Genomic DNA, 55903 nt, shown 5'->3' on the forward strand with positions numbered 1-55903 from the left:
AACGAAATCGAACGCCAGCATGGCCCAGCGAAACAGGAACGGCCATTTGCCCGTACCCTCATACAGCCAGAATAAAGCCCGGTTCAGCCCCTTGCGTTCGTGCTTCAACCGGCAGGCTCCAGCGTTTCGTTGAAGCGGACCGGCTGTCCGCCGCCCTTCTTGACGATCTCGCCGTCGCGCATGACGAAGCCGCCGCGGATGATGGTTGCGACCGGCCAGCCGGTTGCCTCGAAACCGTCATAGGGCGTCCAGCCGCATTTCGACTTCGACCAGTCTTCCGTGATGGTCTCCTTGCGTTTGAGGTCCACCACCGTGAAGTCGGCATGATAGCCTTCGGCAATGCGGCCCTTGTCGGCGAGGCCGAAGACCCGTTGCGGCCCGGCGCTGGTCAGTTCGACAAAGCGCTGAAGGCTGAGCTTACCATTGTTCACATGGGTCAGCATGACCGGCACCATCGTCTGCACGCCCGGCATGCCAGACGGCGACGCGGGATAGGGCCGCTCCTTTTCCTCGCGCGTATGCGGGGCGTGGTCCGTGGCCAGCACGTCAACAATACCCGCATTCAGCGCGCGCCACAGCGCATCCTGATGGCGCTGTTCGCGCACAGGCGGGTTCTGCTGGGCAAAGCCCTTGAGGCGTTCATAACAATCCGGTGCAGCGAGGGTGAGGTGATTGGGCAGCACTTCGACACTGGCCAGATCCTTTGCGTCGCGCAGCAGCTCCATCTCCTCGGCGGTCGAGATATGCAGCACATGGATGCGTTTCCCTGTCTTGCGCGCGAGGCGCAACAGGCGGCGCGTGGAACTGACGGCAGCCTCGACGTCACGCACCACGATATGGCTCTGCCAATCACCTGCGACGGCAAGGCCGCGCCGTTCTTCGAGGCGGTATTCGTCTTCGGAGTGGAAGGCCGCGCGGCGCTTGATCGCGCGCAGGACAGCTTCGACACCCTCATCATCCTTGATCAAGAGGTCACCTGTAGAGGCGCCCATGAAGACTTTCACGCCGCAGCAGCCGAGCATCTTCTCCATCTCGGGCAGCAAGTCGATATTCTCGTGCGTCGCGCCCGCATAGAAAGCGTGGTCGGTGTCCATCCGCCCTTTGGCGCGGGCCAGCTTGTCGGTCAGGGCCTCGGGCGTGGTTGTTGAAGGATTGGTGTTCGGCATCTCGAACACGGCAACGACGCCACCAAGCGCCGCTGAGCGCGCTTCGGTTTCAAGGTCAGCTTTGTACTCGAGGCCCGGCTCACGGAAGTGGACCTGGCTGTCGATCACGCCCGGCAGGATGTGCAAGCCGGTCGCATCATAAACCTCCCCGGCATCCACGCCGGTCAGATCGCCAATATGCGCGATACGCTCGCCGATCACGCCAACATCGGTTTGGGTCATACCGCCGGGTGAAACGACGGTGCCGCCTTTAAGGATCAGATCATAGGTCATGACAGATGGGGTGTGACTCCGGAGGGGCTAAGTCAAGGGTGGTTTTTCGGTATAGGCAAATGGCGACGCTCCCTTGAGATGGGTCAAAACCATACTTACAAGAAGTAGATGAAACGCATTCTTCCAAACCGCGCCATTATCCGCCTGACCGGACCTGACATGCTGCACCTGCTTGGGCGCACCGTAACCCATTCCGTCGATAACTGGCAGACCGGCGAAATGCGCTATGGCGCGCTGCTGACGCCGCAAGGGAAGGTGATCGCTGATTATCTCGCCATGCTGGCGCTGGAAAACATCTATATCGACGTCCATGCCGACGCCGCCGATGACCTGGAGAAGCGCCTGAAAATGTTCAGGATGCGCAATGACGTCGCAATTGACCGGCTCACCGAGGATGTCGTGACAGAAGGTAGCTGGATTGACATCCGCTCCCCCCAATTGCCGCATCGCGCGATTACACCTGTTGGCGTCTCCGGCATCGAAATTCCGGCCCAGGAATGGCATGCCGCACGGATCGCGGCGGGCGTGCCGGAATGGGGCGCGGACTATCGAGGATCAGAGGTTTTCCCGACCGATATCAACATGGATATGATGAACGGCATCGACTACAAGAAAGGCTGTTTCGTCGGTCAGGAAGTGGCGAGCCGCATGAAGCGCAAGGGCAAGATTCGCAAGCGCACGGTGAAAGTCACTGGCGACGCGCTGGAAACCGGCATGGATATTCTCGCGGACGCCCCAATCGGCACCGTGACCAGCGTGGCTGGATCTGCCGGCCTTGCCCTCATCCGCACCGACCGACTGGCCAAAGCCGAACAGGATGGCAAATCATTCACTTGCAACGGCGCGGCTGTCACCTTTGACTTGACCGAATGGCAACGCGCCGAAGTCGACGCGCATCTGGCGGAACCAGCCCATGACTGAAACCTTTCCCTGCGCATGGGCCCCGCTTACCGACGAGCTATATCGAAACTACCACGATACCGAATGGGGTGTGCCTGAAAGGGATGGCCGCGCGCTCTGGGAAAAACTGCAACTGGACGGCATGCAGGCCGGACTCGCCTGGATCACCATCCTCCGCAAGCGGGACAGCATTCGCGAAGAGTTCGATAACTTCGATCCGGAAAAGATTGCCCGCTGGACACCTGCCCGCGCCGCCAAGGCGCTGACAAACCCCGGCATCATCCGCAGCCCAAAAAAGGTCGAAGCCGTGATCGGCAATGCCCAATCCTATCTCGCCATGGAAGAGGCAGGGGAGGATTTTTCCGACTATTGCTGGCGTGTCGTGGGCGGAACGCCGACCATCAATAAATGGAAGCATTTCCGAGATGCACCAACCGAAACCAGTTGGTCAGCTGCAATGTCAAAAGACCTCAAGAAACGCGGGTTCAAATTTGTTGGTCCCACAATCGTCTACGCATGGGCGCAGGCGGTTGGCATGGTCAATGACCATGATGTAGCCTGTCCCCGACACACCGCCGTCCAGGAGACCTGATTCATGAAAGCCAGTTTGATTGCCGCTGCCCTCATCGCGCTGCCGACGCTGGTCGCATGCACTACTTCCTCAGTCGATCAGGCCAATCGTGCGGAAGCCTGGAGCCGGTGCCGCACAGCCCCCAACCCGGAAACCCGCGATCGATGCATCCAGACCGAGATCGCGCTGCTCGAAGCCCGGCAAGAGCGTGAAGCAGCCTCCTATGCGGAGAAGAAGCGTGCCGCTGAAGAACGCCAGGCCGTAAACGAAGCACAGGGCATTTCCCGAGAGGATGCGCGTCAAACCACGGATTCCGGACTGCGCCTGCCGGACGAGTGAACAGCTACCGGTACTTGCCAAACCTCGCATCTCGTCCAACACTGTCGGACAAGCTAAACCTTTGTAGACTCAAACAGAATTGGTCCGCACTTCGGCGGTTCTGGAATAGAGGGCAGGAATGAATACACCCGTGATTTCGGCGACAGGTCTCTGGACGCCGCCCAACTCGATTTCCAATGAAGAATTGGTTCACAGCTACAATGTATGGGCTGACAACTGGAACCGGGAACGCGCGGCGGATATCAGCGCGGGATTGATCGAGCCGAAAACCCATTCATCGGTAGAGTTCATCCAGAAGGCGTCAGGCATCAAATCGCGCTTCGTGATCGACAAGGCCGGCATCCTGGATCCTGACATCATGGCACCGCGCATTGCCGAACGTCCGAATGATCGCATTTCCGTATTGGCCGAGATTGCCGTAAACGCCGCGCGCGACGCGCTGGAGCGCTCCGGTCGCAAGGCCGAAGACGTTGACGCCGTTATCTGCGCCGCGTCCAACATGCAGCGCGCCTATCCCGCTATGGCGGTCGAAGTGCAGGACGCATTGGGGTGCGGCGGCTTTGCCTTTGACATGAATGTGGCATGTTCGTCGGCAACATTCGGCATTCAGACCGCAGCTGACTTCATCCGGTCCGGTAGCGCGAAATCCGTGCTGGTGGTAAATCCCGAAATCTGTTCCGGCCACCTGAATTTCACGGATCGCGATAGCCATTTCATCTTTGGCGACGTGGCCACAGCTATCCTTGTCGAAGAGGAGAGCATTGCGCCGGTCGGCCATTGGAAAATTCTTGGCACCAAACTGAAGACCCAGTTCTCGAACAATATCCGGAACAATTTCGGGTTCCTGAACCGCGCCGCGCCGGAAGGCATCGACGCGCCGGACAAGCTGTTCGTTCAGGAAGGCCGAAAAGTGTTCAAGGAAGTCGTGCCAATGGTCGCCAACATGATCGCGTCGCAGATGGAAGAATTGGACATCAAGCCGGAAAGCCTGCGCCGCATGTGGCTACATCAGGCAAATGCCAATATGAATCGCCTGATCTCGTCCAAGGTGCTGGGGCGCGAAGCGACGGAGGACGAAAGTCCCACCGTGCTAGACACCTATGCAAATACGTCATCCGCAGGCTCGATCATCGCATTCCACAAGAATTCAGGCGACTTCAAGCACGGCCAGCGCGGCCTGATCTGTTCGTTCGGCGCCGGATATTCTGCCGGAACGGTATTTGTAGAGAAAGCCGCTTGAGCGACCAGGGCCCGAACTAGTCGTCCAGGTCGTCCATGAACATGTCGCCCCAAAGGATTTCCTTGCTGGCACGGACCGCTTCTACAACAACAATGCTGCACGCAATCAGCAATACGCCGAACGCAATAGCCTGGGTAGATACAACAGTCGTCAAAGAATCCAGCATAGTCACCTCTTGTTTGGGTCGGCCGCGAATTCATGAACGCAGCCCTTGTTCACACCCCCCTTTTGCCCGAAACGCCTTAACAGCGCATTTGCCAATCAGGGCGAAAAAGGGACGAGTTCGTAACCGGAATGCCCTCGTTTCTTTACCCCTATTACAAATGGCTTAAAGAAGGGGGTGATGACGTCTCGAGTGAAGCATTCTGTTAAGGCCCCAAGAGTCTGGCAACGCATGTTGTCCGGCCGCCGACTCGATTTGGCGAATCCCTCGCCCATGGATGTGGAAATCGAGGACATTGCTCATGGTCTTGCCCGTGTTGCCCGCTGGAACGGCCAAACCCGTGGTGAGCATGCATTTTCAGTGGCCGAACATTCTGTTATTGTGGAAAAGATCTGCCGCACCTTGCAGCCTGACCTGACACCACAGCAAAGCCTGACGGCCCTGCTGCATGACAGCCCTGAATATGTCATTGGCGATATGATCTCTCCTTTCAAAGCCTTGCTGGGAGAAAGCTACAAAAGCATCGAGGCCCGTCTGCAGGAAGCAATTCATATTCGGTTTGGCCTTGCTCCTGTAACACCGCAACGCCTGAAACGCCTGATCAAGAAAGCGGACCTGATCTGCGCATGGAGTGAAGCGATCCAGTTGGCCGGGTTCTCCGAGGACGAAGCAAACAAGTTGTTTGGAAAACCGCCCGAAGACACGAAATTGCGGCTGAAACCAAAAGCTGTACCGGACGCACAATCCACATTCCTGAAGCGCTATGCCCAGATCAACAAGCAAATAGAGACTGCCACATGACACAGTCATCCCCGTTGCTGATTGGTCTGTCTGCCGTGATGGTCGCCGTGGAAGCAGACGCGCCCCGTGTGTTGATCACCCAACGCGAGACAGGCGAAGATGCGCTCCCATTCGGTGTCTTCGACCCAGACAGGCACCGCACTTTTGACCTCTCGCTGAGAGGGTGGGTTCGGGAACAGACGGGTTTCGAACTCGGTTATGTTGAACAACTCTACACATTTGGGGACAAAGACCGGGAGACACCCGAAGCAACGCTGGCTGGCACAGCGCCAAATGCGCGTGTCATTTCTGTCGGCTATCTTGCGCTAACACCCGAAGCGCGCCCGGCGGGGGACTCTTTTGAGGCGCGCTGGCAATCCTGGTACAGATTTTTTCCGTGGGAAGACCATCGGAATGGCAGACCCGCCATCATCGATGCTCATATTGCGCCGCGTCTGATGACGTGGGCGGCTGGAAATGAACGCAGACTGGAGCGTGCACGCGCCGCTTTCGCGCTGGATGGTATCCGTTGGATCGAAGAGCGGGTGCTCGACCGCTATGAATTGCTCTATGAGGCTGGTCTGGTTAACGAATGCGCCCGTGACGCTGGCTTGCCTGAACCCGATGTACGCCTCGGCGAGCCTATGGCATCGGACCACCGCCGCATCCTCGCCACCGCTATCTCCCGGCTACGCGGCAAGATCAAATATCGACCGGTTGTGTTCGAGCTTATGCCGGACCGGTTTACATTGTCGTCACTACAACGCGCGGTTGAGGGCATCTTGGGTTTATCCCTGCACACACAGAATTTCCGACGCGCCTTGGACAAGACCGGCTTTGTCATTGGAACGGGTGCGTTGGAAACAAGCACCGGCGGCCGCCCGGCAGAGCTATATAGCTATAACCGGGACAGCGCCTTTGATGCATCGACTACCGGCCTGTCAGCGCCGCGAAAGACAGCGGATTAGGCAAGCTGCCTAGTTGAGCCCTTCAGGTTGGCCCACTACAATGAAGCTGAAACGGTCCGGCTGGAGGAATTCCGCCGCAACGCGGTTTGCATCCTCGAGCGTGACAGCTTCGATCAAGGCATTGCGCCGGTCGAAATAATCCACTCCCAATTCGTCCTGACGGACACTCATCATCTGGCCCGCGATCTTGGCGTTCGAGTCGAAAGCCAATGGATAGGAGCCCGTGAGGTAAGCCTTCGCGTCTGCAAGCTCTTCCGCAGTAATGCCTTCTTCCGCAATCAACGCGGTTTCGACCAATAGTGCCTCGACGAATTCACCTACACTCTCATTCTTGGTTTGGCCGCTGCCACCCCAATTCTGATAAGTGTCGTCAAACGACAGCCAAGAGTAGACGCCATAGGTCAGCCCTTTCTGAACGCGCAGCGATTCCATCAGCCTACTGCCGAATCCACCGCCACCATATGTGTAGTTTACGACATAGGCCGTAAAGAAATCCGGATCTTCGCGTTTGAGGCCTGGTGCCAGAAAGCGCACAAGGCTTTGCGGCTGAGGCAGGTCGATAAGCACAGGCTCAAATGCACCATCTACCGTGAAGGTAATTTCCGGCGTTTCCGGAAGATCACTGCTCTCTGGCAGGCTCGCCGCAATCGCATCAAGCATGGGAGCGAGCTCTTCCGGCGTAATCGCACCGACGGCGGTAACAATCAGGCTGTCCTTCACCATCAGTTTGCGCATGTGCGCCTTGGCGAGTTCTGGCGTTAGGGCAGCAATGCTCTCGGCGGACGTCTCGCGCGCATAAGGGTGGTCAGGATAGATAGCCTGAGCCTCAGCCCGACCTGCGAGATAGCGCGCATTCGTTTCGCGCGTGTTCAATGAAACTTCCCTTTCCCGCTGGAAGCGGGCGAACGGGCCCGCATCGAAACGGGGTGCCTCGAAAGCTTGTGCCACAAGGCTCATTGCCTCATCCGCATTGTCGGTGAGCATGGATGCAGAGCAGGAGGTCCAGTCGCTCGAGGCGCTACAGCCGAAGCTCATGTTCAGCTCTTCCATCCGGGTCTGGAAGGCGAGCGAGTCGAGATCGCCGGCGCCTTCATTCATGTGATAGACGACCGCGTCGGCCAGACCTTCCAAGCCCTCCGGGTCGACCGCTTCGCCACCTTCCCATGCCATCGCGACGGACAGGATCGGGATTGAAGGCTCGGAAACCAGCCAGACCGACACGCCGCCGGGCGTCGTAAATTGTTGGATCTCGGCAAAATCCCCTTCGTGGACGACGATATCCAGACCGCTTTTTTCAACAAGCGCCACAGGTGCCGTGTCGGCAACACTGGCCAATTCATCCTGCGTCTCCACAGAAGCACAGGCCGCAAGTCCGACACCAAGGGCCGCACCAATGATGAGGTCAAAAGGTTTCATCTCAGGAATCTCCCTCGGCAGGCAGCAAGTGTGCCTCAATATAGTGGCGGTCAGTGCCAAAGATTTCGCGCACAGCGGCAATTGCCTGTTCAGTGGTTATGGCACGCATCGCGTCCGGATAATCCAGCACGTCCTCAATCGAGCCACCGAGGGCTAGCGTGGAGCCGAATGTGTTGGCCATGTTGGATTGGCTGTCCCGGGCGTAAATCGCTTGCGCGGCAAGACTGTTACGTGCCCGCTCGACTTCGGCATCAGTGAAGCCCTCTTCCAGCACCTTCTCCAACTCGGCCATGATGGCCGTTTCCAACGCGTCCAGCGTGACGCCGGGTGCCGGGCTTGCCGTGATGATGGCGGGGCCTTCATCGTGAAGTGTCGTCCAGGCATACGTGCTGGCATTGATGGCAATCTTCTGATCCTCAACGAGCGACTGGTAGAGACGGCTGGTCATACCGCCGCCGAGGACTTCGAGACCGACATCAAGCGCATAGGAAAGTTCACGGTCGCGGGTCTCGGAAGTACCGGAATAATACCGGCTCCAGCTAGGCTGGCGAACCTTCGGGTCTGAATAGACGAGTTCCTTGGTGTCGGTCAGAGGTGCAACGGGTGCCCATTTACGCACGCCATGCGCCGTACCGGTTGGCGCAATTGCACCATAATGCTCTTCGGCCAAAACGCGCACCTCTTCGGGCGTCACATCACCGGCAACGACCAGAATCGCATTCTCAGGGCTGTAATATTCCTTGTAGAAGGCCAATCCGTCCGCTGGCGTCAGAGCCGCCACTTCGTCCATATTGCCGATGATCGTGATCTCGTAAGGATGGCCCTTCCAGAGTTCTGACAGGACCATTTCCTGCAGGATCACGCCGGGATTGTTGTCGATGCGCTGGCGACGCTCTTCCTTCACGACATCGCGCTCGGAAATGAACGGACCGTCTGGATCGTCATTGATGACGAGGTCGGTCATGCGCTCGGCCTCGAGCGCCATCATCGTCCCGAGTTGGTCCTTGGCCACCCGCTCGAAATAGGCAGTATAGTCCCAACTCGTGAAGGCATTGCTGACGCCGCCATTGCGCGAGACGATGCTGTCGAACTCACCTGGGGCGAGGTCATCAGTCTCCTTGAACATGACATGTTCAAACAGGTGCGCGATGCCGGATTTTCCCTCGGCTTCGTCGACCGCGCCGACTTTGTACCACACCATATGGGTCACGACGGGCGCGCGATGGTCAGGAACGACAACGACTTCCATGCCATTGTCGAGATTGAACACGGTCGGAGTCCATGCGCTTTCGTCTGCGACGGCACTGGATGCGAAAGCCGAGAGCGCGAACAGCCCCCCGGCAAATATCCGTTTCATGGGCGTTGTTCCTCTCAGGTGTTCGACTGACTCATTTTACGTAGATTGTATCAGGTTCCCGGCAACTTGATGCGCGGCGCATCGCTGGATTGCTCGATCACGACCGGTTCACCACCGGTGGCATTATCGGTGGCAACGCCTTCAGCGGTTTCCTCATCATCAGCCCGCCAGAACAGGATGCGGTCGGCAATGCTGGTCGATTTGCGGATCGTCTTGGTCTCTTCATAGTCGACCTGCGTGCGGATGACCGGATCAACCGCATTGGCGCCGGCAGCAGCCACGAGGGCTTTCTCGGACGCGCTGGCATTGCGGCCAATGGTCGAGCCGAAGGCGGCGGTGACTTCAGTGCGCGAGCCATCCAGTTCCGGTGGCAAGGCGCCGCCGGCTTCCGGCGGTCGCAGCTTGTAGTTCGGCGGAACGGTCAGAGGAGCCATGGTCACAACGCGGAACTCGTCCGGCGTACGCGAACCGCCACCGGATGACGTACAGGCCGTGGATGCCGCCATTGCGACACCAGTAGCCAGAAGGATAATCTGTTTTTTCATATCAGGGCGTCCTCGCCATCACGATTAAAATACTCAGGACTGTTTCTTAGCCTGTTTCCGACCCGACAGTAAGAACTGGTCGGCAAACAGCAATACCGCGCCCACACTAATTGCAGCATCGGCTACGTTGAAGACCCATGGGAACATCAACTCATTGGCATTGACGAAGTCCACAACGGCTCCGAACCGAACCCGGTCGATCAGATTGCCGAACGCGCCGCCAACAACCATGGCCAGCGACAACTTCAACAGCCAATGATCGGCATAGCGCACGAGCCAGTACAGGAAGCCCAGCGCGATCACCAACATGACGAGCGCCAACAGCCAGCGCCCGATGCCATCGGACTGGAACAGGCCATAGCTCATACCCCGGTTCCAAACCATGGTCAGGTCAATCGGACCGGGCAGCGGGATATGTCCGCAGCCCTGACGGGTCTCCAGACAGGTGAGCGCGTTGAACCGGGGTTCTTCCAGCACAAGCCATTTGGACCATTGGTCAACCAGCACGAAGACCGGAATGAGCGCCAGAGCCCAGAGTTTGGAGACTTTCAATTTCATCCCGCGCAGATTGCAGCTTCAAGCAGGCTGATCAAGCGATTCTGAGCACTCATCCGGCAGCTTTGTCCCACGCCTTCACGGTCAATGCATCGCGCGGCGTGATATCTGGGAAAGCCGGATCAGCGGTCTCCGGGTCGAAATACTTCCAGCTACGTCGGCACTTGATACCATCTGCCTTTACCGGATAGACGACCACGCCATCTGTGTCGTCCAGCGTGAATCCGCCGCCATTGCCGTTGGATGTGTGGATCAGCTCGGCGCCGGATGTGATGAAGATATCGGCGGGGCTTTCGCCCTTGAACGCATCGATCAGGTTCTGATCTGCAATGTGCACCTTGGGTGCCGCTTCCAGCGATGCCCCGATCCGCTTCTCGCGGCGCTCGACTTCCAATGCTCCGGTGACGACACGGCGAACCGTAAAGATCTTGGCCCAACGCGCGGCCAGCGCCTCGTCTTTCCAGCTGTCTGGCGTATCGGCGAACTGCAGCAGGTGCACGGATTCCGCACGATCCTTGATGTGGCTCTCGAGAAACGCCTCCTCCATCGTGAACGGCATGATAGGCGCTAGCCATGCGAGCAGGCGTTCGAGCACGGCGGCCATGACGGTGCGCGCGGCGCGGCGGCGGTTGCCATAAGTCGCCGTCTTGTCGTCCCAGGCTGATTGGGTCTCAAATCGTGGGTCGCAATACAAGCTGTCCTTGCGGATGTCGAAATAAACCGCCGAAAGGTCGACGCCGCAGAAATTGATCAGCAGCGACATGATGCGCTTGAAGTCATAGACGTCATACGCGGCGCGGATCTGGCCATCGAGTTCAGCAAGACGGTGCAACAACCAGCGTTCCAGGCTTGGCATGTCTTCGCGCGGCAGGGCTTCCGCCTCCGTCCAGCCGTCGAGCGCGCCGAGCATGTAGCGCACCGTGTTGCGCAGCTTGCGATAGGATTCCACCGAGCCCTTGATGATCTCGTCGGAGATGCGGAGGTCTTCCGTATAGTCACCGGACGCGGTCCAGATTCGCAGGATTTCGATCCCGTATTGCTTCTGGATCTGCTCGGGTTCGATCGTGTTGCCGATTGATTTCGACATCTTCTTGCCATCTGCATCGACGATGAAACCGTGGGTCAGCACCTGCTTGTAGGGTGCGATGCCGCGCGTCGCACAGCATTCCAGAAGTGATGACTGGAACCAACCGCGATGTTGGTCAGAGCCTTCCATATAGAGGTCGGCCTGTCCGGTTTCTGCGTCGATGATGCCGCGCTCGCGCAGGGCGAAAGCATGCGTCGTGCCGCTATCGAACCAGACGTCGAGAACGTCCGTGACCTTTTCCCACTCACTCGCAGGCAGGCCCAGCGGCGACAGGAAGTCTTCCGCAGGCGTATCGAACCATGCTTCGACCCCGCCTTTGGCGATGGCCGCCTTGATGGCGTCATTGAGTTGTTCTGCCTGATCCGCTTCCAGCGCGGCCGTGTGCGGCTGGCCATCCTTGTTGACAAAGATCGTGATCGGCACGCCCCAATTGCGCTGGCGGCTGATCAGCCAGTCCGGACGCCCTTCAACCATGCTTTGCAGGCGGTTGCGGCCAACCGCCGGGAAGAACTCCGTGTCTTCAATCGCCTTCAGCGCATTCTCACGCAGGCTCTTGCCGTTCGGACCGGGTTTGTCCATCGAGATGAACCATTGCGGCGTCGCGCGGCGGATCACCGGCGCCTTGGAGCGCCAGGAATGGGCATCACGGATCGTCGTGATGCCGCGCGCCAGAAGGTTTCCGCTCTCGGCCAGCAGCTTGATGACTTCCGGGTTCGCCTTGCCCTGCTCGCCCCGCTTCTTGCCGGACGTGCGGATGATGTCGAGCCCTTGCAGCGCTTGGGGAAGGTCACGGTGCTGATAAGCGCCATCAGGGCTGACGATGTCGCGGATATCAGAGGCCTTGCGACCCGACGAGACCCAGGCATTGAAGTCATCCTCACCATGCGCCGGGGCCGTGTGGACGAATCCTGTACCGGCATCGTCGGTTACATGGTCACCTGCGAGCAGCGGCACGTCGTGCTGGAAGAAGGGGTCTAGCTTGGCCAGCGGGTGAACCAGCGAACCGAGTGAAGCCGGGTCCACATCTTCGACACGTTTGAAGGCGGAAACCTTGGCAGCATCGAGTACGTCCTGTGCCAACTTGTCCGCAAGGATCAGCTTGTCACCTGCAGCCGCGTACGGAGGAAAGCCCAGTTCTTCCTCGCTCATCACGGTTTCGACCTCGAAGAGACCGTAGGAGATGTCCGTGCTGAAGGATACAGCTTGGTTGGCTGGGATGGTCCAGGGAGTTGTGGTCCAGATGACCAGCTTTGCACCGTCCTCGCGGGACGGGACTCCAAACTTCACCCAGATCACCGGAACTTTGCGGTCGTGATACTCTACTTCCGCTTCGGCCAGCGCGGTGCGCTCCACCGGGCTCCACATGATCGGCTTGGCGCCGCGCACCAGCGTACCGCCCATCGCCATGCGCAGGAATTCGCCGACGATGGAGGCTTCGCTCTCGAACTTCATGGTGAGGTAGGGATTGTCCCACTCACCCTCGATGCCGAGCGCGCGGAATTCGGCTTTCTGAACGTCGACCCATTTGCCGGCATAGGCACGACAGGCGGCGCGGAAATCGCCCGGCGCCACATCATCCTTGGTCTTGCCCTTGGAGCGGAACTCTTCTTCCACCTTCCACTCGATGGGCAGGCCGTGACAGTCCCAACCCGGCAGGTAAGCCGCGTCATGGCCGGTCATCTGGTGCGAGCGCACGATGATGTCCTTGACGATCTTGTTCATCGCCGTGCCGAGGTGGATGTGCCCGTTCGCGTATGGCGGGCCATCATGCAGGATCCACGGCTTGGCGCCGCGTGCTTTCGCATCCGCGCGCAGCTTTTCATAAAGTTTCAATTCGTCCCAGCGCTTGATCCAGTCCGGCTCGCGCTTGGGCAGGCCACCGCGCATCGGGAATTCGGTGGCGGGCAGGAACAGCGTGTCGCGATAATCGCGGTCGGTCAGGGAATCAGTCATGTCGGGCCTATGGCAGTTTTGGCGTGTTGTACGGAAATGCCGGGCAATGGCCACGGCTTTTTTCATGCGTTCAGAGCATGGGCTCCCGGCTTCGCGGCCCCGATAATCGGGTCAGCGCGCAGCCGGGCGGCTAATTCGAATGAAGCATATCCGTGCCATGGCGTTTCCGTAGCAGGCGCGGCTTAACGAGTCACTATTTCCACTCAGCCTTCGTTTCGGCCCCCGGGAGGCTCGCCAAACGCTCAGAAACCTTGCCGCAAAGCATCCGGAACACAGCCCCATTCTCCACGAGATTGCTCCAGCTGATGCCGTGATCCAGGATCACATAGCGGGAAACCCGAACTTTCTGGCTGTCGGACTTGTAAAGAGAGATCGCCGGATAGTCGCGATCGATGCCCGAAATCACATCACTGCTCGCACTCGAACCATACACGGCCATCAGCTCGAGCCCCCGGCAATCCGTGCCGTCCGGCCCGGCGCAAACGGCATAAGCACCGAAGGTCAGGCCGTCGTCGAACTCACCGAATACAAAGGGCGCACCGTCCCCCGTGCGACCGGCCGCGATGAACTGCGCGCCCATATCGTCCAGCAGGAACCGAAGATCATCCATCGTGACCGCCCGGATAATCTGAATTGGCTCAATTTCCACCGGCTCAGATGGCTCAACAGGCGCATCTTGCGCGATCGCAAGCGGTACCATTGCCAGAGCAAGTCCGGCGGTCACTAACCGTGTCAACATGGTCGTCCCTCTAACCAGTGCATCAGTTGTCTACGAATGGATTATGGCAGTGAATTGACAATAACCTGAGTTAATCAGGACGCTTTCAGCCGCCGCTTTGCTTCGATTTCGTCCTTCCCCATCTGAACCACCATCAGATCCAGACTGTCAAAGTTCAATTCCGGCCTCAGATAGGACAGCATCTGGACTTCAATCCAGCGACCATAGATATCCCCTACAAAATCAAAGATATGTGCCTCGAGCAGCGGGTCGCGCAGCCCCGTGGTGGGCGTACGCCCGAAATTCGCGACGCCCGGCATCCAGTCACCCGTTCGGTCGATGCGCACCTTTACGGCATAGACGCCATATTTTGGGTGGATCAAATCGCCGAGATTTGTATTGGCCGTCGGATAGCCGAATTTGCGTCCGTTCTGTTCGCCCTTCATCACAGGGCCATCCGCGATCCACGGCGAGCCAAGAATCTCGGCAGCTCGCTCCGGTTCACCTGCTCTCAGCGCCTGTCTTATCGCGGTAGATGAGGCTTTTTCGTCGTCATTCTGGACTTCTTCGACAATGGTCACCCCAAAGCCGAGCGCACGCCCAAGGCTCGACAAGCGCTGCGCATGGCCCATTCGGCCTCTGCCGAAGCGGAAATCAAACCCGACGGAGACGTGGCTTACGCCCAGGCCATCGACCAGAACTTGCCGGACAAACTCTTCATCCGTCTTCGACGCCATTTCCCCGTTGAAAGGCAATTCAAATACCGAATCCGCGCCTTCATTCAATATGGTCTCGTTGCGCCGTTCAGGGCGGAAGATCCGGAAAGGAGGGTCCAACGGGCGGAAATAGGCATGAGGTGGCGGTTCAAAGGTCGCCACTGAAAAAGATCCTTCGCCAGCCTCGCGGGCGGCTGCAATCACGGCCTTGTGGCCCGCATGCAAGCCATCAAAATTGCCCAGAGCGATCGACGCGCCCCGTGCAGATTCAGTTAAACCGCGATAGTCAGCAAAGATGCTCATTAGCTCTCCCGGCGCGGTGCCACGACTTCAGCTTCACCCGTAATAACGCGCTTGCCGTCCACCGTACAATCGACCTTCAGCGTCACACGGTTGCCACGCTCCTTCTTCTCGGACACTTCTGCGCGCACGATCACTTCGTCTCCGATGTGAACGGGGCGTTTGAAACGCATCGACAGGCCGATGAAAATCGCCCCCGGGCCAGGAAGATTGTTGCCCAGAATGCCGGAAATGTAGCTGGCCGTCAGCGCGCCATGCGCGATCCGTTTGCCGAAAATCGTCTTGGCGGCGAAGTCGTCCGACATGTGCAGCGGATTGAAGTCACCAGAGACTTCCGCAAAACGCTGAATATCATCCTCGGTGATTACATGCACGGTCTCGTGAGACATGCCGATATCGAGGTCTTCGTATTTGTAACCGGTGAATTCGCTCATCCCACTCGGGCTCCTGATTGCTTTTCGGCAGTTTCGTTACACGCTGCAGCGCAGCACGTCACCATCTGAGGCCAGTCATTGCGTAGGTTGCTTCCTCGCCATAGTCTGCCAGAAGGTCTGAAACTTCCGTCTGGAAGTCCGCGCCATGCTCTGTCAGGCCAGTCCCGACATAGAGTCCATCAAAGCCCTGAATGCGCGCGCCGCGCATGTCCGTCGTGGGGCTGTCGCCGATGCACAGGACCCGTGACTTGTTTGCGGCGGCGTCACCCACACGGGAAACCGCAAGATCGTAAATCGCCCCATGGGGCTTTCCAGGATAGATCACGGATCCGCCAAGATCTTCATAAATTTCCGCCAATGCGCCGGCACACCAATGCAACTGGCCGCCGATCCGCACCTGCTTGTCAGGATTGGCACAGATCATCGGAATGTTCCGGTCGACCCCCTGTTTCAGCGTATCGGTGTAATCGGAGGGATGGTCCTTGAGGGAATCGCTCAACCCGATGCAGAGCAGGACATCAGACTCTTCCGGCTCGCCAAAGCTCAAGTCGAGCCCTTGATACAGATAAGGATCTCGCTCCCACCGCGCATTCGCGCCCATCGCCCAGAAAACCTTGTCCCGGCGCTTGGCCAGTTCTTCGCGGGTCGCATCTCCGGACGAGACGCAATCATCATAGGCATCTGTTGGCACACCAAGCGGCAAGAAATAGTCGATCACCTGCTGCTTTGGCACCGGCGCATTCGTGATGAGACAGACTTTTCCGCCTTGCTTGCGAAAGTTCACCAGCGCCACGCAAGCCTCTTCAAAGGCATCGCGGCCATTATGGATCACGCCCCAGACATCGCATAGAATGGCGTCATACTGGCCAGCAATCTCGGACAGGCCGCCCGGAAATTTCAATTGTGTCATGCATTTGGACCTAGGCTGCACCGCCAAGCCGGTCAATCGCCAAAACCGCAAGCCTCTGCCGGCAAGGGATTGAGGCGCCAGTGCACAGCCGTGGGAATGGAGATGGCATGCGCAAAAAAGCATCCCTTCAGACGGGTCATATGGCCAAACCCGTCATCAGAGATCAGATTCGGATCATAATTGCACGACAAGAGGTTTCCACCGTGCTGCACAGGGTCACCCATGCGCACTTCCAGGAGCATGTGGTTTGAACCAGTTGCCACCATGACCGTGCCTGCCTCAACCGGTCCGAATTCGCATTCGTCCAGACTGCCATAACTGCCATCCTTCAGGATGATGGCGGGTTCGAGCTCCGGCGCGATGCGCAGGTCAAGCAAGACGACGCCTTCCGTCATGGCCTGCAGCGCCTCAGGCGCCTCAAATTCGATGGGGCCTGGCAAGTCCGCGTCGACGCGCTGAACGGCGCCTGACTCTGCCATAGCCGATGTCGCGAGAATTGTTGCCGCAGTACCGATCTGTACGAAACGTTTCATTCTGCCACCTCCTTTACCGGAGATGACAGCTTGGAAATGGGGCATATTGAAGGTCGGTTGGCGGCCCTAGCCGAAATTCGACAGGCGCTGGACGAGCTCCTGTGGCGGCGCTGTGGCTTCCATCAGGGATGACTTGATCGGGCGCGGCGCGCCGAATACGTGGCCCTGACCGTACGGGATGTCATATTCTAGAATCTCGACAACGCTGGCCTCATCCTCGATCTTCTCGGCAATCATTGTGATGCCATAGCGCGAGAACACGGCGCTGACTTCTTCTCCATCAACGCGGCGGTTGATCGACGAGACCGGGCGCGGACCGGTTGGGTCGCGCAGCTGGTCCATCAGGTTCGTGCCATTCATCTTCACGAAACGAATTCCCGCCGACTGAAGGCGCGGCAGGTCGAGGCCCAAATTGTCGGCATGATCAATGGAGAAGCGGAAACCAAGCGCTGTCAGCTTGTCCATATTGTCCCGCATCGCGCGCGAACGTGTCTCGAACCGGTCTGCCGTAATCTCGAAGATCACCGCGCCGGACAGGTCACGATTCTCGGTGATGAATTCCAGGAACATCGGGAAGAAGGTTGTGTCTTCCAGCGACGCCGCAGAAATATTGCAGAATACGCCGACGCGACGGTCACGCTCAGCCAGGCGACGCACGATCTGGACACACCGGAACAGCGTGAAATTGTCGATGATGCCCATCAGTTTGGCGCGGCGCGCAGCATCAAGAAATTCCGCTGGCAGAACCAGGGAACCATCCGGACGGCGCAGGCGGGTGAACCCCTCGTAGAAGGACACACGACGCTGGGGTAGAGACACGATCGGCTGCAGGTGCAGGTCAACACGACCATCCTTCAGCGCGTCGCGCACATCACGCAGGACAGCATCTTCTTCCGGTGCCACGACCGCGGTGCTGGTCGTTTCCGCCAACTTGTTTTCAAAGCTCTTGGACAGCCGGTCGATCAGGCTCTCCAGCTGCTTCATCTCGGTCACGAGCGCGTCGCGGCGCTCGGTCAATTCGTGCTTGACGGTCGCCTCGACGGCATCCGTGCGCGCTTCAATGACATCAACACGTTCCGCGGAATCGCGAACGGTCCGCTCCACCCGGTCGATGCGGTTATCGATGTCCTTGGTGGCGCGTCCTGAACTGGCGAGTAGGTGAATCTGCCCAAGCAAAGCCGTGGTGATGCCACCCGCCGCAATCGACATAGGCAGGCCGACATCCGTCAGCGTGAAGACGCCGTAGCCGACGCCGCCGCCGATGGCCGCGTATAGAAGGAACAGAACAAAAGTCATTACGTCAGCACCCGATACAACCCAATAATGTTAACAGCTAGGCCCAATTGGTTAACGAATTGCGAGGAATTGGAGGAATTTGTCGACCGCGGCAATCCTGTCACAGCGCCGTTGCAAACAAGCCACAATCCCCATCAAGTCGAGCATGGCAGGCGTCGCGCATGCGGACAAGGCGATTAGTGCTGGCACTAAGGGCAGCTTTCGCCGGTGCTAGGACGCATTTGCGGTCAGATCGACTGGCACAGCCACATCTGAAACCAGATCGGAGAACTGTGGAAAAGCAGGTCTCGATCCGATTTTCAGTTAACCACCCCGTCACGAAACACGAAAACCGGATCTGCTGTTGGCCAATTCGATTCGCAATCAAGCACCAGATCAATTCCATCGGTTACCGAGTCGGGCAGTTGAATGCCACAGCCCGCGATCAGCGCCGTATGGTCAGCATAGTCCACAACATAGAAGGCTCGGTCCGTCCCGGTTTCGAACTTGCTGATACGCAAATCGCCGGTATCGAAAACGGTTGCCACCTGCTCACCGTCTCCAGGCAACAAAGCGAGCAGCGCCGCATCGAACCCACCGGCTGGACGGTCCTCGACATAGATCAGCGCATCGGACACCTCATAGGCGCGATTTAGCAGTCCGAGAAACTCGCCCGTGCCGGACGGTCCCGCTACTGGAAGAGAAGATTCCCTTCCGGCACGCCACGCAGCGTTTCGCATCTCGTCTAGGCCTTCAATATCCTCACCGCGCAAGGATAGAAGCATAACAGCGTCGGTGTTCCGCAAGCTCGCTCGCGTCATGTCGAGTGTCATGCCGGCCGGCGCGCCGAATATGACCCGTTTTCCGCCTGCCAGAACATGGACGCAAGCCCCGGGCAAACTCCGCTCTGTACAAGGCAGCACAGCGAAATCTGTCGAATGCACAATCAAATCCGCTCGTGCCGTCTCGGCATCTTTGGAAGTCACCGGATTGCATGCGGCGAGCGCAGTAGCGCATACGACAATCCCAAGAGCTCGAAATTTCATGATCGTACCCACCCTACCCGATCCGCGTGTCTCCGGGTTCGGTTACGATTTCGTTTTCGATGACACCGACCTGATCAATTTCCAGACGCACCCGGTCGCCCACCTTCAGCCACTTCGGTGGGGTGAACCCACCCCCAACACCCGCAGGCGTACCTGTGAAGATGAGGTCACCCGGCTCCAGCGTGAAGGCGGCAGTAAGATGCGCAATCTGCGCAGGAATGTCATGGATCATGTCGCGTACATGACCGGTCTGGCGCAACTCATCATTCACAAAGCTGCGCAGTTCCACTGAAGCCAGATCCTCGATTTCGTCCGGTGTTACAAGAGCCGGACCAAACGGGGCGTGGGTGTCGAAACCCTTGCCCATGATCATGGTCTGGCTCGCGCGCTGCCAGTCACGCACCGAGTAGTCACAGCCGACGCAAAAGCCGGCGACGATTTCCATCGCCCGCTCACGTGGCACGTGCCGGCCATGCTTGCCGATGACAACAACCAGTTCGACTTCATAGTCCAGCTGATCAGAAACCTTGGGTAGATGCACGCGGCCGAAGGGCTTGTTGGCCGATGTCGCCTGCTTGTTGAACCATTTCTGCACCTGCGGAGATTTTGTATCCACAAAACTCACACTCTCGGCGGCATGGGCGGCATAGTTCACCCCAATCCCCAAAATCTTGCGGGGGCGCTCCACCGGCGCCAGCAGATCGAGCGTTTTCAACGGGACCGGCAAAGCGTCTGATCCTGTAATTGCCAGCGCATCTTGCAGAGTTGTCGCACCTGTCGGCCGGACGCTGTCCCCGTCCAGAACTCCATAGCGAGCGGTACCATTTTCTGCGAACCGAACCAGCTTCATTGCGTTACTCTCCTGTCACACTTTTTCCGCAAACGCGTTGCAAGCCGTTCATGTGCCGTTGTGATGACACTTGGCAAGGGCTAGGCACAAAGCTTGTATAGAGGATGCCAGTATGGATCTCGGCGTACGTGCCCAGGAGAGCTCGCTCAAGAGTATTTTCGGCCCCAGCGAACGGCTCTGCATGCCGCCCTACCAGAGAAGTTACTCCTGGACGGAGCGCGAGGCTGGCGAACTCCTGACTGACCTTCTTGACGCCGCCGAAACCGGCACACCCCACTTTGTCGGGGCTGTGGTTCTGAACCGCGGCACGGAAGAAGGCTTGCTGGAGATTGTCGACGGCCAGCAGCGCCTCACGACGCTGACCATCCTGCTCTCTGTCCTGCGAGACATTGAATCCGACCCGTCGAAAAGTGCGGAAATTCACGCTCTGATTGCTGACGAGGCACGCCCCATGCTGGGAGAGACCGCGAGTTGGCGCTTGCAACTTAACCATATGGACGGGCCGTTTTTCCGCCACATGATTCAGACCCCCGGTGCCACGCTGCGGCTGGATGGCGAGTCCGGGGACAGTGACAGCCAACGTCGCATGGTTCAAAATGCCCGCACGCTACTGAAGCGCGTGAAGGCCCTGTCAGACACAGATCGGAATGCCCTGGCAGATGTCACGATGAATCGCTGCGCGCTGGTTCGCGTGGTGGTGAACGACAAGGACCAGGGCTTCAAGGTCTTCCGTGTACTCAACACGCGCGGCAAAGAGCCGGGCGCACACGACATCATCAAGACCGAACTGTTCCAAAGGTCGAAGTTCACGACTGAAGAAGCAAGCTTTTACTCAGAGCGCTGGGCCGAGCATGAGGCTGCTCTGGGCGGCAGCGCGTTCGACGACCTGCTTCGCCAGATCCGCTCAATCTATGACAAATCATCGAAGGGTGAGTTGATCACCGGCTTCCTGAAAAACGTCATCCCGAAGATCACCGCACGCGGTTTCCTTGATGACGTCCTACCCCGCTATGTCGCAGCGTACAAGGTCATCACAACCGCCAATTTGGACAAAGGCCCACACGCCAAACTGATCAGTGACAAGCTGAACCAGATGCGCGCGCTGGATCAGACAAGCTGGCGCGCTCCGGCGCTCAAATTCCTTGTCGAGCATGGCGTTGAACATGAGAGTGCGCCGGAATTCTTCACCAAGCTGGAGCGGCTTTCGTATATCATCATGCTGGTCCTCACTGATCGCGACCAACGCACAAAACGCTTCAACAAGGTGAACGAGAATATCGGCAACAGCCGCACGCTGTATGGCCGCGGGAGCCCGTTCAACATCACCAAGGATGAGTCCCGCCGCGCCTTTGACAGAATGCTTGGCCGGTTCGCAACGTTCGGTCAGAGGCGCTCAATGGCGCTGCGCCTGAATGCGGCGCTGGACGGCGGCTTCACCATTGCTCCTCAGTCTGACGCGACGGTCGAACATGTCCTGCCCCGCAATATCAGCGAAGATAGCCACTGGATGATCACCTGGCCGGATCCGGCCAAGCGGCGCGAGCAGTGCGACACGCTCGGCAATTTCGTCCTGCTGACCAACAAGGTGAACCAGAAAGCCGACCGGCTCGACTATCGCGCCAAGAAAGAAGTCTATTTCAATGGCGGTGGCGGACAGGATTTCGCGCTGACACGAGATCTGGTTGATCAGGAAGCCTGGACGTCAGAAGTGGTTAGAAAACGTACGGAACGGCTCGCCGAAATCCTCATGATAGAATGGCAACTCGCCTGATCGGCTTTTCCTAGCGTGACCCCTGTTCGAAGCGGACTCCTGTGCTAACGAGTCTGCAACGATAAATGTTAGGGAGCCTCACCATGAGCCTGTTCGACCTTACGGGAAAAACTGCTGTCATCACCGGATCTTCGCGTGGCATAGGCAAGTCCATCGCCGAGCAGATGGCCGAACAAGGCGCGCGCGTGGTGATCTCGTCCCGCAAGCCGGGCCCGTGCCAGGAGGTAGCTGACGCGTTGAACGCCAAGCATGGCGATGGGACGGCGATTGCAATCCCGGCCAATATTTCTTCGAAGGATGACCTGAAGAATCTGGCCGAGAAAACACGGGCCGAATTCGGCCAGATCGACATTCTCGTCTGCAATGCGGCGTCGAACCCGTATTATGGCCCGCTGGAGGAGATCGATGACGAATCCTTTGAGAAGATCTTGTCCAACAACATCATCTCAAACCACTGGCTGATCCAGTTGGTCGCGCCTGAAATGAAAGAGCGCAAGGATGGCGCCATCGTTATCATCTCGTCAATCGGCGGCCTGAAAGGCTCAAGTACAATTGGCGCATACAATATCTCCAAAGCTGCCGACTTCCAGCTGGCCCGCAATTACGCACTCGAGCTCGGCCCTCACAATATTCGGGTGAACTGTGTCGCACCAGGCCTGATTAAGACAGATTTCGCCCGGGCCCTGTGGGAGAACCCCGAAATGGCGGCACGCGTCGAAAAAGGCACGCCCATGCGTCGCATCGGCGATCCGGAAGATATTGCTGGCGCCGCTGTCTTCCTCGCCTCCAAGGCGGGCGCCTACATGGCCGGCCAGATGGTGGTCGTGGACGGCGGGTCCGTGATCGTTTGATCCGTGCATCTTACAGACTCTCCTGAATCCGGCCCCGCCGACGAAACCAGTTTCGATACGTTTCGCCAGATCGACATTCGCGTCGGCACCATTATTGAGGCTGCGCCGCTGGAAGGCGCGCGCAAGCCTTCCATCCGCCTCCTGATCGATTTCGGACCGGGCGTCGGCACAAAGAAATCGTCGGCGCAGATAACCGAACATTATTCCCCCGAACAACTGGTTGGACGACAAGTCGCGGCCGTGGTCAATTTTCCACCGCGCCAGATCGGCAAATTCATGTCTGAAGTCCTGACGCTGGGTTTTCCGGACACGGATAACCGCATCGTCCTGTTCTCTCCAGATCATCCAGTTCCCAATGGCGCGAGACTCGCATGACAGAACACACGCTTTCCACCCAAGCCAAAACCTTCCTCAGCAATTTGCAAGATGGCACATGGCAGCCTCCACTCGGCCTCAAGAACCTCGGCATCCGCCCGGATCTCTGGCTGAAGGAATTCGACTATGGCTATACGCGGTATGAGTGGCCGAATACGGGCGACCGCGATATCAGTGAGAACCGCGCCTTCGGCGGTTGGGTAGCTGGCTTTTCAGACCATATCGTATCCATCACCATGGCAAGCGCGCTGGCCGAAGGCGAATGGTTCACGACAATGGAATTGCAGACCCGCATTCTACGCCCTGTCGGCCACGGCCTGATCACGATCGAAGGTCGACTTGTCAGTCGCGGTCGCACGACTGGGCTGGTCGAAGCCGAGTGGAAGGATGCCAATGGACGCCTGCTGGCAAAGATCACCGCCGCCAAGGCCATCCGGACCCGCGACGAGTTGGGCCAGCCTGCCATCTCGAAATAAGGCAATATCAGGACATCAGGAACCTGAGCATCAGCGCCCCGTTTATAGCATAAGCTATTTAAGGAGCTGACCATGATGAAGTCATTGAAATATGTTGCCGCAGCTGGCGCTCTGAGCGCTGCGACCGCACTCGCCACATCCCCAGCATACGCTCAACTCGGCATCGGCGTTGGGGTGGACACCGATGTGGAAGTCGGGGTCGGGGTAAGAACTGCGGATCCACATCCGCGGCATCGCCACGAAACATATGTTTATGATGGTTATGAGTCCGGTCATTGGCACACACGCCACGAGATACGTCGCGAGCACCGCTGGAACGCGCGCTATAAGGGCTACGACTGTTATGAGTCCTTCCAGTATACTTGGGAAGACGGCGAGCGCGTTCGCTATGACACAACGTTCTGCTATAATGATAATGGCCGCAAGTATGAACCTGATGGTGTTCGCGCAACCGTGAAAGTTCGCTAGCAACACGATGAAATGACTGTCAAATCCCCGTGCTTCAGGCGCGGGGATTTTTCGTTGGGAGTAACAGGCAAGCATCGCCATACGAGTAGAAACGGTACTCACTGGCAATAGCGTGTGCATAAGCCGCCTGCATGATCTCCGTCCCCATCAGTGCGCACACCAGCATGAAAAGGCTGGAGCCCGAAAGGTGGAAATTCGTCACCAGGGCGTCTGTCGCGCGAACGGCATCGCCCGGCTTCAGGAAGATGTCCGTTGGGCCAGTCGCCGCGTGCAGGATACCATCCGTATCAACACAACTCTCCAGTGTTCGCATAGCCGTTGTGCCGACTGGCACCACACGGTGTCCACCGGCCCGCGCCGTGTTCAGCCTGACCGCCACCTCCGGCGTCAGACGTCTCCATTCTTCATGCAGACGATTTGCTTCAAGCTGCGCAGCTTCCAATGGTTTGAACGTGCCGAGCCCAACATGCAGGCGGACGATCTCCCGCACAATGCCAGCCGCATCAACGTCAGCCAACAAGCGGGGTGTGAAGTGCAAACCAGCTGTAGGAGCGGCAACGGAGGCTGCGTCCTCGCCAGCAAACCTGGTCTGATAAGTTTCGCGGTCCATGGCATCCGCCGGGCGGCGGCGCGCGATGTATGGCGGCAACGGCATCGCGCCATGGGCTTGGAGCGCTTCGGTCAATGCATCACCCGCAAGCGAGAAGCACAATTCTATTTCGCCGCCTTCATGGCGACCAGTGATCTCAGCGGAAAAGCCTTCGGCAAAGATAATCGTGTCGCTTTCTTTCAGCCGACGACCCGGCCTTGCCAGTGCGCGCCAACGCCGCGCATCCATCCGCTCGGTCAGATTGACATCGCACGCCACGTCCTGCCCAGACTCATCGCGCGCCGGACGGACGCCGGTCAATGCAGCGGGCAGCACACGCGTGTCATTGAAAACCATGACATCACCAGCCGACAGGTAGCGCGGCAGGTCACGTATAGTCGCATCTTCCAACCGCCCATCGCCATGCACCACCAGCAGACGCGCAGAATCCTGCGGATCGGCCGGGCGCAGCGCAATCAACTGCTCCGGCAGGTCAAACTCGAATTCGGACAAGTCCATGCGGCGATGCCCCGACCAGAAAGTCTCTAGTCTTCAACGACCGTTGGAACGGGCGGCAGGCTACAAACATGCGGACGGCCGGGCCCGGTGATCAGGTCGGCAAACAGATCACTGTCCGTGCGCATGACCCAAGCCTGGGGGCGCTCACCTTCCGGCAGGGCAGCCGGATCCGCGACCACTCCATCAGTGCCATTCGGACCTTTCTTAATCGACATGACCACATCCTGCCCGTCAAGCACACGGCCCCAGGCGGTGTATTGCTTGTCGAGATGCTCGGTATGTCCACGCATCAGGAAGAATTGCGAATTGCCGGAGTTCACATCATTGCCAAGGCGCGCAGTAGACACCACGCCCGCGCAATGCGGGATCCAGCTTTCGATGGTTTCGTTCCCGAGGTCTTGAGCCAGCCAAAGCGGGCGAGTCGCGATCGGAAAGCCGTTGATATAGCCATTGTCTGCGTCGTCGCGCTCACCAATCGCATAATCCAGCGGCATCTCCTCCGGATTGCGGCGGAACGTGAATTCAGCTTCGATGCCCGGCAGGCCAGAGCCCGTACCATTGATGGCGCGAATGTCGCCACCTTGCGCCATGAAACCTTCGATCACGCGATGGAACTTGGTGCCCGCATAATCGCCAGACCGGATAATGGTAGAAAATTGCGCGAAATGCTTGGGAGCGACTTCCGGGAACGCTTCGATCAGGATGCGCCCCTTGTTGGTATTGAAAATGAACAGTCGCTCGGGGTCCACGGCACGCCAGTTGGCCATATCAGCCTTGACGTCTTCAACCGTAAAAGTTGCCGGGGCGTCTTCCGCTGGCGCTGCGCTTTCTGTGGTATCGGCCGTGGCTGTCAGGGCGATGGCGGAAGCGGCAAGCGCAAAAGCGGCAAACTTCATTTTTCATACTTCTCCAGCAGGGCCCGTTTTACGTCGGGCGTTACAAACGGCGTGATATCCCCGCCCAGGCTCGCAATTTCCTTTACGAGCCGAGAGGCCACGGCCTGATGCCTAACATCGGCCATGAGAAACACGGTTTCAATGTCGGGATTCAGTTGTTCGTTCATGGCGGTCATCTGAAATTCGTATTCGAAATCCTGAACCGCGCGCAGGCCACGCACGATAATATGAGCTTCACAAGCCTCTGCGAACTTCATGAGCAAGCCATGCATCGGCATGACCTTGATATCGGCCAAGCCCGGTCCGTTCATTTTGGCGCACTCTGACCGCACCATGTCGACACGCTCCTGTAGCGGGAACAGGGGTTTCTTGGCCTCATTGATCGCCACGCCAATGATCAGCGTGTCCACCAGCTTGCGGGCTCGGCCAATGATATCAAGATGGCCGTTCGTCGGCGGGTCGAATGTTCCTGGATATAGTCCTACGCGATGCAAAAGCCTGTCCTCCCCGCCTTTCAGGTCCGATTTAAGTACGGGATTTAGTCTCCCGTATCTTCGGCATCATCCATAGCGGTTTCAGCGTCTTCCACAAGCCGTGCGACAGAAACCACACGTTCGCCTTCGGCTGTGCGGAGCACCCAGACGCCGCCCGTCGACCGACCGGCAATGCGGATCTGCTCCACAGGCGTGCGGATCAGCTGGCCTGCATTGGTGACCAGCATGACCTGATCGCCGTCGCCCACCGTGAAGGATTGCGCCACCTGCTTGACCGGGCCCAGCTTCTTGTCGCGTCCCCAAATATTCTGGGCGACAAGGCCTTTACCACCGCGGCCAGTGACACGGTAGTCATAGGCTGACGAGCGCTTGCCCATGCCGTCATCGGCAATAGTCAGGATGAATTCCTCGGCGGCGCCAAGTTCGGCAATGCGTTCAGCGCTCAAGGCAGCCTCGTCGACGGCTTCTTCGCCATCATCGTCCGAGACTTCCTCTTCCTCGCCCGTCGCAGCGCGGCGCATCGCGGCGGCGTGCTTCAGATAGCCGCGCGCCTCCTCCGACGTGACATCCATGTGGCGCAGAATGCCCATGGAGATCACTTCATCTCCTTCACCCAGACGGATGCCCCGGACACCGGTCGAATTGCGCCCCGCAAAGACACGTACATCCGGAACGGCAAAGCGGATACACTGGCCAAGCGCTGTGGTCAGCAGGATATCGTCCTTCTCGGAACAGATCTTCACTGACACGATGCCGTCATCATCTTCCAGCTTCATCGCGATCTTGCCGTTGCGGTTCACGCGAGTGAAATCTGACAACTTGTTACGGCGGACCGTGCCGGTCTTCGTCGCGAACATGACGTCCAGCTCATTGCGGGACTCATCGTCCTCCGGCAGCGGCATGACGCTTTCGATACGCTCATCGGCGGCCAGTGGGAAGATATTGACCAGCGCCTTGCCGCGCGAGTTCGGCCCACCAATCGGCAAGCGCCAGACCTTCTCCTTGTAGACCATGCCGGCCGAGGAGAAGAAGAGGACTTCAGTATGCGTGGTCGCCGAGAACACGTTCACGACGAAGTCCTCGTCCTTCATGTTCATGCCCGAGCGGCCCTTGCCGCCCCGATGCTGCGTACGATAGGTCGAGAGCGGGGTACGCTTGACGTAGCCGCCATGCGTCACGGCCACGACCATGTCTTCGACCTCGATCAGGTCTTCGTCTTCCATGTCGATGCCGCCAAAGGCGAATTCCGACCGTCGTGGAACGGCGAATTTCTCTTTAACTTCAGAGAGCTCGCCCTTGATGATGTCCAGAACACGCTGGCGCGACCGCAGGATGCTGAGGAATTCCTCGATCTTCTCGGACAGACCCTTGGCTTCATTGCCAATCTCGTCACGGCCGAGGCCCGTCAGACGGGACAGCTGCAGCGCAAGAATGGAGCGCGCTTGCTCATCGGACAGATAGATCGTGTCGCCGTCGCCCTTGCGGGTCCGGCGGTCCGCGATCAGATCCAGCAGCGGGCCCATATCCATGATCGGCCACGCTTTCTCGAGCAGAGCTTCGCGGGCTGCATTCGGATCGGGCGAATAGCGTATGATGCGAATGACTTCGTCAATGTTGGCCACGGCCATGGCCAGGCCGACAAGAACGTGGGCGCGGTCGCGCGCCTTGTTCAATTCGTGCTTGGTGCGGCGAACCACAACTTCCTGACGGAAAGCCACAAAGCAATCGAGCACTTTGCGCAGGTTCATCAGCTCCGGGCGACCACCATTCAGGGCCAGCATGTTGACGCCGAAACTGGTTTGCATCTGGCTGAAACGGAAGAGCTGGTTCAGCACCACTTCCGCGCTCGCATCCTTTTTCAGTTCGACCACAACACGAATGCCGTTCCGGTCGGATTCGTCCCGCAGGTCAGCGATGCCTTCGATGCGCTTGTCACGCACGAGTTCCGCGATCTTTGTAATCATCGCGGCCTTGTTCACCTGATAGGGAATTTCGGTCACGATAATGGCCTGACGGCCATTCTTGGCTTCTTCGATATCGGTCTTGGCGCGCATGATCACGCTGCCGCGGCCGGTGGTCATCGCCTTGCGGCTGCCGGACATGCCCATGATCTGGCCGCCGGTCGGGAAGTCAGGACCGGGGACGATTTCGAGCAGGGCGTCTTCATCCAGCGTCGGGTCTTCGATGATTGCCAGTGTCGCGTCGATCACTTCGCCCAGATTGTGCGGCGGGATATTCGTCGCCATACCGACCGCGATGCCGCCAGCACCATTGACCAGCAGGTTCGGATACTGCGCCGGCAGGACAATCGGCTCTTTCTGGGATCCGTCATAATTGTCCTGGAAGTCGACCGTATCCTTGTCGATATCGGCGAGCAGATAGGTCGCCTCCTTCGTCATGCGGCTTTCGGTATAACGCATGGCGGCTGGTGGATCATTGTCGATCGAGCCGAAATTGCCCTGACCGTCTACGAGCGTCACGCCCATCGAGAATGGTTGGGCCATGCGCACCAGCGCGTCATAGATCGCAGAGTCACCGTGCGGGTGGTAGTTACCCATCACCGCGCCGACGATATTTGCAGATTTCTTGTACGGCTTGCTGGGCGTGTTACCGCCCTCGTTCATCGCATATAGAATGCGGCGATGAACAGGTTTCAGACCATCCCGCACATCCGGCAGCGCCCGGCTCACGATGACGCTCATCGCATAGTCGAGATAGGAGCTTTTCAGCTCGGATTCGATAGAAATCAGCTCAATGCCGTCCGGAAGGGGCGCGCTGCCCTCACCGCCATTTTCTGGCGTTTCCGGGTCGTCTGGCGGAGTTGTGTCGTCGCTCATGGAGAATTCGTCCTGGCTACGGTGAAATTAACGGGAATCACCTGTTCCGATACAGGAACATGTCTAGCATCCCGCCATGATTGAAACAAATGCGACAGGGCCAAAATAGCAGTAAATACGGGCGAAATCGCCCTAAAACGGGGTCTCGGAAGCAGGGCTCAGCGCCCCGATGGTTTCGAGCGCTTTGCGGACCGCCTCTTTGCGCGTTTTCAGTGCCGGATTTTCAGCGTTCATGTCCAGATTGAACGCGAATGCATATGTACCGGGAGCGTCACCTTCGGTCTGTTCCAGCCAGCCAACATACCAGCCGATATCCGTTTCACCGGGCACACTCTTCCAACCCGTCTTGGCATGGATCGACCAGCCATCACCCTCCTCGGCGAGCATCATCGGAATTGCCTGCTCATAGGTCCGCGCCGAAAGCGGCAAAGTGCGGGCAGACAGTTTCGCGAGAAACACGACTTGCTCCCGCGCGGAGGTCTTCAGCGGGCCCTTCAGCCAATAGGTCTGAATATCGTCCTCGGTGCCCGTGTCAGCGTTTCCATAGCCAAAGCGCGCGAGCCAAGTGCTCAGCGCCACACTGCCGATACGCGGCGTGACCGTCTGGTAGATCCACACTGTCGAGCGCTGGAAGGCAGAAGCAAAGTCCTGGCTTTCATTCCACCCAGGCAAGAACCGTGTCTCACCACCCCACTCAAACCACTCATCGGAGCCGCTGACAGCGCCTGTCTCCAAGGCAATCAGCGTGTGCGGGATCTTGGAGGTCGATGCGGCCACGAAACGCTCAGATGGCCGCTCACCGCTGGTGGTCCATGTCCGACCGTCTTCAAGCCGATAGACGACGAGCGCCGCTGTATCCTGCGTCAGGGATTTGCTGGCAAGGACAGGATCAAGATTTCCGACCGGGACACTCGGCGGAGACTGGCATGCGCCCAGCACGGCGACCAAAGCCACCGCCAACCAGTGCGCAGGATGCCAGCCTGCCCGCATAGCGCTAGAACGGGATCTCGTCGTCGAGGTCCTGGCTGAAACTTTCCTGCGGACCGCTCATCTGGCGCGGCGCGCCAGCCTGCCCCTGATAGCCGCCGAAATCGTTGCCGGAAGACCGGCCACCGCCTTCATTGCGGCTGTCCAGCATGGTCAGCGTGGAGTTGAAGCCGCGCAGCACGACTTCAGTCGTGTAGCGGTCCTGGCCATCCTTGTCCTGCCATTTGCGGGTCTCGAGTTGGCCCTCGATATAGAGTTTGGAGCCCTTTTTGATATAATTCTGGACAACGCGGACAAGGCCCTCGCTGAAAACCGAGACGCGATGCCATTCGGTCTTTTCCTTGCGTTCGCCCGTATTCTTGTCCTTCCACGTCTCGGACGTGGCGAGCGAGAAGCTGGCGACCTGACCGCCATTCTGGAACTGGCGGACTTCCGGGTCCTGTCCAACATTTCCGACAAGAATGACCTTGTTCACTGATCCTGCCATGGTTCCAACTCCGCTCCGGTCTGTTTCGCTTTCGATTCGAATCCGCTTTTACTCTGCTCAAGGCGGTGTGTCGCCCGCTGCGGTGAAAATTCCCCCGCCTTCGGCATGAAAAAGCAGCGCCCGCTGTATGTTCACATTTTGTTCTTGTCGTCAAGCTGGACTCAAGGCACACATAGGACCTAGCAGATATTTAGTCCCGTTTCGCTGGCGAAACGAGCATCAATCCAGCAGAGAGCCCGTCAATGGCAGAGTCTCCCTTCATCCGCGTGCGCGGCGCCAAGGAACATAATCTCAAGAATGTCGACGTGGATATTCCCCGCGGCGAGCTGGTCGTGATGACCGGCCTGTCGGGATCAGGCAAATCTTCGCTGGCTTTCGACACGATCTATGCCGAAGGCCAGCGCCGTTATGTCGAGAGCCTTTCGGCCTATGCGCGCCAATTTCTGGAGCTGATGCAGAAGCCGGATGTAGAGAGCATTGAGGGCCTGTCGCCCGCTATCTCGATTGAGCAGAAGACAACCAGCCGAAACCCGCGCTCGACCGTTGGTACGGTTACCGAGATTTACGACTACATGCGTTTGCTGTGGGCGCGCGTCGGTATTCCTTATTCTCCCGCCACTGGCCTGCCCATCGAGAGCCAGACCGTCAGCCAGATGGTCGACCGCACAATGGACCTGCCCGAAGGCACGCGACTCTACTTGCTCGCCCCCATCGTCCGTGGGCGGAAAGGGGAGTACCGCAAGGAATTTGCTGAACTGCTCAAGAATGGCTACCAGCGCGTCAAGGTCGACGGTGAGTTTCACGAACTGGAAAATCCGCCCAAACTGGACAAGAAATTCAAGCATGACATCGACGTTGTGGTCGACCGGATCGTCGTGCGCGAGGGCATGGAACAGCGTCTTGCCGAGAGTTTCGAGACGGCGATCGGACTCGCAAACGGCATCGCTATCGGCGAATATGCCGATCTCGAAGAAGGCGAGACCGAGCCGAAGCGCATTACCTACAGCGCCAATTTCGCCTGCCCGGTCTCCGGCTTCACCATTCCCGAGATCGAGCCGCGCCTGTTCTCGTTCAACAATCCTTTTGGGGCCTGCCCGACCTGTGACGGTCTCGGACAGCAATTGAAGGTGGATGCCGGACTGGTTGTTCCGGACAAGGATCTTGACCTGCTGAATGGCGCAATCGCGCCCTGGGCCAAATCAACCTCACCCTACCAGACCCAGACCCTGCAGGCCCTGTCAGCGCACTACCGGTTTGACCTGAAGAAGCCCTGGAACAAATTGTCGGAGGACATCCACCAGATGATCCTGTTCGGCACGGGCGAAGAAGAAATCAATTTCGTCTACGACGACGGCATGCGCCGTTATGAGGTGAAGAAGACGTTCGAAGGCGTCATCCCGAACCTTGAGCGCCGCTATCGCGAGACCGACAGCCAATGGGTGCGTGATGAGATCGCGAAATTTCAGGCAGCTGCACCCTGCCCGGCCTGCGGTGGCAAGCGTCTCAAACCTGAAGCACTGGCAGTGAAGATCGACAGTCTCGACATTTCCGACGCCTCGGTTTTCTCCATCAAGGATGCTCACATCTGGTTTGGCAATGCGCACAAGGCGCTGACCAAACAGCAGAACGAGATCGCCGGACGCATCCTGAAAGAAATCAATGACCGGCTCGACTTCCTCAATGATGTCGGCCTGGAATACCTGACGCTCAGCCGCGCCTCCGGCACGCTGTCCGGCGGGGAGAGCCAGCGCATCCGGCTCGCCAGCCAGATCGGCTCCGGCCTGACCGGCGTGCTCTACGTGCTGGATGAGCCGAGTATTGGCCTGCACCAGCGCGACAATGATCGCCTGCTGGAAACGCTGAAACGCCTGCGTGACCTTGGGAACTCCGTGATCGTCGTGGAACATGACGAGGATGCTATCCTGACCGCCGACCATGTTATCGACATGGGACCGGCCGCTGGTGTGCATGGCGGCCAGATCATTGCCGAGGGTACGCCCGATGAAGTGATGGCCAGTCCGAAAAGCCTGACAGCAGACTATCTGAACGGCACCAAGGAAATCCCGATTCCGATGCGTCGACCGGTTGAGAAAGCCAAGCGCAAGGTGACCCTGAAGGGGGCCACCGGCAACAATCTGAAAAATGTCGACGCGACGATCCCGCTTGGCAGCTTTACCTGCATCACGGGCGTCTCCGGCGGCGGCAAGTCCACGCTGATCATCGAGACGCTTTACAAGGCACTTGCGCGCAAGCTGAATGGCGCGTCGAGCCCGCCACAACCGTACCAAAGTCTTGAAGGTCTGCAGCATCTCGACAAGGTCATCGACATTGACCAGAGCCCGATTGGCCGTACACCACGCTCTAACCCGGCCACTTATACCGGTGCCTTCGGCCCGATCCGCGACTGGTTTGCCGGACTGCCCGAGGCCAAGGCGCGCGGCTACGCACCTGGCCGGTTCAGCTTCAACGTGAAAGGCGGGCGCTGTGAAGCCTGTCAGGGCGACGGCGTCATCAAGATCGAAATGCATTTCCTGCCAGACGTCTATGTCACGTGCGAAACCTGCAAAGGCAAGCGCTACAATCGCGAGACGCTGGAAGTCCTGTTCAAGGGCAAGTCGATTGCCGACGTACTGGACATGACAGTGGAAGACGCCGCGAAATTCTTCTCCGCCGTGCCTGCGATTTCGACCAAGCTCGACACATTGAATCAGGTCGGCCTTGGCTATGTGAAAGTCGGCCAGCAGGCAACGACTTTGTCGGGCGGCGAAGCCCAGCGGGTGAAGCTCGCCAAGGAGCTCTCCAAGCGCGCCACCGGCAAGACGCTCTACATTCTCGACGAACCGACTACCGGCCTGCATTTCGAGGACGTTCGCAAGCTTCTCGAAGTGCTGCACTCCCTCGTCGACACCGGCAACACGGTCGTCGTGATCGAGCACAATCTGGATGTGGTGAAAACGGCGGACTGGGTGCTGGACCTCGGCCCTGAAGGCGGCGATGGCGGCGGCGAACTGGTCGCTTATGGCACACCGGAAGATATTGCTGCCTGCACCGACAGTTGGACCGGTAAACACCTCGCCGAGACGTTCCGACGTCAGGACGAGCGCCGCGCCGCGCGCAACAAGCGATTGCGAGCCGAAGGCACGAGCAAGGCAAAGCCTGCCGCCAAACCGAAGAAGGCCGCCGCAAAGGCGCCTGCGAAAGCCAAAGCTGCAGCTAGGCCGAAGGCCAAGGCCCCTGCAAAGGCCGCAACCAAGGCAACGCCAAAAGCAAAGAGCCCGGCAAAGCGGAAATCCCGCACGCCGAGCCCTGCCAAGTAATCGCCTGTCGCGCTAAACGAAAGTCTCGTTGATCGCCGCCGTGTCCGTCCAGTTCGGGTCGGTCTTCGCAGCCAATGCTGCGGGGCCACCGAACACATGCATCATGATGCCAGCCAGCCCCATATAGATCAGCCCGAAGAAAATTGCGGGAATGACGAATCCCGGCGATGCAAAGGCAGCGAGTATTGCGGCCGGATCGTCCGATCCGCTTTGCATGACCGGCATCAACGCCAGGACAGCGGTCACCGCGAAAACCAGATACAAGACAAAGATAATCGCCATCATGATCAGCGCCAGGATCAGCCAACTGCCGATCAACGTCCACACTTTGCCTTTGGTGACACGCCACGCGCTGCCGAACCGAATCTTGCGATCCCGAATGGTCATGGCGGCGGCGGGTGAGAAGCGCACAGCGACCCATATTGCGAAGACCATGTAGGCAAGCATGACGATCACAGCCACAGCTCCTGCGGCCATAACTCCGTCACCGCCTGCGGCAGCCCCGATGAGCATGGGGATCATCAGCAATATGAACATCCCTATATAAAGCAGGATCAGCAGACCGAACCAGAACAGGCCGACTACGAACAGGCGGCCTTCATCACCGCCAAGCTTCAGGCTGAAGCCGTCGGCGCGCATGTAGCGCCGCTGGCTGGCGGCTTCGAACATGATCCACATCAGGATACCAAAGACAAAAGAGACCAGATAGCCGAGCGCCACCCGGCCCATATTCTCCAGCATCACCTGATCCATCATGTCGGGATCTTCCATGACGATGGGATTGAACGCAGCACCATAGATGGGCGCCATGAGGTAGAAACTGAGCCCCTGCACAACAATTCCGATCAGTGCGTATGCCAACGCATATTTCCAGAGAAACCCTTTCGGTCCCCCGGTTTTGCGGAAGTGCCCCATCGCATTCCCGACTGAAAATTCCAGAGTATTCATCAGCTTGCCCTCTCTTCAGCTGAAAGTATCCACATGATACGTATCGTCCACACTGCCGCGCGGGTCATGCCTCGCCGCAAACGCAGCGGGCGCGCCAGCGACATGCATAAGCAGCCCCGACAGGAACAGACGCGCAATCAGGTAGATGGCCAACACCACGATAACCCCACTGCTCATGATGGCCGCGGCAATGTCATCGCCAGTCTGAACGTTCTCAAAGGCTGGCGCCATCATGAACATCATTGGCAACTGGAGCACTTGGTCGGCGATGCTGACAACGATTCCGCCCACAATGGTGAGGATGAGATATGCACCGAGGATTGGCCAGAACCGGCCACGTGACACGTTCCAGGCATCGAAGAACCGGAAAGCCTTGTCCTTTATGGTGAGACCGAAACACGGTGCCAGCCGCGTCGCGAAAAACGCGTAGACAAAGAACAGCACGAACCAGAGCCCAAATGCACCAAGCATCGTCCCAACCACGCTGCTTGCGATCTGTGACTCGGTAATGCCATCGGCCGCAAGCCCCACTGCCGTGGACACGGCCCCAAAGAGCATGAGCACCGGTACAATAATGAACAGGGTTTGCATCACGGCCCAACAGAGTCCGACCGCCATCGTTCGTATTTCATCCCCTCCGAAACCGAGGGAAAACCGCTCATCGCGAACATATCGCCGTTGCGATGCGGCTTCGAACATTGCCCAGATGATCCAGCTGCCGAGCATGGCGAAGACCGCCCACCCGACCAGGGGCTCCATCGCACCCAATATCGCGGCGAATACGGCTTGAGGGTCGCCGCGACCGACCGAGGCCTGTTCCAGCATTTCTATGGTCTGGAATACTCGTAAAAAATCGTCTTTGGCGAAAATCAGGATTGCCAAGCTGAACACGGTGAACACGCCAGCAAAGGCGAGGGGAAATATCCAGAGAAAGCTCCGCGCATGCGCCGCACGGAACGCGAACATCAACGCACCGTCAAATGAAAACCGGCTTGGCATGTGGCAGAGCCCCCCTGAACTGCTTATCAGGCGTCAGGATAGGACGATTTAGATGACAGGCGCAATCATTCGCTTGGCTCGGTGCCAGGATGCAGCTGGTGCAGGGTGGCCACCGCAAGGCCATGTCCGCCGAGCAGGAACGGCACCAGCAGTGCCATGCCAATCGCGCCTGACAGGAAGGCCCCAATGGCGCTATCGCCCCAGACATCCCGCAAGGTCCAGTTGATCAGAACCGCCACCGCAAATGGCAGGATATGTGTCGCCAGTCCCGCGAGGCCGAGTTTCACAGCGTGGCCCTTGGTCCACGGCCATGTGCGAAACACCAGTGTCTGGCCCGTCGCAACCGTCGCAGCGCCAACCAGCAACAGACGCAATGCCATGAAGAATAGTATGGCTGCACCCGCCAGACAGGCAAGGATCAGCACCGCGCCATAAGCGGTCGGCAACATATCGATCAGCGCGGCCTGCACGACTTCTGGCGGCGTCTCCGCATCAACATCCACTCGGCCGGAAGCCTTGAGCAGGATTCCGGGCAGGATCAGGAGGAAGAATCCGATGAAGACACCCACAAACAGAAACGCCACGTAGATCGCCAGGTTTGCATGGGCGAGCCGCAATCGGTCTCCCGTCCTTGTGTCCAGCATGGCGCGGTACACAACCAGTGAGAACTCGATGCCCACCACGAACACGACCAGCGCAGCAATGGCCGGAGCTGCATCGCCCATTGAAGATCCAGGCCCCACGGCGAATGTGTAAATACCGCCCGCAACAATCAGGGCCAGCATGATGACCGAGCTGGGCCGGGCCGCTTTCAGGGCAAGGGACCATGCCTCTGAAACAAGGCCTGGAATGGAGAGTTCACGAGTCATATCCGACTCCTTACACGCCTCATCGCGCGCTCGCCACGAGGAATCACGGCAAACGCCATCTTGACGGAGGGGCTGTCGCCCCGCACATCCGGCCCATGAGCATCAAACCCATTCATATCATCGGCGGCGGCATGGCCGGGTCGGAGGCCGCCTGGCAGGCCGCAAATGCAGGCGTTCCCGTCATCTTGCACGAAATGCGTGGCGTCAAAGGCACCGATGCCCACCAGACCGACAAACTGGCGGAACTGGTCTGTTCCAACTCGTTCCGGTCAGACGATCACGTCTCGAACGCCGTCGGTGTGCTGCATGAGGAAATGCGCCGCGCGAATGGCCTGATCATGCATACGGCAGCCGAGCACCAAGTGCCCGCCGGCAGCGCGCTGGCCGTGGACCGCGAAGGTTTTGCAGAAGCCGTCACTGCCAAGTTGGAAGCCCATCCGAACGTCACCATCATCCGCGAGGAAATCGACGGTATCCCGCCCGAAGACTGGGACAGCGTGATCGTGGCCACAGGGCCGCTCACTTCGCTCAAGCTTGCAGAGGCGATCCACGCGCATACCGGCGAGGATGACCTCGCTTTCTTCGACGCCATCGCGCCCATCGTCTATTTCGACTCCGTCGACATGACCAAGGCCTGGCGACAGAGCCGCTATGACAAGCCCGGCCCCGGCGGTGACACGGCGGCGTATATCAACTGCCCGCTGGATGAAGACCAGTACAATGCCTTCATCGACGCACTGATCTCGGGCGAGAAGACCGAGTTCAAGGAATGGGAAAAGAACACGCCTTACTTTGAAGGCTGCCTGCCCATTGAAGTCATGGCAGAGCGCGGTCGCGAGACGCTGCGATTCGGCCCGATGAAACCAGTCGGCCTGACCAATCCACACCAGCCGGACATCAAGGCGCACGCCATCGTCCAGCTACGCCAGGACAATGCCCACGGCACGTTGTGGAACATGGTCGGCTTCCAGACCAAGCTTAAGTATGGCGCGCAGACCGATATCTTCCGGATGATCCCTGGCCTCGAAAAAGCAGAGTTTGCACGGCTTGGCGGCATCCACCGCAACACCTTCCTGAACTCGCCGAAACTGCTCGACGAGCAACTCCGTATGAGGACCCTGCCACGTCTGCGTTTCGCAGGTCAGGTGACGGGTGTCGAAGGCTATGTCGAAAGCGCGGGCATGGGGCTGCTGGCCGGTCGCTTTGCCGCGGCAGAGCGCCTTGGCCGCCCGTTGGCACCGCCACCCGAGACGACCGCACTCGGCTCGCTGATTCGTCACATCACAGGCGGACACCTTGAAGGCAAGGCGACGTTCCAACCGATGAACGTGAATTTCGGCCTGTTCCCTGAGATCACCGACTTCCCCAAACACGGGCCCGACGGCAAGCGCCTGCGCGGCAAGGACAAGGGCCGCGCCAAGAAGCGCGCGCAGGCCGTACGCGCGCTGGAAGACTTTGATTCCTGGCTATCGGCCACCAGCCTGGTCCCGGCGGAGTAAACATGCGCCTCGCCGTCACAGAGCCCGGCGTGCCCGAGATATTCCATTCGCTTCAGGGTGAGGGCGTCTCGGCTGGTAAGCCGAGCGTGTTTGTGCGCCTGTCGCAATGTAATCTCCACTGTGTCTGGTGCGACACGGCCTATACTTGGAATTTTCAGGGGACGGAGTTTGTCCATCGCGACGACCTGCCGGGCGCCCCGAACAAATTCGACCGCACAGCAGAGACCGTCGATGTATCCGTGGATGCCCTGACCGAGAGACTGCTTGGCCAGAACTGTCGTCGCATCATCTTCACTGGCGGCGAGCCCCTGTTGCAGCAGCGCGACCTCGGCGAGCTGGTCCAAAACCTCAAGGCCGCTGACCCGGCCTTCTATATTGAGATCGAAACCAATGGCACGATCAAGCCCATTGGCCTTGCGGCGGAGTTGATCGACCAGTTCAATGTCTCGCCGAAGCTTGCCCATTCCGGCAATTCGGCCTCAATCCGTTTCAGGCCTGAAGTGCTCGACTTCTATGCGAGCGACCCGCGCGCGAACTTCAAGATTGTCGTGGCAAACCCTTCAGACCTCACGGAAGTTTACGCCCTTGTTGCGCAATCGGGTATGCCCGCCCATCGCGTATGGTTGATGCCTGAAGGCCGGACGCCAGCCGAACTTCGCGCGCGAGAAACCTGGCTTGCCGAAGCATGTCTTGAAGCTGGCTACAATTTCACTGACCGCCTGCACATCCATCTGTATGGCGATACGCGCGGCACCTGAGCCTTACTTGGCCAGCATCCACACAGCCATTGCGATCATCATCAGGTTTTCGGTCAGTGAGACGAAGCCCAGCGGCACATTGCTGTCCCCACCAACACAGGCGCATTTCAGGTCCCGCTTTTCAATGTAAACGGCGCGGAACACCGATACGGCACCGATCGTGCCGATGAACAGGGCGACCGGCGCTGCAAGGAAGATCAATGCGCCCGCAATCATCAGCACGCCTGCCAGAAATTCCGCAAACGGATAGATATAGGCATACCTGACCCATTTGCGTGCCAGCAGATCGTAGCCGAGAAACGAGTTCGAAAAGCTCTCAAGATCCCGCAATTTCTGGATGGCCAGGATGCACATGCTGATCGCGATAAACCATTCTGCTGCACGGATGGTCAGCACGCTCCCATAAGCGGCCCAGCTGACAGCTAGTGCCATCAGGGCGGCCGACACAAAGATGGCGACAACCGGCGTATAGGTCTTCTTGTCCTTGTCCTTTGCAGGCTGGCCGAAGAATTCCTTCAGCGCGTCATAGCCGCCGATCCGCTTTCCATCGATGAAGGTCTGGGGCGTTGTCTTCACACCATGTTCGCGCTTGAAGGCATCGGTCTCCTCGCGGCTGGTCAGGAGATGATCCTCGACCGGATACCCTTTTCGCTTCAGCAGCGCCCGGCTTTTCAGTCCGAACGGACAGACATGCGACGGTGTTTTCATCCGGTAGAGACGGGCGATGGGTTTGCTGGCGGACATGGATCACTCCTTTACGGGGCGGGCACAGGGCTGGGAATGACAAACCAACGTGTCACGGCGTGACGAGTTGCGTTCCGATCAGACCTTGCCGCTGCGGATCGCCTGCAGCACGCAGAGCCGTTTCTGAATGGCGTTCGGCGTCTTGCCCTCGGTGTAGAGTTTGCGCAGGCGAAAATGCGCGATGGCTGGCCGGATCGGCTTCGGCGCAGGCGGCAGGATCGGGCCGTATGCCTTGGAGTCAGAGCGGCGGGCGGCGGCAAAATAGGGCGCAACGTCCCGGATTTCCTCGGCCCAGCCATGCATAGGCGTCAGCACATGCGCTGCCGTCAGCGCCAGCCAGCCCTCCGGTTCAAGGGAGCGATCCTGCGCCTCGAATGCCGATTGGTAGCCATCAATGAGGTCCTGTAAGGCGCGTGCCTTCAAGCGCCCTGCCTCGATCTCTTCCTTCAGGGCCCGGGCGACGTCATGTTCGCGCACTTTGCCCGCCTCAATTTCGGAAATAGCATCCCGCCACCATTGGAACCGGATCAGGCCAAGGCCCTCTTCAGTAACCACCAGGCGCACCCGTGCCAGCTCATAGGCGAGTGCGTAAAGTGCCGTCAGGGCGTGCCGTTGATCATCTTTTGCATAGCGGCTGGAAATCCAGCGGTCTTCGTCCGCGCGCAGAATCCGCTTGTCGATCGCGGCCCATTGAGATTTGGAAAGAGGGCTGGTCTGGTTTGACATGCAACCCATATGTGGGAAGACGCGTAATTAGACCAGATACTTTGCTGCAAGAAAGGACGCCCAAAATGGCATTTTCCCTCCCTGATCTTCCATACGGACGCGACGCCCTGGCGCCGCACATCTCCGAGGAGACCTTGAACTTTCACCACGGCAAGCACCACGCCGCTTATGTCAACAACCTCAACGGCCTGATCGAAGGGACCGACCTCGAAAACGCATCGCTGGAAACCATCATCAAAACAGCCGCAGCCGACAGCGGCAAAGCTGGCCTGTTCAACAATTCGGCTCAGGTCTGGAACCACACCTTCTACTGGCACTCCATGAAGCCGGGCGGTGGCGGCAAGCCTCATGGCAAGGTCGCAGACCTGATCGACCGCGATCTTGGCGGGTATGACGAATTCGTCAAAGCCTTCAAAGCCGCTGGCGGTGGCCAGTTCGGATCTGGCTGGGCATGGCTCGTCTACAAGGATGGCAAACTGTCCATCACCAAGACACCCAACGCAGAAACCCCACTCACTGACGAGGGTGCGACGCCGATCCTGACCATGGATGTCTGGGAGCATGCATATTACCTCGACTACCAGAACAGCCGCCCGAACTATATGGGCGCTTTCCTGGACAATCTCGTGAACTGGGATTTTGCAAACCAGAATCTCGCTGACGCGGGCGCCTGATTTAGGGTATGGTCTCCTCGTCATATGGACGAGGGGACCGCCCATGTTTTGTACAAATTGCGGACAGAAGCTGGGAGATGGCCACCGCTTCTGCGCCAATTGCGGAACGGCTGTTACACACGGCGCGCACTCCGCCTCACCGGCATCCATCCCTGCACAGAATGTTGATCCCAGCGTCGATTGGCGCAATTCGATGAATGTGGGAGAGATCATCAACCATCCCGATGTTCGAGCACGAGTTGTCCAAGTCACCGGAGCGACACCACAAGGGATGACCGCAGAACAGTTCTTCAAATATGCCGAGCCCGTCATGGCGGCGGCTGGCGCGGGCGGGGTCCCGCTGGCCGCGATGAAAGACATCGCCATCCCGCTTTATGCCAAGCTCGGCCTCAAGATGGACCGCGAACTGTCGCAAGGCTTTCGCAACACGTTCGGCGAAACGCTCGCTGCCGTGGTCTGTTCGCTCGCCAGCCGCAGCCAGCCAATCGTGGATATTTCAGAGGCAGGCGATGGCTGCATCATCAATTCCAAAATGGCCTCTTCTGTCTGGTCCTGGGAAGGCAACATGATCATTACTTTGGAATCCCGTGAGGAAGGTACATTGCTGAAAGGCACGATTACCGTGCCCGGACAGGCATTTGATTGGGGCCGATCCAAGCGCGTGCTGCAAAATCTGATCGATGACGTCCAGCGCTATCGCGTCTGACCTGACGCTCTTGGGCGAAAGCTGGGCGCGCCCCCTTCCATTTGGTCGCAATTTGGCTTATGTGCAGCGCAACACGACGCTCCGGGCATGGAATTCGCCCGGCCCGCCAAAAGTGCACTAAGGCACTGAACGCGGGAAACTGCGGCCACCAAGGCCGCCGGGTTGAATCAGAAACCATTCCAGGAACCATAACATTGACTGACGTAACATTTGCAGACCTCGGCCTTGGGCCGAACGTACTTATGGCTGTGGAAGAGGCAGGCTATACCACGCCCACGCCGATCCAAGCCGAAGCCATCCCCCATATCCTCGCCGGCGGCGACGTCACAGGCATCGCGCAAACCGGCACCGGCAAGACGGCGGCCTTCGTGCTCCCGATGATCCATCGCCTTGCGCGCGGACGGGCGAGGGCCCGCATGCCCCGTTGCCTGATCCTCTGCCCGACGCGCGAACTGGCCGCGCAGGTGGCCGAGAATTTCGAGAAATATGGCAAGCACCTGAAACTCACCATGGCCCTGCTCATTGGCGGTGTCAGCTTCAAGGAACAGGAAGGCCTGCTCCAGCGCGGCGTTGACGTACTGATCGCCACACCGGGCCGCCTGATGGACCAGTTCGAACGCGGAAAGCTGCTGCTGATGGGCGTCGACTACCTCATCATCGACGAAGCTGACCGCATGCTGGACATGGGCTTCATTCCTGACATCGAGAAGATTGTCTCCAAAATTCCGGCGAAACGGCAGACTCTGCTGTTCTCGGCAACCTTCCCGACCGATATTCAGAGACTGGCGAAGACCTTCCAACGCGACCCGGTCAAGGTCGAAGTTGCCCGCCCGACCGACGCAGCCCAGACGATCACACAGCACGTCGTCCACATTCCGACAAACGACGCGAAGGCCAAGCGCACGGCGCTGCGCCGCGTGATCGAGTCCCGCGACGTGAAGAACGGCATCGTCTTCTGTAACCGGAAGGTCGAAGTCGATATCGTCGCGGCCTCGTTGCAAAAGCATGGCCACGACGCCGCCGCCATCCATGGCGACCTACCGCAGGCCTTCCGCACCCAAGTGCTACAGCGTTTCCGTGACGGCGACCTGAAGCTGCTCGTTGCGTCAGATGTCGCCGCACGCGGGCTAGACATTCCGGACGTCGGACATGTCTTCAACTATTCGCCGCCACCCAAAGACGAGGATTATGTTCACCGGATCGGGCGGACCGGCCGCGCCGGGCGTACGGGCGAAAGCTTCACGGTTGTGTCACCGTCGGACGAAAAATCCTGGGGCTTTGTCCTCAAGATGATCCAGCAGGATGTCGAGGACTATATGCCCGAGGGCCTGCTTGAGGAACTCGGAGACCTGCCACCGGATGAAAGTCGCAGCCGCGGCCGTTCCCGGTCAGGCAGTCGTGACGACAAATCACGCGGCGGTCGCTCGCGCAGCCATCGGCGCGACGAGAACACCGACAAGCTGGAAGGGGCAACTCCCGCCGAGTCCAAGCCTAAAGCCAAGGCTGAAGAGCCCAAGGCAAAGACTGAACCGAAGTCCGATGCCCAGACCGATGATCGCCCGGAAGAGAAGCCAAAGCGCGAGCGTGCGGCGAAGCCAAAACGCGATCGCGAACGGGACCGCAAGCGCAAGGATGACGACCCTATCCTCGATCCGGCTCCTGAAAAGGTCAAAGGCTTCGGCAGCGACATTCCAGCATTCCTGAAACGCTAGTTCGAACAGACCGCAAAAGAAAAAGCCCGCCAGCATTGCCGGCGGGCTTTCTTGTTTCCGGAAACAGAGCCTAGCGCTTGATGCGGCCTTTCACCTGACCCCGGAACTTGTCGCCATAAGGCGGGCGCATCATGGCCAGCATCTCACTGCCTGTTTGCGTGTATACTGACTTCTTGTGACTGAACTCCATGAAGCCGTCCCGACCGTGATAGCTGCCCATACCGGATGGACCAACGCCGCCAAAGGGCAGGTCTTCCTGCGCGACATGGAAGATGACGTCATTCACGGTTACGCCCCCCGACGTCGTGTTGTTCAGCACATAGTCCTTCTCGGTCGAGTCTTCACCAAAATAGTAAAGCCCAAGCGGCCGGTCATGCGCGTTTACATATGCCACCGCATCTTTTGTTTCACCATAAGACTTGATGGGCAGGATCGGGCCGAAAATCTCGTCCTGCATGACTTTCAGATCATCGCCCGGATTGACGATAATGTGCGGCGGGATCTTGCGGTGGGGCTGCTGGGAAAAGTTCTCTCCCGCAGGATTGAGCTCGTGAACCTCCGCGCCTTTTTCGCGAGCTTCCTCGATATAGCTCATGATCCGGTCATAATGGCGCTGGTTAACAACTGACGTGTAGTCGTCATTGTCCTTCAGGCCCGACGGATACATCGTCTCTATGGCTTTGGTCGCCGCGCCCACAAATTCTGCGGTCTTCTCCTGCGGCACGAAGGCATAGTCGGGTGCCAGGCAAATTTGACCTGCGTTCAACGTCTTGCCCGCCATGATGCGGCTGGCCGCTTTTTCCATATTGGCCGACCGCCCGAGGATGACCGGGCTTTTCCCGCCAAGCTCCAGCGTCAGCGGCACGAGATTGTCCGCAGCCGCGCGCATGACGTGATGCGCAATCGACGTCGCGCCAGTAAAGACCATATGGTCAAATGCGAGCTTGGAGAACTCCGCGCCCACTTCCGGGCCGCCCGTGACTACCGCGACTTCTTCTTCGTCATAATACTGACCAATCAGCTGCTTCATCAGCTCTGAGGTCGCCTCGGTGAATTCCGATGGCTTGATCATCGCGCGGTTGCCAGCAGCGAACACGCCCGCCAGTGGGGCGAAGGTCAGATTGACCGGGAAGTTCCATGGGCTGATCACACCGATCACGCCCTTTGGCTGGAACTGAAGCTCTGCGCGTGAGCCGAGCAATCCAAGCGGAAATTCGACCTTGCGCTTCTCAGCCCGCATCCATTTGGCGACATGTTTCTTCGAGAATTTGAGCGCGCCGATAGACCCGGCAATATCGGTCAAATTCGACTGGTCCACAGACCGATGGCCAAAATCTTCCCGCATGGCTTCGGCGAGCGCGTCGCCATGCGTCACCAAAAGGTCGATGGACTTGTCCAGCCATTCGATACGTTTCGAAGCGGAGGGAATGCCGTCGCGAATATGCGCGGCTTTCTGACGGCTCAGTATCGAACTCATGCCAGATCCGGTAGCGCTATCTAGGGCCATTTGTTTCTTCCTTTGGGTCGTTTCCTCACCAGAGTGTAACGCGCATTGACCCCTGAACAAAATAAAAAACATTTCCGTTGGGTCAGGCGTTCACGCGGGCCAGACGACACAATAGGGTGGCAAAAAATGTCCATCGGGAGCGGAACACATGGCCTACACAAAAATTTCCTATGAGCTGAAAGGCGACATCGCCGTCATCAGCTTCAATGATCCAAGCACGCTGAATGCATGCGGCGTCGATACAGCACAGGAATTGCTCCACGCATTCGAAGTGGCAGCGGACGAGGCACGCTGCACCATTCTGACCGGATCAGGTCGCGGCTTCTGTTCCGGCGCCAATCTCGGCCCCGGCGGTCTCAGCGTACAACTCAGCCATGAAGGATCCAAGCCAGATGCGGGGCGCGCCCTCACAACGCATTACAATCCGCTGATGCAGGCGATCAGGGAACATCCGCATCCGGTCATTACTGCCGTGAATGGTGCCGCTGCTGGTGTCGGCTGTTCGCTTGCACTTGCTGGCGATATCGTGGTCTGCGGCCAGAGCGCCTATTTCCTTCAAGCCTTCCGCCGCATCGGCCTCGTACCGGATGGCGGATCGACCTGGCTTCTAGCCCGCACAATCGGCCGCGTGCGCGCAATGGAAATGGCTCTGTTTGGCGACAAGCTCCCTGCGGAAAAAGCGCTGGAATGGGGCATGGTCAATCGGATCGTCGAGGATGACCAGTTGATGCCCACGGCTTTGGAAATGGCCGAGAAGTTGGCAACTGGCCCGACCATCGCCCTGTCTCTGGCACGCGAACTGATTTGGAAAGCCTGCGAATCTGACTTCGATGAAGCCATCTATGACGAGCGCATCGCTCAACGCACTGCGGGGCGCACGGACGACTTCAAGGAAGGTGTCACCGCATTCCTCAAGAAACGCCCGGCAGAGTTTAAAGGAAAATAGCCGGAAGGTTTATTTTTAGCCGTCTATTTTCCCTTAACAATTGCGAAACGGCTTTGTCATATCCCTGTCCAAATTGGACGGGGACATTTCAATGACGACGGAATACCGATTGATTCACTTCAATTGCGCGCGCCCATTAGGCGCGTTCAACATGGAGAATGAATTCGTCCGGGTATTCATGGCAATTTTGCCCCGTATCTTCACTGACGCGGACTCGTTTGACGGCATGCATTGGCATACGCACGGCATCCGGCGCCCAAATGGTGACTGGTATGGCATGCAAGATGCCTTTCCTTATCCCCGCGACATGGCTGCGCCGGATGTGTGCACCATGGCTGGCTGGACATCGATCGAAGCCCTGAAAGAGTTCTCTTACAATGGACGCACACACCCACCCGGGATGCGCCGTCTGTCCGACAGTCTGGATCGTAGTGACGGGGCGAGCTTCGTTCTCTGGTGGGCCCCGCGTGGTGAGCGCTTCTCGATGCAGGATGGCTGGGAGAGGCTACAATCCCTGAGGCAGAACGGCCCGACAGAATCTGCGTTTTCACTTGAGCACCTGATCAGCAAACCGGTGGCAGCCTGATGTTGTCGCGGAGACTTGCACTCGGGCTTTTGGCGTCGATCACATTGGCGGCGTGCGCCTCATCGCCTGCACCAGATGCCCGCCACATCTATCTGGTCCGCCACGCAGAGAAAGCCGCTGGCGACGATCCGGACCTGACGGTCGTCGGTCGGGCCAGGGCTGATATTCTCGCTACTGAATTGAAGCAGGCAGGCCTTACCGCGATCTACTCAACTGATACCCGCCGCACGCGCCAGACAGCCCTACCAATTGCCAAGGCCACCGGCCTCACCGTGCTGCCCTATGATGCCGGCAATCTGGAGACCTTCGCGAACATGCTCCGTGCGACGCCCGGAAACATCCTCGTTGTGGGTCATTCCAACACCACGCCCGAACTCGTCAAAGCACTCGGCGGCAAACCCGGCGCGCCGATTGTCGAGGCCACAGAATATGACCGCCTTTACGTGCTGACCTCCAAGGGCCGCAGATTTCAGACAGAAATCCGCCGCTACGGAAACTAGGTCTATCAGGCTGGAAGGCCGAGCCGGTAGACGCCCTTGAAAACATCCGGATCCTCGACAGGTTTGCCTTTCCGATAGATCAACACCGTTCCCGCCTTGTGCAGGCGAATGGCTTCAGCGCGTACATCTTTCAGTACACGTTGAAAATTCGCATCACTCACGGCGCGCGCCGCCTGTTCAGCACTGATCGTCTTGCCTGGACCAGCTTCTGCGGTCAGGTCCAGGATAGCCTGCTTGACCGGGTTCGCTTTCTCCTCGCTCACCAGTCGACCGCCGCATAAACGAGTTGCTGTAATTGGGGCCGGATCGGATAGGTGCCTGAAGGGATCATCTGTGTCGCCTGGATGACGACCATCTCTTCTTCCGGGTCAATCCAGAAAAAGGTGGACGCAAGACCACCCCAGCTGAAATTGCCCAGACTGGAAGGCTGCGTCGAGGCAACCGGATCGGTCAGTACAGAGCCCCCAAGCCCGAAACCATTGCCTTCCATCCGCGCTTCGGAGAATGTCTTGTCGCCCATCTCCTTGATCGTCTTGCCATCCGGAAGATGATTTTGGCGCATGAACTCCCACGTCTTCGGGCTGATGATGCGGGCGCCGTCCAGCGTACCGCCACGCATCAGCATCAGGCAGAAACGGTGATAATCCCGCACGGTAGAGGCCAGACCGCCGCCAGCATTCAGCAGTTTCGGACGCTTGCTATAGAGCTTCGACTCCTTGCCGGCGGCATCGGACATCGAGATCTCGCCAGTCAACGGATGCTTGTTGTAGCAGGCCATCAACCGGTCAATCTTGTTCTCCGGTACCCAGAAGTCGGTATCATCCATGCCAAGTGGACCAAAGATACGTTCCCGGAAGAACTCGTCGAGAGGTTGCCCAGCAACGATTTCGACAATCGCGCCGAGCACATCGATGGAATGGCCATATCCCCATTGTGTGCCGGGCGAGAAGGCGAGCGGCAGCTTCGCGATCCGCTGGCTCATCTCGAGCAGGGTCTCGGTCGGCGCGCCGATCTTCTCCTTGCGATAGATCGCGTCAGGCTCGTCCTGCATCAGGAAGCCGTACGTGATCCCCGATGTATGCGTGAACAAATCCAGGATCGTCATCGGGCGGTCTGGCGCGCGGGTCGTAAAATCCTCGCGATTGCCGCCGTCGAAAACCTGGACGTCTGCGAACTCCGGAATGAAGCGAGAAACTTCATGGTCCAAGCGCAACTTGCCTTCCTCGAACAGCATCATCGCTGCCAGAGAAGTCACCGGCTTGGTCATGGAATAGATCCGGAAGATCGTATGCGGCCCGATCGGCTCGCCTTCGCCAAGATGCGTTGTGCCGGAATAATCTTCCAGCGCCACTTCGCCACCGCGCGACACCAGGGTCGCCACGCATGGCAATTTGCCTCGGTCGATATAGTTCTGCTGGAAATACTGCGGAATGGCTGCAAGCCGTTCCGCATTCAGGCCCACATCATGTGGATCGGTCAAATCGTGTTCGAACATGGCTTAGAGTCTCCCCGCTTTGGCCGCCTTGGCCAATTCGCGTGCAATGATGATCTGCTGAATCTGGCTGGTGCCTTCATACAGGCGGAAGATACGCACATCGCGATAGAATCGCTCAATGCCATAGTCAGACACGTAGCCTGCGCCGCCAAACACTTGCACCGCACGATCAGCCACCCGGCCGCAAGCCTCCGTGGCGAACAGTTTCGTGGATGAGGCGAGCAGGGTGACATCCTCGCCCGCATCGCGCCGCCGCGCGGCGTCCATGATCATGCATTCGGCCGCATAAGTTTCGGCCTGGCTGTCGGCAATCATCGCTTGAATCATCTGGTGGTTCATGATGGCCGTGCCGAATTGCTTCCGCTCGAGGGCATAATTCACCATCTCGCGGATCAGGCGTTTCGACACGCCCGTCGCTACGGCTGAGATGTGCAGGCGTCCCTTGTCGAGCACGCTCATCGCAACCTTGAAGCCTTCGCCTTCCTTGCCGATGATGTTCTCGGCTGGCACGCGGGCATCTTCGAAGATCACGTCACAAATGTGCGCGCCCTGCTGGCCCATCTTCTTTTCCGGCACACCAACCGACACGCCCGGTGTGTCGCGTTCCACGACAAAGGCTGACACGCCCTTTGGGCCCGGCGTATCCACATCGGTCCGCGCCATGACTGTGAACAGGTCCGCCTTGTTGGCATTGGTGATGTAGCGCTTGGTGCCGTTCAGCACATAATGATCGCCGTCACGGATTGCCTTTGTGGTCAGGCTGCCCGCATCAGAGCCCGCTTCCGGCTCGGTCAGCGCAAAGCTCGCAATCAGATCGCCTGACGCGATGCCCGGCAGCCATTTTTCCTTCTGCGCGTCGGTCCCGAACAGGACGAGCGCCTGGCTCCCAATACCGATATTCGTGCCGGCCACACTGCGGAAGGCTGGAGAGGTCTGGCCGAGTTCAAACGCCACCAGCGCCTCGGTCTCCATATCCAGCGCGAGGCCGCCATACTCTTCCGGCACCGCAATGCCGAACAGGCCGAGATTCTTCATCTCATCGACCACAGCCTGCGGAACTTCGTCCTCGTCGCCCACTTGCGCCTCGATCGGAACGCACTTCTCGGTCACGAAGCGGCGGACCTGTTCGATCAGCGCCGCGCGGATTTCGGCATCGAATGCCATACGATTTCCTCCGAACATATTCTTTCCCGCGTAATCTATGCCCCAACGGCACGCTTGTCGAAGGGTGACTGTGCGGTATCGTGCCGGAAAAACAGCAGGGAGGCGGAATGACCGTAGAAACAGTCCAAACTGGGGAGTTTGCCGGCTGGCAGACATGGCCCGACGAGCCGTTTGAACACGATGCCGCTGGTCCGTTCTATTTCAAGATTGACGATGATGGCCCGGTCGCGGCCTTTCGGGCACAACGCAAACATATGAATGCCGGTGGCGTCATGCATGGCGGCTGCCTGATGGCGTTTGGTGATTTCTCCCTGTTCGCGATCGCGCATGACGGCATGGAGGGCGAATATGGGGTCACGGTCGCCTTCACCTCTGAGTTTCTGGATGGCGCGCTGGAAGGCGAATATATCGAAGCGCGCGGCGAAGTGCTCCGGAAGGGTGGGTCCATCACCTTTGTGCGCGGCCTTGTCACCGCGAATGGCCGTCCCGTCCTCAACTTCTCCGGCACAATCAAGAAACGAAAGAAACGCACATGAGTCACCCGCCATATCAGGATCTCTCACGCTCCATTGAGGGCAAGACCGCACTCATCACCGGCGCTGCCAGCGGCATGGGCCGTGCCACCGCCCACCTGTTCGCCCGCCAGGGCGCCAACGTCGCCGTCACGGACGTGAAACAGGAAAATGTCGATATCGTTGTTCAGGAAATCCGTGATGCTGGCTTCGCCAATGTTCAGGGTTGGGCGCTGGACGTCAGCGACAAGGACGCCATCAAGCGCGTCATCGATCAGACGGCGGCGCATTTTGGCGGGTTGGAAATTCTCGTGAACAATGCCGGTTTCGCCAAGATGGCTGACGTTGCCGAGGAGAGTTACGAAGACGCATGGGCCGACAGCATCAATGTCATGCTGACCTCCCACCAGCGTGCCATCCGCGCAGCGCTCCCTTACATGCGTAAGGCAGGCTTTGGCCGCATAGTGAACATTGCGTCCACGGAAGGCCTTGGTGCCACGCCGGGCAATTCACCCTATGTTGCCGCCAAGCATGGCGTCATCGGCCTGACCCGCGGCCTCGCCGTCGATCTCGGCCGGGAAGGCATCACCGTCAACGCGATCTGCCCCGGCCCGATCCATACTGGCATCACCGCCGGCATCCAGGACGAGCACAAGGAAATCTACGCCAAGCGCCGCGTGCCGCTTCGCCGTTACGGCATCCCGGAAGAGGTCGCCAACATGACGCTATCTCTCGTCCTGCCGGCCGCCAGCTTCCTGACAGGGGTGCACATCCCGGTCGATGGCGGGATGAACATCAAGAACGCCTAGCCCGCAAAACCGCGTGCTTTCATGGCGTCGTACCAGCGACCGAGATTCTCGTGCTCCTTGTGCGGCGCCCATTTCATCACGCGGCAGAAGCCACAGGTGATGAACAGCGTAATGTCCGCAATCGAGAACCGGTCAGCCGCAAGATATTCGTGGTCGGCAAGGTGGGCGTCAAACCGCTCAGCCATGCGCTTGGCGTTCTTCTCACCCTTGGCAGCGGCTTCAGCGCTTTGCGGCACTTCCAGCGGCGCCATCATCTCATGCGCATTGCGGAACCAGGTCGCGAACTGCACCATGAACATCAGCTCGACCCGGCGATCCCACATCTCGATCAGGGCCTTTTCCTTCGCGTCCGTTCCCATCAGGTTCGGCTCCGGGAAGACATTCTCGAAATAGGTACAGATCGCCCGGCTTTCGGTGATCTTGGTCCCGTCATCCAGCACCAGCGCCGGCACCTGCGCAAACGGAGACACTTCGCGATATTCCTTTGTCCGGTGCTCCTGTTTCATGATGGAGACTTCTTCCAGATCCACCGCGTCTAACTTGCCTTTCGCGCGCAGGAAAAAGACAACCCGGTCCGGATTGGGGGCCATGGGGCTATGATAGAGTTTCATCGGTTTCCTCCTAGAATGTTTTTCTCATGCCCAGCGTCGCATTCAGAGGTTCGCCAGGGAAGTAGCGTTCATTGCCAAAGGCGAGATCCGCGCGGTCAGCATATTTTTCGTCTGTCAGATTCCGCACGATCAGGAACAACTCGGCCGTCTCGCTGAGGGCCCACGCGCCCCGCGCGCCCAGCACGGTGTGGCCGGGGTAAGTGGTCGTGTTCGCGGGATCCACGAAATACTCGCCGACATGATCAACATTCAGTGACAGTTTGATCGCGTCCGTCGCCTGCCAATCCAGCGAAACATTGGCCAGCCATTCCGGCGCCGTGTCGATTTCATTGCCGTCGCGGATGGTCTCGGTGCCGGAGCCGGTGATCCGGTCGAATGTATAGGTCTGGTCAGACCAACTGGCCGAGCCGGACACGCTGAGGGTAGGCGTCAGATCAAATGCCGCGGACATCTCAACGCCCTTGTGTTCGGTCGACCCATCCGGAACGTTCAGGCCGTCGCTGTCACGGAAGAAGAAATTGTCCTTCTCCATCCAGTAGGCCGCAACATCATATACCAGCCGACCGTTCAGCGCATTGCCCCGCGCGCCAATCTCGACGCTGTCGAGCGTCTCTTCCTTCACCTGCCCGGCCGCTTGCAGGCTTTGCAGGCGGTAGAGATCAGAGGCCTGCGGAGCGCGCTCGCCGCGGGCATAGTTCGCGTAAAGATCGGTCACCTCCGTTACTGACCAGATCAGGCCCAGCTTCGGCGTCAGGAGGTCAAAATTATCGGTCCGGTCATCCGGCACATTGAACCGGCCATTGATGCCGGGCGCCACATCGGTCGAATAGTCATACTCATGCGATTCCGCGCGCAGCCCAGCCAGCACGTGCACATCCTCACTCAGCGCAAAATCCAGCTCGCCCCAGACCGCCCCCATCAACGTATCGACGGTGTAGTCATAGTGTTTGCCTTGCGGGAAACGCGAGTCGCCCGGAAAGAAGCCGAACGGTTCGGGCTGGATTTCGGTCAGCCAGCCGCTTGCAACATCAACATCCGCGCCCACGCGCCAGGTCAGGCTGTCGGAGGCCTCCCGCTCGAAGCGCGCCATCAGGCCGCCGCCGGTCGAGCCATTCTTTTCCACGCCGCCATTCGGCAGGAAGTGCTGTGCAAAGATCATCGACTGGGTGTGCGCATACGGCGTCAGGGTCAGCGTGCCGCCGCTGAGGTTTCGAGACAGCCGCGCGCCTGCCCGCGCCGACCACGCATCGCGGTAGGCTTCCGGGTTCGGATTGGATTTGGCAATGTCCTCATCCTTGTAGGCATCCGGCCCCTGTGCAAAGCCGGCCGTTTCCTGGTTGAGGTTTGACGCGGTGAGCCATGTCGTCGTGTCCCAGTCGCCCAGCATCCAGTCGCCGACCAGTGTCAGCTTCTGCTGGTCGACGCCGGTATTGTCGCGCCAGCCGGTATCCTTTTGTAGCGACACCGCCGCCAACCAGTGCTCTCCCTCGTCCAGCGTCACATCCGTGCGCCAGCGACCGAGTGTGCCATAGCTCGCGACCACCTGGCCGCCGCTGCCGACTTCCGGCAAGATGACATTGACCAGTCCGTGCACGGCATTGGAACCGTATTTCGCACTGCCCGGCCCGCGCACGACTTCAATGGCGCTCGCCACTTCATGATGCGGCTCGAACAGGGAATTCACGTTTCCGAAGGCGGGCGAGCGCACCGGCACGCCATTCTCCATGATCAGGAAACTGCCCTGCCCGGCCCCGCCGGTCAGCACGGGTGAGCGGATTGCAACCAGATGCTCCTGCCCGGAATTCATCTGAATGTTCACACCGGGCAATTTGTTCAGGATTTCAGCCGGATGATCGGCGAGCGTCTCGTCGATCTCAGCAGCGTCCAGACCCGCAAGGCTCCCAGGATCGGTCTCTGTCCGATCACCCCAGACGCTCACCGGCGCCAGGCGTTCCTGTGCCAAAGAAGGCATAGCAGTGGCCATACCACAGGCGGCCAGCAACCCAATTCGAACTCGTCTCATCTTCATATCCCGCACTCGTGCCAATCCCAGCCCTGAAGTCTAGGCCTGACCGTGCGGGAGGCGAGCGGAAAGATCAGCCACCTACGCCTGCAAACAACTGATACGGTAGCGCCCCGACCACCGCGCCAGAGAGACACGTCGCCAGCGTCCCCGCCAACAGCGTCCGCCAGGCCAGCGCCAGGAAATCATCCCGCCGCGCCGGTTCCACAATGCTCAGGCCGCCAATCAGGATGCCCATGGAGCCGAAATTCGCGAAGCCGCAAATGGCGTGCGCGGTGATGATGCGCGTGCGCGGGTCCATCGCGTCAGCGGGGACTTCGGCCAGCTGCAAGAAGGCCACGAATTCGGTCAGCACCGTCTTCACGCCCATCAGCGAGCCCGATTGCGCCGCCTCGCCCAGCGGCACGCCAATCATGTACATCAGCGGCGCGAAGATCCAGCCCAGCACCCGCTCGATCGACAACGGCGCACCCGCGACATCCGGAAACAGTCCCAGACCCGCATTGACCAACCAGAGTAGAGCCAACGCCGCGATCAGCATGGTGGTAATGTTCAGCACGATCTTCAGGCCATCAGAAGCGCCGGTGGAAAAGGCATCCATTGTGGAAGAATAGCTGAAATCCGGCTCTTTCATCCGCTCGGTCGCGGGCGTCGTTTCCGGGATCAGGCACAGCGCCACGGCCACCGCCGCTGGCGCCGCCATGATCGAGGCCGTCAGCAGCTGCGCCAACGGATTGTCCATCTTGCCTTCAAGGAACGCCCCGTACACCACAAGCACACTGCCTGCGATGGTCGCAAAGCCCGCCGTCATCATGATCAACAGCTCAGACCGGGTCATACCCTTGATATATGGCCGGATCAGAACCGGCGCCTCGGTCATGCCCATGAACACATTGGCGGAGACGGCCAGCGAGGTCGCCCCGCCAAGGCCCATGGCGCGCTGGAAGATATAGGCAAACCCATTGGTCACCCATTGCAGGATGCGCCAATGCCAGAGGATCGCCGACAGCGCGGCGACGACGATCACAATTGGCAGGATCTGGAAGAAGAAAAGCGGCGGCGGTGATCCGCCCATCAGTTGATCTGCGGCGACATTGTCGCCGACATAGCCGAACACGAAACTCGTGCCGGCCCGCGTCGCATTTTGCAGGCCATCGACCACGTCATTGGCCTTGAACAGGATCGCCCGCACAAAGGGGATGCCAAACAGGATCAGCGCAAACACGAATTGCATGATCGTCGCGCCGATGATCAGCCGGAACGGAAACAGTTTCCGCTTCTCTGACAACACCCAGCACACACCATAGATCAGGACGATGCCGAGCAGCGCCCGCGCATTGTCCCAGCCCCATTCATACCCTGCGATGGAAAGCATTCGCCGCTCCCTTTCCCCAAAACTGTCACATTCAGGCTTAAACGCGACAACGGCGAAGGGGAAGCACTCATGTGCGCAACTGCGTGCCGCCGGCTGCAACCGTGGGAAACATGGGCACCACCTGCCCGACCCTCTCCCAACGTCCGGCTTGCGCGGCGCCCACCCGGCTGCTCAATTGGCGCGCATGGAAACACTCATCCCCATCGCGCAACAGATCGCAAACACGCTCAAGGCCCGCGGCGAGACCGTGGCCATTTCGGAATCCTCGGCTGGCGGCCTCATCTCGGCGGCGCTACTCGCCGTGCCCGGTGCCTCGACCTATTATCGCGGGGGTGGCGTCATTTACACGCCCAAGGCATTCAAGCATCTGCTCGGCCTGACACGGGAAGATATTGGCGACATGCGCTCCTCGACCGAGCCCTATGCCCGTCTGCTGGCCAACACCATTCGCGGCAAGCTCGCCGCCGATTGGGGGCTCTGCGAGACCGGCGCCTCAGGCCCAACCGGCAATGGCTATGGCGACGCCGCAGGCCACACCTGCATCGCCGTAGTCGGCCCGAACCGGTTCGAGATCGCCA

At 58.9% G+C, this 55903-nt stretch carries 57 protein-coding genes (2 of these 57 cut by a window edge); 23 read left to right on the plus strand and 34 right to left on the minus strand.

The genetic code is table 11. The annotated features are described in order from the left end of the window. Positions 1-108: the start of a potassium channel family protein gene (locus L53_RS08635; protein ID WP_034814098.1), read on the minus strand. Its footprint begins 678 nt before the window's first position; 108 of the gene's 786 nt are visible here — the first part of the coding sequence; the start codon lies at positions 106-108; the stop codon falls past the left edge of the window. Further along, on the minus strand, positions 105-1439 hold the full coding sequence (locus L53_RS08640; RefSeq protein ID WP_034814099.1) for a dihydroorotase: 1335 nt from the start codon (positions 1437-1439) through the stop codon (positions 105-107). Before L53_RS08640 ends, L53_RS08635 begins: the two co-directional genes overlap by 4 nt. Before the next feature lie 108 nt (positions 1440-1547). Here L53_RS08640 and L53_RS08645 point away from each other — a divergent pair, with 108 nt between their 5' ends. From L53_RS08645 to L53_RS08660, 4 genes are all read left to right on the plus strand, one after another. Next, entirely contained in the window at positions 1548-2360 is an 813-nt protein-coding gene (locus tag L53_RS08645; protein ID WP_051607732.1) for a folate-binding protein YgfZ, read from the plus strand. After that, the gene (locus L53_RS08650; RefSeq protein WP_034814100.1) at positions 2353-2931 is read left to right on the plus strand and encodes a DNA-3-methyladenine glycosylase I; all 579 of its coding nucleotides are present in this window, start codon (positions 2353-2355) and stop codon (positions 2929-2931) included. The genes L53_RS08645 and L53_RS08650 overlap by 8 nt, the downstream gene beginning before the upstream one ends. A gap of 3 nt (positions 2932-2934) precedes the next feature. Then, a complete protein-coding gene (locus tag L53_RS08655; RefSeq protein ID WP_034814101.1) occupies positions 2935-3249 on the plus strand; it encodes a hypothetical protein in 315 nt (104 codons plus the stop codon). Positions 3250-3367: 118 nt separating this feature from the next. Beyond that, complete coding sequence (locus L53_RS08660) at positions 3368-4489, plus strand: beta-ketoacyl-ACP synthase III (protein ID WP_034814102.1); 1122 nt, start codon at positions 3368-3370, stop codon at positions 4487-4489. A gap of 16 nt (positions 4490-4505) precedes the next feature. Here L53_RS08660 and L53_RS17000 read toward each other — a convergent pair whose 3' ends face one another. Continuing rightward, entirely contained in the window at positions 4506-4655 is a 150-nt protein-coding gene (locus L53_RS17000) for a hypothetical protein (protein WP_156947865.1), read from the minus strand. Positions 4656-4883: 228 nt separating this feature from the next. On the opposite strand from L53_RS17000, the gene L53_RS08665 reads away from it, so the two are divergent. Both L53_RS08665 and L53_RS08670 read left to right on the plus strand, forming a co-directional pair. Next, on the plus strand, positions 4884-5453 hold the full coding sequence (locus L53_RS08665) for a YfbR-like 5'-deoxynucleotidase (RefSeq protein ID WP_034814103.1): 570 nt from the start codon (positions 4884-4886) through the stop codon (positions 5451-5453). Further along, positions 5450-6400, plus strand: a complete 951-nt coding sequence (locus tag L53_RS08670) for an NAD regulator (protein ID WP_034814104.1) — start codon at positions 5450-5452, stop codon at positions 6398-6400. Before L53_RS08665 ends, L53_RS08670 begins: the two co-directional genes overlap by 4 nt. 9 nt (positions 6401-6409) lie before the next feature. Here the strand turns inward: L53_RS08670 and L53_RS08675 are convergent, their stop codons facing one another. The 13 genes from L53_RS08675 to L53_RS08735 form a co-directional block, all read right to left on the minus strand. Then, complete coding sequence (locus tag L53_RS08675; protein ID WP_034814105.1) at positions 6410-7816, minus strand: pitrilysin family protein; 1407 nt, start codon at positions 7814-7816, stop codon at positions 6410-6412. 1 nt (position 7817) lies between these two features. After that, positions 7818-9173, minus strand: coding sequence for a pitrilysin family protein (locus L53_RS08680; RefSeq protein WP_034814106.1), 1356 nt, complete (start codon positions 9171-9173; stop codon positions 7818-7820). A gap of 50 nt (positions 9174-9223) precedes the next feature. Then, positions 9224-9718 carry a DUF3035 domain-containing protein gene (locus L53_RS08685; protein WP_034814107.1) on the minus strand — a complete coding sequence of 165 codons (495 nt, stop codon included), beginning with the start codon at positions 9716-9718 and terminating at the stop codon, positions 9224-9226. A 33-nt stretch (positions 9719-9751) separates the two neighbouring features. Then, positions 9752-10276 carry a signal peptidase II gene (lspA, locus tag L53_RS08690; protein WP_034814108.1) on the minus strand — a complete coding sequence of 175 codons (525 nt, stop codon included), beginning with the start codon at positions 10274-10276 and terminating at the stop codon, positions 9752-9754. Between the two features lie 49 nt (positions 10277-10325). Then, on the minus strand, positions 10326-13313 hold the full coding sequence (gene ileS / locus L53_RS08695; protein ID WP_034814109.1) for an isoleucine--tRNA ligase: 2988 nt from the start codon (positions 13311-13313) through the stop codon (positions 10326-10328). Positions 13314-13506: 193 nt separating this feature from the next. Further along, positions 13507-14052, minus strand: coding sequence for a hypothetical protein (locus tag L53_RS08700; RefSeq protein ID WP_034814110.1), 546 nt, complete (start codon positions 14050-14052; stop codon positions 13507-13509). A gap of 74 nt (positions 14053-14126) precedes the next feature. Then, positions 14127-15050, minus strand: a complete 924-nt coding sequence (gene ribF, locus L53_RS08705; protein ID WP_034814111.1) for a riboflavin biosynthesis protein RibF — start codon at positions 15048-15050, stop codon at positions 14127-14129. Next, positions 15050-15481: a MaoC family dehydratase gene (locus tag L53_RS08710; RefSeq protein ID WP_034814112.1), complete on the minus strand. Its 432-nt coding sequence runs from the start codon at positions 15479-15481 to the stop codon at positions 15050-15052. The genes ribF and L53_RS08710 overlap by 1 nt, the downstream gene beginning before the upstream one ends. 58 nt (positions 15482-15539) lie before the next feature. Then, entirely contained in the window at positions 15540-16391 is an 852-nt protein-coding gene (locus L53_RS08715; RefSeq protein ID WP_034814114.1) for a TIGR01459 family HAD-type hydrolase, read from the minus strand. A gap of 32 nt (positions 16392-16423) precedes the next feature. Beyond that, entirely contained in the window at positions 16424-16924 is a 501-nt protein-coding gene (locus L53_RS08720) for a hypothetical protein (protein ID WP_034814116.1), read from the minus strand. A gap of 66 nt (positions 16925-16990) precedes the next feature. After that, entirely contained in the window at positions 16991-18220 is a 1230-nt protein-coding gene (locus tag L53_RS08725; RefSeq protein ID WP_034814118.1) for an EAL domain-containing protein, read from the minus strand. Positions 18221-18519: 299 nt separating this feature from the next. Then, on the minus strand, positions 18520-19245 hold the full coding sequence (locus L53_RS08730; protein WP_156947867.1) for a hypothetical protein: 726 nt from the start codon (positions 19243-19245) through the stop codon (positions 18520-18522). Between the two features lie 13 nt (positions 19246-19258). Further along, entirely contained in the window at positions 19259-20095 is an 837-nt protein-coding gene (locus tag L53_RS08735) for a fumarylacetoacetate hydrolase family protein (protein WP_034814122.1), read from the minus strand. Between the two features lie 112 nt (positions 20096-20207). On the opposite strand from L53_RS08735, the gene L53_RS08740 reads away from it, so the two are divergent. The 5 genes from L53_RS08740 (at position 20208) to L53_RS08760 (ending at position 24036) form a co-directional block, all read left to right on the plus strand. Continuing rightward, a complete protein-coding gene (locus tag L53_RS08740; protein WP_034814124.1) occupies positions 20208-21866 on the plus strand; it encodes a DUF262 domain-containing protein in 1659 nt (552 codons plus the stop codon). 83 nt (positions 21867-21949) lie between these two features. Continuing rightward, entirely contained in the window at positions 21950-22717 is a 768-nt protein-coding gene (locus tag L53_RS08745; RefSeq protein WP_034814125.1) for an SDR family NAD(P)-dependent oxidoreductase, read from the plus strand. A gap of 3 nt (positions 22718-22720) precedes the next feature. After that, complete coding sequence (locus tag L53_RS08750; RefSeq protein ID WP_034814126.1) at positions 22721-23092, plus strand: tRNA-binding protein; 372 nt, start codon at positions 22721-22723, stop codon at positions 23090-23092. After that, the gene (locus L53_RS08755) at positions 23089-23568 is read left to right on the plus strand and encodes a PaaI family thioesterase (protein WP_034814129.1); all 480 of its coding nucleotides are present in this window, start codon (positions 23089-23091) and stop codon (positions 23566-23568) included. The genes L53_RS08750 and L53_RS08755 overlap by 4 nt, the downstream gene beginning before the upstream one ends. Positions 23569-23640: 72 nt before the next feature. Further along, on the plus strand, positions 23641-24036 hold the full coding sequence (locus tag L53_RS08760) for a hypothetical protein (RefSeq protein WP_034814131.1): 396 nt from the start codon (positions 23641-23643) through the stop codon (positions 24034-24036). A gap of 34 nt (positions 24037-24070) precedes the next feature. Here L53_RS08760 and queA read toward each other — a convergent pair whose 3' ends face one another. The 6 genes from queA to ssb all read right to left on the minus strand — a co-directional run bounded on the left by queA (position 24071) and on the right by ssb (position 30845). Next, entirely contained in the window at positions 24071-25144 is a 1074-nt protein-coding gene (gene queA / locus L53_RS08765; RefSeq protein WP_034814134.1) for a tRNA preQ1(34) S-adenosylmethionine ribosyltransferase-isomerase QueA, read from the minus strand. Positions 25145-25170: 26 nt separating this feature from the next. Continuing rightward, complete coding sequence (locus L53_RS08770; RefSeq protein ID WP_051607733.1) at positions 25171-26040, minus strand: peptidylprolyl isomerase; 870 nt, start codon at positions 26038-26040, stop codon at positions 25171-25173. Beyond that, positions 26037-26534, minus strand: coding sequence for a pantetheine-phosphate adenylyltransferase (coaD, locus tag L53_RS08775; RefSeq protein WP_034814135.1), 498 nt, complete (start codon positions 26532-26534; stop codon positions 26037-26039). The genes L53_RS08770 and coaD overlap by 4 nt, the downstream gene beginning before the upstream one ends. A 44-nt stretch (positions 26535-26578) precedes the next feature. After that, positions 26579-29371 (minus strand): DNA gyrase subunit A, encoded by a 2793-nt coding sequence (gyrA, locus tag L53_RS08780; protein ID WP_034814136.1) that lies wholly within the window; start codon positions 29369-29371, stop codon positions 26579-26581. A 132-nt stretch (positions 29372-29503) separates the two neighbouring features. Continuing rightward, the gene (gene blaOXA / locus L53_RS16370; protein ID WP_051607734.1) at positions 29504-30361 is read right to left on the minus strand and encodes an OXA-1090 family carbapenem-hydrolyzing class D beta-lactamase; all 858 of its coding nucleotides are present in this window, start codon (positions 30359-30361) and stop codon (positions 29504-29506) included. A gap of 4 nt (positions 30362-30365) precedes the next feature. Beyond that, positions 30366-30845, minus strand: a complete 480-nt coding sequence (gene ssb, locus L53_RS08790) for a single-stranded DNA-binding protein (RefSeq protein WP_034814137.1) — start codon at positions 30843-30845, stop codon at positions 30366-30368. Positions 30846-31087: 242 nt separating this feature from the next. Between ssb and uvrA the strand changes: the two genes are divergently transcribed. Continuing rightward, on the plus strand, positions 31088-34162 hold the full coding sequence (uvrA, locus tag L53_RS08795; RefSeq protein WP_034814138.1) for an excinuclease ABC subunit UvrA: 3075 nt from the start codon (positions 31088-31090) through the stop codon (positions 34160-34162). Between the two features lie 12 nt (positions 34163-34174). Here the strand turns inward: uvrA and L53_RS08800 are convergent, their stop codons facing one another. From L53_RS08800 to L53_RS08810, 3 genes are all read right to left on the minus strand, one after another. After that, the gene (locus tag L53_RS08800; RefSeq protein ID WP_034814139.1) at positions 34175-35110 is read right to left on the minus strand and encodes a hypothetical protein; all 936 of its coding nucleotides are present in this window, start codon (positions 35108-35110) and stop codon (positions 34175-34177) included. Between the two features lie 15 nt (positions 35111-35125). Beyond that, entirely contained in the window at positions 35126-36109 is a 984-nt protein-coding gene (locus tag L53_RS08805; protein ID WP_034814140.1) for a hypothetical protein, read from the minus strand. Between the two features lie 65 nt (positions 36110-36174). Further along, positions 36175-36978, minus strand: a complete 804-nt coding sequence (locus L53_RS08810) for a hypothetical protein (protein ID WP_034814141.1) — start codon at positions 36976-36978, stop codon at positions 36175-36177. Between the two features lie 95 nt (positions 36979-37073). On the opposite strand from L53_RS08810, the gene trmFO reads away from it, so the two are divergent. Continuing rightward, the gene (trmFO, locus tag L53_RS08815) at positions 37074-38477 is read left to right on the plus strand and encodes a methylenetetrahydrofolate--tRNA-(uracil(54)-C(5))-methyltransferase (FADH(2)-oxidizing) TrmFO (protein WP_034814142.1); all 1404 of its coding nucleotides are present in this window, start codon (positions 37074-37076) and stop codon (positions 38475-38477) included. 2 nt (positions 38478-38479) lie between these two features. After that, positions 38480-39235, plus strand: a complete 756-nt coding sequence (locus L53_RS08820; RefSeq protein WP_034814143.1) for a 7-carboxy-7-deazaguanine synthase QueE — start codon at positions 38480-38482, stop codon at positions 39233-39235. A gap of 3 nt (positions 39236-39238) precedes the next feature. On the opposite strand, the gene L53_RS08825 is transcribed toward L53_RS08820, so the two are convergent. Both L53_RS08825 and L53_RS16375 read right to left on the minus strand, forming a co-directional pair. Continuing rightward, positions 39239-39979 (minus strand): MauE/DoxX family redox-associated membrane protein, encoded by a 741-nt coding sequence (locus L53_RS08825; RefSeq protein WP_034814144.1) that lies wholly within the window; start codon positions 39977-39979, stop codon positions 39239-39241. A 78-nt stretch (positions 39980-40057) separates the two neighbouring features. Further along, positions 40058-40705 (minus strand): squalene/phytoene synthase family protein, encoded by a 648-nt coding sequence (locus L53_RS16375; RefSeq protein ID WP_198019768.1) that lies wholly within the window; start codon positions 40703-40705, stop codon positions 40058-40060. Between the two features lie 65 nt (positions 40706-40770). Between L53_RS16375 and L53_RS08835 the strand changes: the two genes are divergently transcribed. The 3 genes from L53_RS08835 (at position 40771) to L53_RS08845 (ending at position 43797) form a co-directional block, all read left to right on the plus strand. Then, complete coding sequence (locus tag L53_RS08835; RefSeq protein ID WP_034814145.1) at positions 40771-41379, plus strand: superoxide dismutase; 609 nt, start codon at positions 40771-40773, stop codon at positions 41377-41379. Between the two features lie 43 nt (positions 41380-41422). Beyond that, positions 41423-42085, plus strand: coding sequence for a zinc ribbon domain-containing protein (locus L53_RS08840; protein WP_034814146.1), 663 nt, complete (start codon positions 41423-41425; stop codon positions 42083-42085). Between the two features lie 242 nt (positions 42086-42327). After that, positions 42328-43797 carry a DEAD/DEAH box helicase gene (locus L53_RS08845; RefSeq protein ID WP_369794165.1) on the plus strand — a complete coding sequence of 490 codons (1470 nt, stop codon included), beginning with the start codon at positions 42328-42330 and terminating at the stop codon, positions 43795-43797. Between the two features lie 70 nt (positions 43798-43867). Here the strand turns inward: L53_RS08845 and L53_RS08850 are convergent, their stop codons facing one another. Continuing rightward, positions 43868-45304, minus strand: coding sequence for a coniferyl aldehyde dehydrogenase (locus L53_RS08850; protein ID WP_034814148.1), 1437 nt, complete (start codon positions 45302-45304; stop codon positions 43868-43870). A 148-nt stretch (positions 45305-45452) separates the two neighbouring features. Here L53_RS08850 and L53_RS08855 point away from each other — a divergent pair, with 148 nt between their 5' ends. From L53_RS08855 to L53_RS08865, 3 genes are all read left to right on the plus strand, one after another. Beyond that, positions 45453-46250 (plus strand): enoyl-CoA hydratase/isomerase, encoded by a 798-nt coding sequence (locus L53_RS08855; RefSeq protein WP_034814150.1) that lies wholly within the window; start codon positions 45453-45455, stop codon positions 46248-46250. A 91-nt stretch (positions 46251-46341) separates the two neighbouring features. Further along, positions 46342-46836, plus strand: coding sequence for a DUF3291 domain-containing protein (locus tag L53_RS16380; protein WP_051607736.1), 495 nt, complete (start codon positions 46342-46344; stop codon positions 46834-46836). Further along, a complete protein-coding gene (locus L53_RS08865; RefSeq protein ID WP_034814152.1) occupies positions 46836-47336 on the plus strand; it encodes a histidine phosphatase family protein in 501 nt (166 codons plus the stop codon). The genes L53_RS16380 and L53_RS08865 overlap by 1 nt, the downstream gene beginning before the upstream one ends. Positions 47337-47341: 5 nt before the next feature. Here the strand turns inward: L53_RS08865 and L53_RS08870 are convergent, their stop codons facing one another. Genes L53_RS08870 through L53_RS08880 form a run of 3 tightly spaced genes read right to left on the minus strand, consistent with a single transcriptional unit; the run spans position 47342 to position 49995 of the window. After that, positions 47342-47599: a DUF3253 domain-containing protein gene (locus tag L53_RS08870; protein ID WP_051607737.1), complete on the minus strand. Its 258-nt coding sequence runs from the start codon at positions 47597-47599 to the stop codon at positions 47342-47344. Further along, on the minus strand, positions 47596-48831 hold the full coding sequence (locus L53_RS08875) for a serine hydrolase (RefSeq protein WP_034814155.1): 1236 nt from the start codon (positions 48829-48831) through the stop codon (positions 47596-47598). Before L53_RS08875 ends, L53_RS08870 begins: the two co-directional genes overlap by 4 nt. 3 nt (positions 48832-48834) lie before the next feature. Then, positions 48835-49995: an acyl-CoA dehydrogenase family protein gene (locus L53_RS08880; protein WP_034814156.1), complete on the minus strand. Its 1161-nt coding sequence runs from the start codon at positions 49993-49995 to the stop codon at positions 48835-48837. A 107-nt stretch (positions 49996-50102) separates the two neighbouring features. Here L53_RS08880 and L53_RS08885 point away from each other — a divergent pair, with 107 nt between their 5' ends. Together L53_RS08885 and L53_RS08890 are read left to right on the plus strand one after the other, a co-directional pair. Beyond that, positions 50103-50531 (plus strand): PaaI family thioesterase, encoded by a 429-nt coding sequence (locus tag L53_RS08885; RefSeq protein ID WP_034814158.1) that lies wholly within the window; start codon positions 50103-50105, stop codon positions 50529-50531. After that, complete coding sequence (locus L53_RS08890) at positions 50528-51316, plus strand: SDR family NAD(P)-dependent oxidoreductase (protein ID WP_034814160.1); 789 nt, start codon at positions 50528-50530, stop codon at positions 51314-51316. Before L53_RS08885 ends, L53_RS08890 begins: the two co-directional genes overlap by 4 nt. Here L53_RS08890 and L53_RS08895 read toward each other — a convergent pair. From L53_RS08895 to L53_RS08905, 3 genes are all read right to left on the minus strand, one after another. Continuing rightward, a complete protein-coding gene (locus L53_RS08895) occupies positions 51313-51927 on the minus strand; it encodes a glutathione S-transferase family protein (protein WP_034814162.1) in 615 nt (204 codons plus the stop codon). The genes L53_RS08890 and L53_RS08895 overlap by 4 nt on opposite strands. A gap of 10 nt (positions 51928-51937) precedes the next feature. After that, entirely contained in the window at positions 51938-53950 is a 2013-nt protein-coding gene (locus L53_RS08900; RefSeq protein ID WP_233347675.1) for a TonB-dependent receptor, read from the minus strand. Between the two features lie 73 nt (positions 53951-54023). Further along, entirely contained in the window at positions 54024-55325 is a 1302-nt protein-coding gene (locus L53_RS08905; RefSeq protein WP_034814166.1) for a NupC/NupG family nucleoside CNT transporter, read from the minus strand. 184 nt (positions 55326-55509) lie between these two features. Here L53_RS08905 and L53_RS08910 point away from each other — a divergent pair, with 184 nt between their 5' ends. Then, positions 55510-55903, plus strand: the 5' portion of a protein-coding gene (locus L53_RS08910) for a CinA family protein (RefSeq protein WP_034814429.1). The gene runs 92 nt beyond the window's last position; 394 of the gene's 486 nt are visible here — the first part of the coding sequence; it begins with the start codon at positions 55510-55512; its stop codon lies beyond the right edge, outside the window.

Origin of the sequence: Hyphomonas sp. L-53-1-40 (assembly GCF_000682775.1) — a bacterium.
GTDB lineage: Bacteria > Pseudomonadota > Alphaproteobacteria > Caulobacterales > Hyphomonadaceae > Hyphomonas.

Excerpts from the sequence above, each read along its gene's own strand:
- L53_RS08685 (WP_034814107.1), bottom strand. The coding sequence starts at position 9,718 with ATGAAAAAACAGATTATCCTTCTGGCTACTGGTGTCGCAATGGCGGCA.
- trmFO (WP_034814142.1), top strand. The coding sequence starts at position 37,074 with ATGAGCATCAAACCCATTCATATCATCGGCGGCGGCATGGCCGGGTCG.
- L53_RS08885 (WP_034814158.1), top strand. The coding sequence starts at position 50,103 with ATGACCGTAGAAACAGTCCAAACTGGGGAGTTTGCCGGCTGGCAGACA.
- L53_RS08645 (WP_051607732.1), top strand. The coding sequence starts at position 1,548 with ATGAAACGCATTCTTCCAAACCGCGCCATTATCCGCCTGACCGGACCT.
- L53_RS08655 (WP_034814101.1), top strand. The coding sequence starts at position 2,935 with ATGAAAGCCAGTTTGATTGCCGCTGCCCTCATCGCGCTGCCGACGCTG.
- L53_RS08900 (WP_233347675.1), bottom strand. The coding sequence starts at position 53,950 with ATGAGACGAGTTCGAATTGGGTTGCTGGCCGCCTGTGGTATGGCCACT.
- L53_RS08720 (WP_034814116.1), bottom strand. The coding sequence starts at position 16,924 with ATGAAACGTTTCGTACAGATCGGTACTGCGGCAACAATTCTCGCGACA.
- L53_RS08835 (WP_034814145.1), top strand. The coding sequence starts at position 40,771 with ATGGCATTTTCCCTCCCTGATCTTCCATACGGACGCGACGCCCTGGCG.
- L53_RS08710 (WP_034814112.1), bottom strand. The coding sequence starts at position 15,481 with ATGAGCGAATTCACCGGTTACAAATACGAAGACCTCGATATCGGCATG.
- L53_RS08770 (WP_051607733.1), bottom strand. The coding sequence starts at position 26,040 with ATGAAGTTTGCCGCTTTTGCGCTTGCCGCTTCCGCCATCGCCCTGACA.
- L53_RS08680 (WP_034814106.1), bottom strand. The coding sequence starts at position 9,173 with ATGAAACGGATATTTGCCGGGGGGCTGTTCGCGCTCTCGGCTTTCGCA.
- L53_RS08850 (WP_034814148.1), bottom strand. The coding sequence starts at position 45,304 with ATGGCCCTAGATAGCGCTACCGGATCTGGCATGAGTTCGATACTGAGC.
- L53_RS08890 (WP_034814160.1), top strand. The coding sequence starts at position 50,528 with ATGAGTCACCCGCCATATCAGGATCTCTCACGCTCCATTGAGGGCAAG.
- ileS (WP_034814109.1), bottom strand. The coding sequence starts at position 13,313 with ATGACTGATTCCCTGACCGACCGCGATTATCGCGACACGCTGTTCCTG.
- L53_RS08800 (WP_034814139.1), bottom strand. The coding sequence starts at position 35,110 with ATGAATACTCTGGAATTTTCAGTCGGGAATGCGATGGGGCACTTCCGC.
- L53_RS08760 (WP_034814131.1), top strand. The coding sequence starts at position 23,641 with ATGATGAAGTCATTGAAATATGTTGCCGCAGCTGGCGCTCTGAGCGCT.
- L53_RS08670 (WP_034814104.1), top strand. The coding sequence starts at position 5,450 with ATGACACAGTCATCCCCGTTGCTGATTGGTCTGTCTGCCGTGATGGTC.
- L53_RS08740 (WP_034814124.1), top strand. The coding sequence starts at position 20,208 with ATGGATCTCGGCGTACGTGCCCAGGAGAGCTCGCTCAAGAGTATTTTC.
- L53_RS08840 (WP_034814146.1), top strand. The coding sequence starts at position 41,423 with ATGTTTTGTACAAATTGCGGACAGAAGCTGGGAGATGGCCACCGCTTC.
- L53_RS08660 (WP_034814102.1), top strand. The coding sequence starts at position 3,368 with ATGAATACACCCGTGATTTCGGCGACAGGTCTCTGGACGCCGCCCAAC.
- L53_RS08675 (WP_034814105.1), bottom strand. The coding sequence starts at position 7,816 with ATGAAACCTTTTGACCTCATCATTGGTGCGGCCCTTGGTGTCGGACTT.
- L53_RS16375 (WP_198019768.1), bottom strand. The coding sequence starts at position 40,705 with ATGTCAAACCAGACCAGCCCTCTTTCCAAATCTCAATGGGCCGCGATC.
- L53_RS08825 (WP_034814144.1), bottom strand. The coding sequence starts at position 39,979 with ATGTCCGCCAGCAAACCCATCGCCCGTCTCTACCGGATGAAAACACCG.
- L53_RS08665 (WP_034814103.1), top strand. The coding sequence starts at position 4,884 with ATGTTGTCCGGCCGCCGACTCGATTTGGCGAATCCCTCGCCCATGGAT.
- L53_RS08735 (WP_034814122.1), bottom strand. The coding sequence starts at position 20,095 with ATGAAGCTGGTTCGGTTCGCAGAAAATGGTACCGCTCGCTATGGAGTT.
- gyrA (WP_034814136.1), bottom strand. The coding sequence starts at position 29,371 with ATGAGCGACGACACAACTCCGCCAGACGACCCGGAAACGCCAGAAAAT.
- blaOXA (WP_051607734.1), bottom strand. The coding sequence starts at position 30,361 with ATGCGGGCAGGCTGGCATCCTGCGCACTGGTTGGCGGTGGCTTTGGTC.
- L53_RS17000 (WP_156947865.1), bottom strand. The coding sequence starts at position 4,655 with ATGCTGGATTCTTTGACGACTGTTGTATCTACCCAGGCTATTGCGTTC.
- L53_RS08855 (WP_034814150.1), top strand. The coding sequence starts at position 45,453 with ATGGCCTACACAAAAATTTCCTATGAGCTGAAAGGCGACATCGCCGTC.
- L53_RS08640 (WP_034814099.1), bottom strand. The coding sequence starts at position 1,439 with ATGACCTATGATCTGATCCTTAAAGGCGGCACCGTCGTTTCACCCGGC.
- L53_RS08820 (WP_034814143.1), top strand. The coding sequence starts at position 38,480 with ATGCGCCTCGCCGTCACAGAGCCCGGCGTGCCCGAGATATTCCATTCG.
- L53_RS08745 (WP_034814125.1), top strand. The coding sequence starts at position 21,950 with ATGAGCCTGTTCGACCTTACGGGAAAAACTGCTGTCATCACCGGATCT.
- uvrA (WP_034814138.1), top strand. The coding sequence starts at position 31,088 with ATGGCAGAGTCTCCCTTCATCCGCGTGCGCGGCGCCAAGGAACATAAT.
- L53_RS08730 (WP_156947867.1), bottom strand. The coding sequence starts at position 19,245 with ATGAAATTTCGAGCTCTTGGGATTGTCGTATGCGCTACTGCGCTCGCC.
- queA (WP_034814134.1), bottom strand. The coding sequence starts at position 25,144 with ATGGACTTGTCCGAATTCGAGTTTGACCTGCCGGAGCAGTTGATTGCG.
- L53_RS08650 (WP_034814100.1), top strand. The coding sequence starts at position 2,353 with ATGACTGAAACCTTTCCCTGCGCATGGGCCCCGCTTACCGACGAGCTA.
- L53_RS08895 (WP_034814162.1), bottom strand. The coding sequence starts at position 51,927 with ATGAAACTCTATCATAGCCCCATGGCCCCCAATCCGGACCGGGTTGTC.
- L53_RS16380 (WP_051607736.1), top strand. The coding sequence starts at position 46,342 with ATGACGACGGAATACCGATTGATTCACTTCAATTGCGCGCGCCCATTA.
- L53_RS08715 (WP_034814114.1), bottom strand. The coding sequence starts at position 16,391 with ATGACACAATTGAAATTTCCGGGCGGCCTGTCCGAGATTGCTGGCCAG.
- L53_RS08725 (WP_034814118.1), bottom strand. The coding sequence starts at position 18,220 with ATGACTTTTGTTCTGTTCCTTCTATACGCGGCCATCGGCGGCGGCGTC.
- L53_RS08865 (WP_034814152.1), top strand. The coding sequence starts at position 46,836 with ATGTTGTCGCGGAGACTTGCACTCGGGCTTTTGGCGTCGATCACATTG.
- L53_RS08875 (WP_034814155.1), bottom strand. The coding sequence starts at position 48,831 with ATGTTCGAACACGATTTGACCGATCCACATGATGTGGGCCTGAATGCG.
- L53_RS08905 (WP_034814166.1), bottom strand. The coding sequence starts at position 55,325 with ATGCTTTCCATCGCAGGGTATGAATGGGGCTGGGACAATGCGCGGGCG.
- lspA (WP_034814108.1), bottom strand. The coding sequence starts at position 10,276 with ATGAAATTGAAAGTCTCCAAACTCTGGGCTCTGGCGCTCATTCCGGTC.
- L53_RS08880 (WP_034814156.1), bottom strand. The coding sequence starts at position 49,995 with ATGGCATTCGATGCCGAAATCCGCGCGGCGCTGATCGAACAGGTCCGC.
- L53_RS08810 (WP_034814141.1), bottom strand. The coding sequence starts at position 36,978 with ATGACTCGTGAACTCTCCATTCCAGGCCTTGTTTCAGAGGCATGGTCC.
- ssb (WP_034814137.1), bottom strand. The coding sequence starts at position 30,845 with ATGGCAGGATCAGTGAACAAGGTCATTCTTGTCGGAAATGTTGGACAG.
- L53_RS08700 (WP_034814110.1), bottom strand. The coding sequence starts at position 14,052 with ATGTTGACACGGTTAGTGACCGCCGGACTTGCTCTGGCAATGGTACCG.
- L53_RS08805 (WP_034814140.1), bottom strand. The coding sequence starts at position 36,109 with ATGCCAAGCCGGTTTTCATTTGACGGTGCGTTGATGTTCGCGTTCCGT.
- L53_RS08845 (WP_369794165.1), top strand. The coding sequence starts at position 42,328 with ATGGCTGTGGAAGAGGCAGGCTATACCACGCCCACGCCGATCCAAGCC.
- L53_RS08755 (WP_034814129.1), top strand. The coding sequence starts at position 23,089 with ATGACAGAACACACGCTTTCCACCCAAGCCAAAACCTTCCTCAGCAAT.
- ribF (WP_034814111.1), bottom strand. The coding sequence starts at position 15,050 with ATGAGCATCTTTGCTGACTATCGCGGTTTAACTGAATCTGCACGGGGC.